This is a genomic window from Enterocloster bolteae, assembly GCF_002234575.2.
Taxonomy (GTDB): Bacteria; Bacillota; Clostridia; order Lachnospirales; family Lachnospiraceae; genus Enterocloster; species Enterocloster bolteae.
Genome location: NZ_CP022464.2, coordinates 3,746,434 through 3,804,104, shown reverse-complemented (window position 1 = coordinate 3,804,104; position 57,671 = coordinate 3,746,434). Strand labels below are relative to the sequence as shown.

The window sequence follows — 57,671 nt, the reverse complement described above, 5'->3', positions numbered from 1 at the left end:
ATTGTGATTGTCGGAGCAAAGAATCAGTTGTAGAATAGAAGGGGACAGGCGCAGAGGAGGTTTTTCCATGAAGAGAGAAGACGGCAGAAAGCTGTTCCGGGCTTTTTTGGGAAACAGCAGGGAAACGGCAGGGGAACAAAGGGCCATGATGGAGCAGATGGCGGTTCCATCTAGGGAGAGGTCCCTGTATTCCATGGTGGAACACCTGCTGTCCCTGGACGAGACAGCCTGGTACCTCTATGCCTGGTCCAGGGACCCGCTGGAAGGCAGGTTTTCCAGGGAACAGAAGCTGGCATATGGCTTTCGGGCGGCAGAGTGCGGGCGAAATGAGGCGCAGCTGATTCTGGGGAAGACAGATGTCTGGGATATTGCTGCCGGCATGGGGCTTAAGGTTTTAACGCCCCAGGTGCCGGGGGGCGGCGGGCATGTGATTTTTGCCCAGTATCAGGAACCGGATTCCATTACCATTTTTATGGACGGCGCAGAGCGGGCGCAGAAGCTGATTCGGGAAGAAAAGCTGGAGGGGCTTCTGGGCAACAGGGCAGTGGAGGACGTGCTGCTGGCCCATGAACTGTTCCATGTGACGGAGTACAGGAAAAAGGATTTCATATTTACCCAGACAGAAAAGGTGGAGCTGTGGAAGAAGCCGTTTTCCAACCGTTCCAGGATACTGTGTCTGGGAGAGATTGCGGGCATGGAGTTTGCCCGCTGCCTGACAGGAATCACCTTCACCCCATATGTCCTGGATGTGCTGATGATGTACGGCTATGACAAAGAGGCGGCCACGGCCCTCTACGAAGAAATCGCGGCGTTTGCCGGAAACGGCGAAGGAAAGGAAGGTTGACATGCTGACCACAAGTATTGATTTAATCCAGAAATACGATTACCTGGAGGACAAATTCAAAAAAGGCTATGAGTTCTTAAGAAACACGGATTTAAAGGCGCTGCCCCTGGGCCGTGTTGATATTGACGGGGATGAGGTATTTGCCTCGGTGCAGGAGTATACCACCATGCCGGCAGATGCATGCAGGTATGAATCCCACGATCTGTATTTTGATATACAGTATGTGGTGGAGGGCCAGGAGCGGTTCGGCTACACAAAGCGGGCAGGGCTGGAAGAGGAAGCGCCTTATAATGAAGCGGATGATATCGTGTTCTTTAAGGAACCGGAGCAGGGCGGCGCCGTTCTTTTAAAGGCCGGGGACTGCGCGGTGGTGGCTCCTGAGGACGCCCACAAGCCCAGATGTATTGCAGGTACTCCCTGCAAGGTGCGTAAGATTGTAGTGAAGGTCAGGGTTTAGGAATAAACTATATTTCACCTACTTCCCTCTGTCATATCCGGATGTGCCAGTGCATATGTACCTATTACCGGTACGGCATTGACACAGGATAGGGCGGAGGGATTTATTATGGGATATGGATTGGCACTGGCAGGCGGCGGAACCAGGGGGGCAGCCCATGTGGGGGTGCTTAAGGCCCTTATGGAGGCGGGACTGCGCCCGGATGCAGTGGCAGGAGCCAGCGCAGGGGGAATTGTGGCAGGACTTTTTGCCTCCGGAATGTCTGTCTCCCGGATGGAGCAGGCAGTGCTTCATCTGGAGAAACACGGAGGCGAGTATCTGGACCCGGATTACAGCGGCCTGCTGGCATTTATGCCCCAGCTGCTGACGGGAAAGGGCGTAAACCTGTCCGGTCTTATTAAGGGAGATAAGCTGCAGGACTATTTTTTTCAGATGACCGGCAGGAAGCATATGGACGAGGCTGTGTTTAAGTTAGTCATACCGGCAGTGGACCTGATTAGCGGAAATACCATCTGCTTTACAAACAGCGACCAGGTAAGGGAGATGGAGCACGTGACATGGGAGTGGAACGGATATCTCTGTGAAGCCATGATGGCCGGAGCCAGCGTGCCTGCCATATTTGCGCCCAGAAAATTGGGGAGGTATTTTCTGGTGGACGGAGGCGTTACGGATATTCTCCCGGTCAACCTTCTGCAGGCAGCCGGTATCCGGGATGTGCTGGCAGTGGACATCGGAGGGGATTACGAAGCGCCTTCGGACCACAGCGTTATGGAGGTGGCTTCCCACTCCTTTTCCATTATGAGCGGCCGGCTGAAGGATTGCGCCTCCACAGGTGAGGTGCTGCTGCTGAAGCCGCCCTTAAGCTCCAAGGCAGGCCTTCTGACCTTTGAACTGATGGGGGAATGTATGGAACGGGGGTATGAGTACACCAGGAAAATGCTTCCGCAGATACGCAAAGTCCTTAATTGAATGAGAAATTGTGTGAAAACAGCTGCTTTAATCCTGCGAAAGTCTGGTAAATTCATGAAAAAATCAGGCCGGGACCGTGAAAAATGCTTCATTCGGGCATTTTCACGGGAACCGGCCCTGAAATTGATATAAAAATCTATAACCCCTCCATTGACACTGACTTTTATATCTGTTATAGTTAATAACCGTACGAAGCGAGAGGATGAAAGGCCCGAGACGTGCCTGTTTACCCCTCGTTTTTTTGTTCGCGTGGAGGACTTCGTTTCACGAAGAAACTAATAAATTGCGGTGCATGGTATGACGTATGCGTAGCCGGTGCGGTATCTGGCCGGGGGCTTTGGAAGGCCTGCTTGGGGGTCCGGGGGAAATGTCCTGGAAACAGGCAGACGGATGCGTGGCAGCGGAGTCAGGGAATATGCACAAGGCGGCCTGCCGGAGGCTCTTTTATATGGGACGGCAGAGGAAGAAAGGATATTAACTTTATATGGAGACAGTTAAGTTTGACGAGTTACAATTAGACGAGCGGATTATCCGCGCCATCACAGAGATGGGATTTGAGGAGGCATCACCGATTCAGGCTCAGGCCATTCCGGTAGCCATGGAAGGCCGTGACATGATTGGCCAGGCACAGACCGGAACAGGCAAGACAGCTGCATTTGGTCTGCCTCTTCTTCAGAAGGTGGACCCGAAGGTGAAGAAGCTTCAGGCTATCGTGCTGCTTCCTACCAGGGAGCTGGCCATCCAGGTGGCGGAGGAAATGCGCCGTTTTGCAAAGTTCATGCACGGTGTGAAGGTGCTGCCTATATACGGCGGCCAGGATATCGTAAAGCAGATCCGTTCCTTAAAGGACGGAACACAGGTTATCGTGGGAACCCCGGGCCGTGTCATGGACCATATGAGAAGAAAGACTGTAAAGGTGGACCATGTCCTCACCGTAGTGCTGGATGAAGCGGATGAGATGCTGAACATGGGTTTCCTGGAGGATATGGAGACTATTTTAAGCCAGCTGCCTGAGGAGCGCCAGACCCTGATGTTCTCAGCTACCATGCCCCAGGCCATTGCGGAGATTGCCAGGAAGTTCCAGAAGGACCCGGTGACGGTCCGGGTGATTAAGAAGGAACTGACCGTGCCTAAGGTGACCCAGTATTATTATGAGGTTAAGCCGAAGAATAAGGTGGAGGTTATGAGCCGTCTGCTGGATATGTATGCGCCGAAGCTTTCCATCGTGTTCTGCAATACAAAGCGTCAGGTGGATGACCTGGTGCAGGAGCTCCAGGGAAGAGGTTATTTTGCGGAAGGCCTTCATGGAGATTTGAAGCAGGTCCAGCGTGACCGTGTCATGGACAGCTTCCGGAACGGCCGCACCGACATTCTGGTGGCCACGGATGTGGCTGCAAGAGGTATAGATGTAGGGGATGTGGAAGCAGTGTTCAACTATGACATTCCCCAGGATGACGAGTACTACGTGCACCGTATCGGCCGTACCGGCAGAGCGGGAAGGGAAGGAAAGGCATTCAGCCTTGTTATGGGCAAGGAGGTCTATAAGCTCAGGGATATCCAGCGTTACTGCAAGACTAAAATCATTCCCCAGGCCATTCCGTCTTTAAATGATATCACGGAAATCAAGGTGGAGAAGATTCTGGACCAGGTTCAGGAGGTGTTAAATGACACGGACCTGACCAAGATGGTGAACATTATTGAGAAGAAGTTAATGGAGGAGGATTACACCTCCATGGATTTGGCAGCTGCCCTTCTCAAGATGAGCATGGGAGATGAGAGCGAAGACATCATCGACAGCTTTGAGACAGCCCGTTCCCTGGATGAACTGGACAGCTTTGGACGTGGAAGCAGCCGCGGCAGAGGCCGTGAGCGCAGCGCCTACGGAAACCGACGCAAGGGAGCAACAGACCGCGCTGCTGTGGATTACGTGCTGGGCGAAGGGGATGAGAAGATGGCAAGACTGTTCATCAACATCGGCAAGGCCCAGAGAATCACCCCAGGAGACATTCTGGGAGCAGTTGCCGGAGAGTCGGGAATTCCGGGACGCATGGTGGGAAGCATTGACATGTACGACGGATATACCTTCGTGGATGTGCCCGGACGCTATGCGGACGATGTGCTGAAGGCCATGGCCCATGCCAAGATCAAGGGAAAGAATATTCACGTGGAAAAAGCCAATACTAACAGAAGATAAGAGCGGGACTTACAGTCCCGTATAACCACAGCCCGGCAGGACTTCTATCTGCCGGGCTGTGCCTGTATTTACATTTTACCGGAGGTGTGATATGGTGAAGGTCAACAGGAAGGAGGCTGAGCCGATGAAGGAAGGATATGTGGACAACCGTTTTGCGTCTCTTTATTATAAGGAAATGGGACAGGGTATGCCTCTCATCATGCTCCACGGCAATGGTGAGAGCCACGAAATATTTGCCAGGCTGTCTGAGCTCATGAGCCGGTATTACAGGGTGATTCTCATGGACAGCAGGGGCCACGGGTCCTCTCTTATGAAAGAGGAGGCGGCCGGAGGAGATCTGACCATCCCGGATATGGCAGCGGATGTGGTTCAGGTCATGGAATTCCTCCATGTGCCCAGGGCGGTGATACTGGGCTTCAGCGACGGGGCAAATGTGGCCCTGGAGACAGCCAGCTGCTATCCGGGGCGTGTGTCCGCCGTGGTGGCGGTCAGCGGAAATGCCCTGCCCAGAGGCATGAGCGCAGCCTCGCTCATGGAGGTGAAATTAAAATACGCCCTTTGGCGCGGTCTGGAAAAGGTGCCGCTGCCCCGGGGCGTGAGGGAAAGGGCTGTGAAAAGCCGCCAGCTGTTAGGCCTTATGGCCAGATGGCCCAGGCTGGACAAGGATAAGCTGTCCTGTATCCAGGCGCCCGTCTTGATTCTTACGGGCCGCAGGGATATGATCCGCCCCCGCCACTCTCTGTGGATGGGAGAACAGATTCCCGATTCAAAGGTGGTGTTTGTCAAAGGGGCGGACCATTTTACCCTCCTAAAGAAAGAAAAGGCATACGGGGCCCATATCATGGCCTGGCTCAGGCAGCGGGGACTTTAAGGAAACGGGCTTATTTCCATTGGGTGCTCAAAAAGTCTACGATATCCGCTGCTTTAGGGGGACAGCCGCCCAGGGTTTTGGCAAAGCAGGAGGTACATTGTCCCACGCCGATGGCGCCATCCTGCCCCTTGTAGCCCTGGCCGATGCATACAGGAGGCAGGCCCTTCCTCAGATACCCCATGTCGTTCAGGCGGTCCAGGGCATATATAAGGGAGCCGTAGCAGGCACTGCACGCGTCTTCCGGGGCCGTGTAGGCAGCCAGGTGCTGTACGCGCCTGGTCATGCGGAATTTACTGTCGGCCTCTGTGGCCTGGTTCAGATAGATCATGTTGGCATGGGCTGTGTCCGTGCTTCCCACACCCAGTTTTTCGGCCATGGTTATGTAAGGCACGTCGTCCACTGAGTAACCCATGCAGTCGCATACAAAGGCATCGCAGAGCACCGGGTCTTTAAAGCCCAGCACACGGTTCATGACCACGGGATTGCCTCCCTCCTCAAAATCCAAATCACCGCAGATATTGTCCACCAGGATGAAGTCACTGCGGGCAATGGTGTTTAAGTGGGCAATGGGCTTGTGAAGCCCCAGGGTGTGGAAGCGGCGTTTTTCTGAATTGGGAATCACACCCTTGTTGTTTTTCAGGGCACAGGTTACGGTGGTTTGGCAGTGTCCCTTCAGCACCGGCATGTTAATCATGTAATCCACGGCAGCTGCTTTATCGCACAGCTTGATTTTCATGCCTGCTGCATCGTATTCCTTCCAGGTATCGCGCTGCAGGTCCACGAAGGGGACGCTGTACCGGCTGCAAACCTGATGGTATCCCGCGGCCTGGAAAGCGTCTTCCGTGTGGTCGCCAACCCAGGATCCCTCCATGATGGTGATGTTTTGAAAGCCGTGTTCCCGGAGGTATTCTATGACACCGGCCAGCAGCTCACTGTGGGTGGTGGCTCCGCTGGAGGGCGCCTTGGCAGTTACCAGATTGGGTTTTAATGCAATCTTTTTATTCACATCACCGATGTCTGCCGCCACGCCGGCCTGTTCCAGGACCCGCTTGGCCATGTTCTTGTAATCTGTTCCGTGTATGATGATGATATCATTCTTTTCCATATATGAGATTTCCTTTCCTGCCGTTTGCGTATTTATTTCCCATTATAACCGTATAATATTACTTTGTGAATACTCCATTCCACTTTCTTTTAAACGTTTAAGGGAGGCTGTTTTGGGTTTGATTGACGGGCAGCGGAAAAAAGAGTATGATATTCCTGAAACATGGTCCGCAGGGAAAAGCGGGCCGGTTAAAAGGAGTGTTTGGTATGGTTAAGACAAATGTAATGCGTCTTCTGGACGCAGCCCGTATAGTGTATGAAACAGGTACCTATGAAGTGGATGAAAACGACCTTTCCGGCAGCCACGCCGCAGACCTTATGGGGGTGGACCACGACAGGATGTATAAGACCCTGGTGCTGAAAGGTGAGAAAAAAGGATATCTGGTGTGCTGCATTCCTGTGGATGAGGAGCTGGACCTTAAGAAGGCTGCCAGGGCAGCGGGGGAGAAGAAGGTGGAGATGATTCACGTAAAGGATATGTTTGATATTACCGGCTACATCCGCGGGGGCTGTTCTCCCATCGGTATGAAGAAACATTTCCCTACTTATATAGAAGAAATGGCTCAGCTATACGACACCATCATGGTCAGCGCAGGCCAGAGAGGCGTGCAGGTCACCCTGTCCCCGGAGGATTTGAGAAGCTATTTGCAGGGGCAGTTTGTTTCCCTTGTTTAAGGGGCTGGCTTATATTATAATGGTAGCAGAACAACAGGCCGGGGCCGGGCTGGAGGCAGTATCCGAAGGTCCGGTCCCTGGCCCGGGCAGAAGGAGGAGGGGGAATTTGGAGAGAGAATTATTGATACAGACAGCCCTGGACGGTCTTGGGCGCTCCTATGCACCGTATTCCCATTTTCATGTATCGGCAGCCCTGCTTTGCAGGGATGGGAAGGTGTACACAGGCAACAACATTGAGAATGCAGCCTACAGTCCCGGCATCTGTGCGGAGCGGTGCGCTTTTGCAAAGGCGGTGAGCGAGGGCGAGAGGGAGTTTGAGGCCATTGTCATATGCGGAGGTCCAGACGGAAAAGCAGGGGATTACTGCCCGCCCTGCGGCGTGTGCCGGCAGGTCATGCGGGAGTTCTGTAATCCGGACTCATTTTGCATTATCCTGGCTAAAAGCGCGGAGGAATACAGGGAATATACCCTGGCCCAGCTGCTTCCGGAGAGCTTTGGACCTGACCACTTGGGAGGTGCGTGATATGAGAATGTATGACCTGATCGAAAAGAAAAAGCGGGGCGGTTCCCTTTTGACGGAGGAGATTGCCTATATGGTGCGCGGATTCGTGGCAGGAGACATTCCTGATTATCAGATGTCGGCCATGCTGATGGCTGTTTATTTTAAGGGCATGGATGACCGGGAGATAACGGACCTGACCCTGGAGATGGCGCATTCCGGGGACATGGTGGATTTGTCGCCTATTGAGGGAATCAAGGCGGATAAACACAGCACCGGCGGCGTGGGGGATAAGACAACCCTGGTGACAGGCCCCATTGTGGCTGCCTGCGGCGTCAAGGTGGCCAAGATGAGCGGACGGGGCCTGGGACATACCGGCGGGACCGTGGATAAGCTGGAGAGTATTCCCGGGTTTAAGACTGCCATACCAAGGGAAGAATTCTTCCGCATTGTCAATGAAAACGGCCTGGCTCTTATCGGTCAGTCGGGCAACATGGTTCCGGCAGATAAAAAGCTTTATGCCCTGAGGGATGTGACGGCCACCGTGGACAGTATTCCCCTTATTGCCTCCTCCATCATGAGCAAAAAACTGGCGGCCGGCAGCGACTGCATTGTCCTGGACGTAAAGACGGGAAGCGGCGCCTTTATGAAAACCCTGGAGGACTCCATCAGCCTGGCCCGGGAGATGGTTTCCATCGGGACTCTGGCCGGCCGGCGCTGCTGTGCCCTCATCACCAATATGGACGTACCTCTGGGCCATGCCATCGGCAATTCCCTGGAGATGGAAGAAGCCATTGAGACCCTGAAGGGCCGCGGACCAGAGGATTTGACCTGCGTATGCCTGGAACTGGCTGCCAATATGCTTCACATGGCAGGCAGGGGGGATATGGAACAGTGCAGGAAGATTGCCCAAGGCGCCATGGAGGATGGGAGCGCCCTTAAATGCCTTAAATCCATGGTTGAGAGCCAGGGCGGGGATGGCCGTTACGTGGAAAATCCTGGACTGTTTCATAAGGCGCCTCTCAGCCGGGAAGTGAAGGCTTCTGAGACCGGCTTTATCACCCATATGGATACAGAGGGAATCGGAGTGGCCTCTGTGATGCTGGGGGCAGGCAGGAATAAAAAGGAGGATACCATTGATTACAGCGCAGGCATCCTTCTGGAGAAAAAATATGGAGACAGTGTGAGAGAGGGAGAGACCATAGCAGTCCTTTACGCCTCTCATGAGGAACTGTTTGGACCGGCAATGGAAAAATTTCTGGCTTCCTGCACCCTGGGGAAACAGATGCCGGAACCGGAGCCCCTTATATTTGCAAGGATTTCTGACGCGGGTGTGGAAAGAAGGACCATTGAGGAAAAAATTCCATAAATGTTCAGAAAAATCAACTTGAAAAACCCAAGTCTTTGGGGTATAATAACACCAGATAAAAGAAGTGGAACTGTAATTTCCTGGGGTGTTCGATACTCTTACCAATTTTGAACCTACATTAGACAAAAGGGATTCCAATATTTTTAAGCGGATGTCAGGCCTCCGTAGAGTGGAAGGCAGATGTTTAAGTGAGGTTGCCCACCTAGCATTGCTAGGCGTCAATAAGTAAGAGACGGCATTCTGGGGTTACACATGATAAAAGCAGCGGTTACCCCGCTGCTTTACTTCGTTTACAGGAGCTGGACCGAATATGAAGAACAGGATGATTGCATGGGTAAGCGGCGTGGTGCTGGTGGTGGTCACGTTGATGGTGATAATAGTAAAGCTGGAGCCGCCCAGGGACGGAATCATAAGGGCACAGGCAATGAAGGCCATGGCTCTGGCCCTTACGGACAAGGAAGAGTGTGAAAAGAGGGCCAAGGAGCGGGGAACCTCCCATTTTTCCGCAAAAGAAAAGGACAACTGGTTTGTCAAATACATGGATTATCTCTACGACGAGGGCTATCTGGACCCGGAGCTTACGCCGGCTTCCCTGGCCTCAGCCCAGGGATATCTTACATACGCGGAGGCTGCATACATGGCCGGCCAGGTGTCCGGCAAGCTGAAGCTTCAGGCCGGTTCCACCAGAAACAACCGGGACCAGGCATTTCCGGAAGAGGACTGGTGGCAGCTGTACGGTTCCATTCTGAAGGAGACTGACCCGGAGGGGAAGGTGGAGGAGATGGAGGCCGTGCTCTACGGCACCCCGTCCAATCTTGACCAGGCTGAGAGTTGGACCGCCTATACCACGGTTGGCAACTTTGGATTCCAGGGACTTGCCCTGGACGCGTTCCTGGACTGTGAGATACGGTTTCTGGCCAGGAGCGGGGAGATGATTACATCCAGCCTTGTGTCCAGAAACGTGGTCTATGAGAATGTCTGGCTGGCTGAAAGCGACGGCAGGCATTTTAAGGCGTATCTGGGTACGGCCTACCGGGAATTCCCGGTGAGCGCCAAGCTTGGCGGGGAGGACGGGATGGCCGGGAATCTGGCTGACCTGCACATGGAGGACGGCAAGCTGGTCAAAATCACTATGAAAAGGGACAGGTTAAGCGGCAAGGTGCTGTCCGTAACAGAGGATGCCATTGAGATAGAAGGTTATGGCGAGATTCCTCTGGCTCCTAATTTTCATGTATATAAGGTATACGGTGATTTTAAGGTGCTGAATGCGTCGGACATACTGGTTGGCTATAACCTTCAGGAATTTGTGGCAGCAGACGGAAAGCTGTGCGCGGCCCTTTTAGAAAGGGAATTTGACGCCAAGACCATCCGCGTCCTTCTGATGGACACCGGCTTTAAGAGTGTGTTCCACGCATCTGCGGATCTGGTGCTGGGAAGCGGCGCTGATTTGGAATATGAGAATGCCAAGGGAAAGATGGTGGGAGAGCGCCTGGAGGCAGGCACGCAGCTTACGGTTGGTCCTGACAGCCCTTATCTGGAATATGGGCGTATGATCATTACGCCGGATGAGCCGGAGGCAATCACCATCCGATCCATTGAGCGGAGCCAGGGCACGCCGGTTTACAGCGGAAGCCTGGAAATCAAGGGAACACCGGAGGGGCTGGTTCTTGTCAATGATTTGTTTTTGGAGGATTACCTGACAAAGGTAGTGCCCAGCGAAATGCCGCCGTCCTATGAGAAGGAAGCCCTGAAGGCCCAGGCCGTGTGCGCCAGGACCTATGCCTACCGCCAGATCCAGGGAAATACCTACAGCCAGTATGGCGCCCATGTGGATGACAGCACAAATTTCCAGGTCTATAATAATACTTCTGCCAATGATAAGTCCACCCAGGCTGTAAAGGAGACTTACGGAAAGATGCTGTTCTATGAGGATAAACCCATTGAGGCCTTTTATTTCTCCACCTCCTGCGGACGCACGGCAGATGCAGGCGTATGGGGCACTGACAGCGGAAAATACCCCTATCTGAGAGCCGTGGAGGTAAAAGAGGGAGGAAAGAGCCTGGGCAAGGAGGACAACGATGGCTTTGAATCCTATATCAAGAGGGAGGATGTGATTGCCTATGACACCTCCTACCCCATGTTCCGCTGGCAGACAGATCTTCCGGCCGATGTGGCTTCCGCCCAGATCAGCGGGGCGGGCCAGATACAGGATATGACCGTCACAGACAGAGGTCCGGGGGGCATAGCGGGCGAGCTTACAGTCACAGGGTCTGACGGCACCGTGACCATCAAAGGACAGTCTGCCATCCGATCTGCACTGGGAAACCCGTCCCTGATCATCACCAAGAAGGACGGGGGCACCATGACCGGAAGCGCCACCCTTCCCAGCGCCTTTATCGCCATTGAGAAGAGGACAGGGGAGGACGGAAGCCTTTCCTTCCATATATATGGAGGCGGTTTTGGCCATGGTGTCGGCATGAGCCAGAACGGCGCCCAGGGAATGGCAAAGACAGGAAAGGGCTACAAGCAGATATTGGACTTTTTCTACCATGGTACGGAACTGCGGGAGTGCAATGAGGGTTAGAGCCTGTTTGAACGTGAAAACGATAAACCGGAAAAAGAACAACCCGGAAAAGCCTTTATGGGCTTTTGCCGGGTTGTTCTTTATGATTGAACCAGATAGACCTCTGCGCTCTGGGTGCCGTGCTGGCGTGTCTCGGCATGGGTGTTGAAGAAGATGTCGATGTGATTGCCTCTGACAGCTCCGCCGCGGTCCTCCGCTGTGTAGACAACACCGTTAATCATCACCTTGGAACCGTAGGGAATTACCCGCGGGTCAACGGCAATGGTGTGGCCGGCCGTGGCCACTGCGCCGGTGCAGGTATGGCGTCCCCAGCCCTCGGAGCAGGCCCTGCACGGGCAATACCCTGTTGTCTTGAACACGCCCAGGGGAACCAGGTTCTGGGCCTGGGCAGCAGGGGTTTCCTGTTTGGCGTCAGGGTTGCCGTTGGTATAGGTTCTGGGGTTGGAAAAATCATTGTCTCCCACATAGCCTTCCACCAGATAAACGCCATCGGGCAGCGCGCTCCAGTCCATATTGAGGGTAAAGGCGTGACAGCCATTTCCCTTTCCGCTGCCGTAAAGCTTGTCGCTGTATTCCCCGGCTGTCATCCTCTGGGAAAAAACTTCCTCACCTGTATTTTTATCTTTGACGGATATCCGTACGTTAAGCGCATCATCAGGCGTACTGCTGTTGTAAGCCCAGCCGCTGATGGTGGTGCTGTTCACTGTTTCGAACCTTCCCTTTGGCGCTGCTGCAAGGGCTGTGATGGCAGTGGCCGCAAGCAGGCTGACGGTAAGAATGGTTCCGGTCAGTAAGTGTCTTAATTTCATGGTGTAATACCTCCTATTGCTCAAGTAATAATTAGAAAAAGATTTTTAACACATTAATAAATAATATGTAATACTTTTGTAATATATGAGCAATAAACAAGTTTTTATCATATTTTCTTCCTGTTGTCAAGGAAAAATATGGAAATAACACCACTTTTATCCATATACAGCTGAATTTTGGTAATAATTTCTGTCCCTGCGCTATCTTTTCCGGAGAAAGGCAAAAAATTACCAGGCTCATATGCCTGGTAGTTTTTTCCTTACATCATGCATCAATCCTGCACTAAAAATACCTCTGCAGTGTATGTACCTTTGGCCAGGGCCTCCTCATGGGAGCCGTAGAAAATATCGAGAATATTACCGTTTACAGAAGAACCTTTGTCCTCCACCGTGTAGACAGTACCGTCAACTTTCAGCCTGGTGCCAAGGGGAAAATAATCTAAATCAGCGGAAATAGTGTGGTTTGGAGTGGGAACCGTACCTGAAAAGGTAAGATTATGACCGCCGGAGCACTGTTCGCAGCCACAGTATCCTGTAATGGTAAAGCGTCCAAGTGATGTCTCCTTGGGGGCCGGAGCTTCCTCCTTCTCCTCCTTTTGGGCGCCTGGTCCCTGGGCTATGTATTCTTCTTCATTCATTACAGCGGCTCTGCGGCCTTTGGATTCCCGGGAAGCGGAAGTTTCCTGGATTTCCTGGGACGAGTCCTCAGACGTATCTGATGCACCGGCCTCCACTACGGTCACATCCATTCCCACAGGCTCGTCCGCAAATGCCGGAAAAGCCACCGTGAGGCTGAATGCAGCCATGGCTGCGGCCAGAAGGGTTTTCTTAAAGTAATGCATACAACGACCTCGCAATCTTATCATATTGTTATGGTTTTATATGGCTTATAAAGTTGTACCTTCATTATATTACAAAAATGTTACTTGTCAAGTTAAAATAATTAAGCAAGTGTTACAAGAGTATAAAAAGTGGAGAGAAAAAGCCTTGAATTTGGAGTGTTTATGTAAAAAGTGGAGGATGAATTCCAATATTTAGTTGATACTGAGAGGGAAATGGCACATGATGTGCCGGCAGGAAACGGGAGGCCTTAAATAATATGAAAAGAATTTGGATTTATCTCTTGACAAATGACTCCAGAAGGAATATATTATGGAATGTAGATGTTAGCACTCCCGAACGTTGAGTGCTAATAATAAAAGAAAGGAAGGTGAGCAGATGCCATTGGATGCACTCCTGGACGACAGGAAGGTGACTATATTAAAGGCCATCATCAAGACATACCTGGAAACCGGAGAGCCGGTGGGCTCCAGGACCATTTCCAAGTATTCAGACCTTAAGCTCAGCTCTGCCACCATCCGAAATGAGATGTCAGACCTGGAAGAGATGGGGTATATCGTTCAGCCCCATACCTCAGCGGGACGTATTCCTTCCGACAAAGGGTACCGGTTCTACGTGGACCAGATTATGCTGGATAAGGAGAGCGAGGTAACCGAGTTCAAGGAGATGATGGTCCAAAAGGTTGATAAGCTGGAACTGGTCCTAAAGAAGATGGCTCAGGTGCTGGCAGCTAATACCAACTATGCGACCATGATCAGCGGCCCCAGTTATCACAAGACAAAGCTTAAGTTCATCCAGCTTTCCAAGATGGAGAAGCATAAGCTTCTGGTGGTTGTGGTGGTGGAAGGCAATATCATTAAGAACACCATGATTGATATTGAGGATAATCTCAGCGACGAGGAGCTCCTTAACCTGAACATCCTGCTTAACAGCAGCCTGAACGGGCTGACCATAGAGGATATCAATCTGGATGTTATCAGCAAGCTAAAGGGCGATGCAGGCATCCACAGCCAGGTGGTGGATCTGGTACTTAACGAGGTGGCGGAGGCCATCAAGGCAGGGGAAGAGGACCTGCAGATTTATACCAGCGGAGCTACCAACATTTTCAAGTACCCTGAGCTTTCGGACGGCGACAAGGCCAGCCGGCTCATTGATACACTGGAACATAAAGAAGTGCTGCAGGAATTTGTGGCGGAAGTCAATTCCGGTACAGAGGAAGAAGCAGGCATTCAGGTTTATATCGGTGATGAGAGCCCGGTGCAGTCCATGAAGGACTGCAGTGTGGTCACTGCCAATTATGATTTGGGAGGAGGCCTTCGGGGAACCATCGGTATTATAGGGCCCAAGCGAATGGATTATGAAAAGGTTCTTGGGACTCTGCGCAATCTGATGAATCAGCTGGATACAGCATTTAAAAAAGATGAAAGGTGATAAGCTGTGAGTGAAGATATGAAAGACGAAGCGTTAAAAAAGGAAGACGAGGCCCTGAATACAGAGCAGGAAGCGGGAACAGAACAGACTTCTGAGGCCGGATCCGGGGAGGCAGGGAATACAGAGGCTGCCGCTGAGACCGGAGAGACGGCAGAAGATGTGCCGGAAGGCGCAGAGGAAGATACAGAGCAGGCGCCTGCCGCTGAAAAGGAAGAAAAAAAGGGATTTTTTAAGAAGAAGAAAGACCCCAGGGATGAAAAGATAGAAGATCTCACCGACCGGGTGAAACGTCAGATGGCGGAATTTGAGAATTTCCGCAAGCGGACAGACAAGGAAAAGTCCGCCATGTATGAGATGGGAGCCAAGGACATCATAGAGAGAATCCTTCCCGTCATTGATAACTTTGAGAGAGGCCTGGCAACCGTGCCTGAGGATGCAAAGGGAACACCCCTTGCAGAGGGTATGGAGAAGATATATAAGCAGTTCCGGAAAACACTGGAGGAAGCCGGCGTGAAAGCCATTGAAGCAGTAGGCCAGGAGTTTGACCCCAACTACCACAACGCAGTGATGCATGTGGATGATGAAAGCCTGGGAGAGAACATAGTGGCGGAGGAATTGCAGAAGGGTTATATGTACAGAGACAGCGTGGTCAGACACAGTATGGTAAAAGTGGCAAATTGACATTGGATATTTACTTAAATTCTCATAAAATAATCAGGAGGAAAAGACTATGAGCAAGATTATAGGTATTGACTTAGGTACGACAAACAGCTGTGTGGCTGTTATGGAAGGCGGAAAACCAACTGTTATTGCCAACGCGGAAGGCGTAAGGACAACACCGTCCGTTGTGGCATTCACAAAGACAGGAGAGAGGCTGATTGGCGAGCCTGCAAAGCGTCAGGCAGTTACCAACGCAGATAAGACCATCTCTTCCATCAAGCGCCACATGGGCACGGACTACAGGGTAGACATCGACGGAAAGAAGTACACTCCACAGGAGATTTCCGCCATGATTCTGCAGAAGCTGAAAGCTGACGCAGAGAGCTATCTGGGTGAGACTGTGACAGAGGCAGTTATCACGGTTCCGGCATATTTTAATGATGCCCAGCGCCAGGCTACCAAGGATGCAGGCAAGATTGCTGGCCTGGATGTAAAGCGTATCATCAACGAGCCTACGGCAGCAGCCCTGGCTTACGGACTTGACAATGAAAAAGAACAGAAGATCATGGTATACGACTTAGGCGGCGGTACCTTTGATGTTTCCATTATCGAAATCGGCGACGGCGTAATTGAGGTTCTGTCTACCAACGGCGATACCCGTCTGGGCGGCGATGACTTTGACAACGCAATTACAAACTGGATGATTTCCGAGTTCAAGAAAGCTGAGGGCGTGGATCTGTCCAATGACAAGATGGCTCTCCAGAGACTGAAGGAAGCAGCTGAGAAGGCAAAGAAGGAGCTGTCCACAGCTACCACAACCAATATCAATCTTCCCTTTATCACTGCAACTGCCGAGGGACCAAAGCATCTGGATATGAACCTGACCAGGGCTAAGTTTGACGAACTGACCCACGACCTGGTAGAGCGCACTGCTATCCCGGTACAGAATGCGCTTAAGGATGCAGGCATCACTGCTTCTGAGTTAGGCAAGGTGCTGTTGGTAGGCGGTTCCACACGTATGATAGCTGCACAGGAAAAGGTTAAACAGCTGACAGGCAAGGAACCCAGCAAGACCCTGAACCCGGATGAGTGCGTGGCCATCGGCGCTGCCATTCAGGGCGGCAAGCTGGCCGGCGATGCAGGTGCAGGAGACATCCTTCTTCTGGATGTAACGCCTCTCTCCCTGTCCATCGAGACCATGGGCGGCGTGGCTACCAGACTGATTGAGAGGAATACCACCATTCCTACCAAGAAGAGCCAGATATTCTCAACCGCTGCCGACAACCAGACAGCCGTGGATATCCATGTGGTACAGGGCGAGCGCCAGTTTGCAAGGGATAACAAGACACTGGGACAGTTCCGCCTGGATGGAATTCCGCCTGCAAGAAGAGGAATTCCGCAGATTGAGGTTACCTTTGACATTGATGCCAACGGTATTGTAAACGTATCCGCAAAGGATCTGGGAACAGGTAAGGAGCAGCACATCACCATTACCTCCGGTTCCAATATGTCAGACGATGATATTGATAAGGCAGTGAAAGAAGCAGCTGAGTACGAGGCACAGGACAAGAAGCGCAAGGAAGCCATTGACGCAAGGAACGATGCGGACTCCATGGTATTCCAGACCGAGAAGGCCCTGGAAGAGGTTGGGGATAAGATTGCTCCCGGCGACAAGGCAGAAGTGGAAGCTGACCTTAATTCACTGAAGGAAGCCATCAACCGCGCTCCGGTTGAGGAGATGACAGACGCACAGGTAGAGGACATCAAGGCCGGCAGAGAGAAGCTGATGAACAGCGCTCAGAAGCTGTTTGCAAAGGTTTATGAGCAGGCTCAGGCCTCCGGTGCAGCAGGCCAGGCAGGTCCTGACATGGGCGGCGCCGGAAACGCAGCAGGCGGCGATGACGTTGTGGACGCAGATTTCAAGGAAGTATAAATTCAGGGAAGTAAAATAAATCCAGGAAATAAATCCGGATAAAACAAACAGGGGGCTTAGGAGCCGGGAAACCGGCCACTACCCCCTTTGTGGCTGATAAAGAGTGCTTTTGAAACTGCCTGTCAGGGCCAGTTTTGCGGCGTTCAGATAGATTAAGAGGTAAACAACATGGCAGAGAGTAAGAGAGATTACTATGAAGTTCTGGGCGTTCCCAAAGATGCAGATGAGGATGCATTGAAAAAAGCATACAGGAAACTTGCCAAGAAATACCACCCCGATGCCAACCCAGGCGATAAAGAGGCAGAGGCCAAGTTTAAAGAAGCTTCCGAGGCATACAGCGTGTTAAGCGACCCTCAGAAACGTCAGCAGTACGACCAGTTCGGCCATGCTGCATTTGAACAGGGAGGCGCAGGGGCAGGCGGCTTTGGTGGCGGCTTCGGCGGCTTTGATTTTGGCGGGGATATGGGCGATATCTTCGGTGATATTTTTGGTGATATTTTTGGCGGCGGCAGGTCCGGGAGGGCCAGAAGCGGACCATCACGGGGCGCCAACATAAAGACTTCTGTTAGGATTACATTTGAGGAAGCTGTATTTGGCTGTGATAAAGAGATCGAGATTAACTTTAAAGAAACCTGTGCCAGCTGTCACGGCACAGGCGCTAAGGCAGGCACTTCCCCTCAGACCTGTTCCAAGTGTAATGGAAAGGGTAAAATCATGTACACCCAGCAGTCCTTTTTCGGTACTGTACAGAATGTGCAGACATGTCCTGACTGTAATGGTACCGGACAGGTTATCAAGGAAAAGTGTCCTGACTGTTATGGTACAGGTTATAAAACAGTGCGCAAGAAATTCAAGGTATCCATTCCGGCAGGCATTGACAACGGCCAGTGCGTGCGTCTGGCAGGGGGCGGCGAGCCCGGCACTGGCGGCGGTGAGCGCGGTGATTTGCTGGTGGAGGCAGTTGTTTCCCAGCATCCCATATTCAAGCGCCAGGATACCAGTATTTATTCCACGGTGCCCATATCCTTTGCCCGGGCAGCCCTGGGAGGCCCTATCCGCATAAAGACAGTGGACGGCGAAGTAGAGTACGATGTAAGGCCGGGCACCCAGACAGATACCAAGGTACGCTTAAAGGGAAAAGGTGTTCCCTCGCTGCGCAGCCGCAGTGTCAGGGGCGACCACTATGTTACTTTGGTGGTTCAGGTGCCGGAGCGTATGAACCAGGCGCAGAAAGATGCCTTAAGGCGGTTTGACGATGCGATGAACGGCGTCGCATCACCGGAGGAAGAGAAGCCTAAGAAGAAGGGCATATTCAAATAGAACGGAAAAGCATAAGCCCGGACAGACGGCACAGAGAGCCTGTCCGGGCTTTTTGCGTCCATTCCCGGTATGGTGCAATGGTATTGTACAATGGGCAAAAAAAGGGTATGATAGAGAAAGGCTATGGCGGGGAAAGAGGCCGTAACAGGGAAAAGCCACAGCAGGGAAAATGGAAGGGGAGATTCAGATGGATAACAGTTATTTTGATTCTCTGGCGGTTGTGCTGCCGGAGGATATAGAAAAGTTAAAGTGGAGAGGGGAGTTTGACAGGGCTGTCCGCAGGATTGACAGCAGGCTGGAAAAGGATATTCCCCAGGCTTTGAGAAAGCGCCTTATGATTGAAAAGGAGATTCTTAAGCGGATGCCGGGACAGTACCCCTATACATGGGCAGAGGCCCTTGGCATACTGCGGGACAATGTAAGGGATTTTAAGGACTGTGAGCTGGAAACCCTGTGGGAGGAGGATGCAGCGGACTGGATTTACGTGGACGGAGAGGTGCGCTTCCGGAGCAGCTTCCTGAAAAATGTCTTGAAGACCAGGAAAGAATATGAGAACCGGGCAATGGACCTGGAACTGGTCCGGTCTAAGGCGGAAAACTTCGCGCTTCTTAACAGAACCATTGCGTCCATGAAAGAACGGGGAGGCGCCGGATGCAGGTTTTGTATCCGCGGCACACTTGGGATTCTGGAGGAAGCGGAGCGGGACGGCGAAGATATCAAGGTCTATCTTCCTCTGCCGATTGAATATGCCCAGGTAAAGAATGTGAAAATCCACAGCGTAAGAATCGGGGAAAGGGAAGCCGAGGCACAGGAATATACCATTGCGCGCCCGGATGCCTTTCAGCGCACCATCTGCTTCCATACAAAACACAGGAAGGGGCAGAAATATTTGGTGGAGTTTTCCTTTGAGAACCGGGAAGCATACAAGGACTTCTCCCGTGGCAGCCTGGAACACGGCGGCCCGGAACGCATCAAAGAGAGAACCGGAGCAAATGGTTTTGCAGAGCCCATGGATGCCTGGCTGGCGCAGCAGCCGCCCCATATCCGGTTTACTCCCCTGATACGGGAACTGGCGTCTGACATTGTGGGGGAGGAAAAGGACCCCTTAAAGAAGGCCAGAAGGATATATGACTATATCACCACCCATGTGATGTATTCATTTGTGCGGAGTTATTTTACCCTGACTGACATTGTGCAGTATGCGGCCTCATCCCTGAAGGGAGACTGCGGCGTACAGGCGCTTTTGTTCATCACCCTGTGCCGTGCGGCAGGCATTCCGGCCAGATGGCAGGCAGGACTCTATACATCACCCCTTGAAATCAGCTGCCATGACTGGGCGCAGTTTTATACCCCATCCCATGGCTGGCGCTATGCGGACTGTTCCTTTGGAGGAGCGGCCTTCCGGGAGGGGGAGACAGAGCGGTGGGATTTTTACTTTGGAAATCTGGATCCCTTCCGTCTTCCGGCAGCCAGAGAGTTCGGATATGAGTTTGAGCCGCCCATGGATCATTTGAGAAACGATCCCTATGACAATCAGACAGGGGAGGCGGAATACAGGGACAGAAGTCTTGCACAAGAGGAATACAGCACGGAATATGAGATGATTTCCCTGGAAGATATAATATATTAAAGAAGAGCTTGTTAAAATATTAAGAAATCCGTAAAGAATTGTAAGAATTAGTGGGCTATAATGTTATCATATCTGTAGAAAGGCATAAAAACAGAATGAACAGACGCTTATTGATAACAGGGGCCGGGGGATTTCTCGGTTCCCGGATTTGTGAATATTATAGTAACAGGGACGGATATGAGGCAGTGGGGGTGACGCACAGGGAACTGGATATTGAGGATTTTGTGGCGGTTTCCGCCTTTATAAAGGCTATCCGGCCGGATTATGTCCTGCACTGTGCGGCAATTTCAAACACAGGTACATGTGAAAGAAATCCGGTCCTCTCAGAGAAGGTCAATGTAAGGGGAACCATCAACCTGGCCAAGGCATGCAGGAACGCCGGCAGCCGTATGATATTTACCAGTTCCGACCAGATTTACAACACATCCCATTCCATGGAGCCCAACCGTGAGGGCAGCGAGGGAAAGCCGGGAAATGTGTATGGAAGAGACAAGAAACGGGCGGAGGAAGCCATGCTCACATACCTGCCGGATGCAGTGGCCCTCAGGCTTACTTGGATGTATGACGCTCCGTCCAGGGGAAGAGCGGCGGGCCAGGGGCTGTTGCAGAAGCTGGCGGACGCGTTAAAGGATAGGCGGGAGGTGGAGTTTCCTGTCCATGATTACAGGGGAATCACCTATGTGTGGGAAGTGGTGCGCCATCTGGAGGAGGCCATGGGGCTTCCCGGAGGTGTTTATAACTTTGGAAGTGAGAACCGGTACAACACCTTTGACACGGCCAGGCTGTTCCTCAGGGAATTAGCAGGAAGCGATTCCGGCGGTATATTAAAACGCAATGATGAGAGGTTTGCCTCCTGTCCCAGAAATCTGACCATGGATACGGACAAGATAAAATCCTATGGAATACGGTTCTTTAATACTTCCGAGGGAATACGCAAGTGCTGTATGGAACACAGGGAAATGTCCCGGGCCAGCTGTTAAAAGGCTATGAAAGGATTGCATAATATGAACAGACGCAACATATCGCCCCAGGCCGTCAGAATCTGCGGTCTGACACTGCTTTGTCTGGCCATCATGTTCGGGGTGGCTGCAGCCAACAAGGCAAAGGGCGGAGAAAAGCTGGTAAGTGAATATACGGTGCAGGACGATTTGCTTCCCAGGCATGTTAAATTTGAATCCATGCCCGCGGACATGCCTCAGATGACAGCTGCCTGGTTTTATAAGTATAAGGGTCTGGGCCAGTTCGACATGTGCAGCAGGCTGTTTCCGCAAGATCAGCTGGAAGCCCTGAATTTTGAACAGGAGGACCGGGATTTTAAAGACGGATATTATATACAGGAGTACATTGTCCATGGGTTTAAAACCCTGTCCCAGGAGGAATATGAGGACCAGAAAGCCCGTTACGACCAGCTGGCGGCCTCCTACGGATATGAGGAGTATAAGGTGGTACGGGTCTCTTTTTCGCAGAAATGGTCTCCCAAGGCCCTGCAGAAGGCCCCTCAGTGGGGGGACGGAGCGTTCACCAGGGATTTTGCGGTGGGCAGGGAAGCAGGGCTGCGGGAGCGATGGAAGATATTTGAGCTGGGCATGATGTGATTTGTCCGGCAGGCAGATTTTGATGAGACAGAAGGAGTGGAGTGAATGAGACAGGGAAGCAGCACAGGAAGCCGTACAATGGTGCAGCGGCACGGAATTGCAAGGGACCTGACGGTATGCGGGCTGTTTACGGCGTTGACAGCAGTGGGGGCCTTTATTAAGATTGTCATACCGGTGGGAGCGGACACCATGAATTTTACCCTTCAGTGGTTCTTTGTGCTTCTGGCAGGCCTTTTGCTTGGCTCCAGAAGAGCCTTCCTCAGTGTGTCCACCTATCTGCTGATTGGACTGGTGGGAATTCCTGTATTTGCGCGGGGCGGAGGACCTTCTTATCTGATTCGCCCCACTTTTGGGTTTCTGCTGGGATTTGCTCTGGCAGCCTATGTGATGGGTAAGATAGTGGAGTGGATGCACGCCTCAAAGCCCGGGGCCTGCCTGTTTAGCGCCACGGTGGGGTATGTGATTTATTACGGAATGGGAATCCTTTACTTTTACTTCATCACCCACTTTGTGGTGGTGACTCCCGACACAGTGGGATGGGGCGCCATCTTTGCGGTATACTGCCTGCCCACCATGATTCCGGATTATATACTCTGCATTCTTGCAGTGACGGTGGCCGGACGCCTGCGCCCGTCTATGGGGCGGCTTATGGAGTGACACAGCTCATTCCCTTCCCTGCCTGACGCTGCGCTCGTAATAAAAAATATATTGCTGCATGATGCCGGCACAGCCGCTGTATCGCCCGAACACATCTTCTACGATTGTTTCGCAGAGACGGTTTTTGGGGATGCGGCGGTATTTTTTTCTGTCAAAATACTGCTCCATCAGGATTTTTTCGATCCATGTATCTACCGGAAACGCGTCTATGTGGTGGAGGCCGAAAAGACACACACAGTTGGCTACCTTTTTTCCGATTCCGTAAAATCCGGTGAGATATTCCATGGCTTCCTCATAGTTAAGGGCAGCCAGATGGGAAAGGTCCAGCCTGCCTGAAACCGCGTCCTGGCAGAGCCTGTGGATGTACTTGGCCCGGTAGCCCAGCTTAAGCCCCATTAAATCTTCCAGGGAAGCAAGACAGAGCTGGCTGGGGGCAGGAAAGGAGAAGGCCGGCGGGAGACTTTCTTCCAGGGCAGCACCTTCCCTCCGGGCACCTTCTTTCTCCCGGACCTCATCTTTCTCCCGGACCTCACCGCTCCCACGGTTCTGTCTATCTTCCAGAAGGGTGCCGTACCGGCTGCTGAGGGCTTCCACCAGCTGACGTATGTTGGGAATGGTCTTTTGCTGGGAGATCACGAAGGTAATGATCATCTCCCATGGGTCCTGGCGCAGGATGCGTATGCCTGTCCCGCTCATGGCAGCTGCCCTCAGGTAGGTATTTTCCCGGTCAATGGAGGCGATGACAGCCTGGTAATCCCGGTCCATGTCCAGATAGGACAGCCAGAAGGAAAGGTCCTCATGGGGACAGTCCAGGCAGACGAAAGGGCCGTCCTGCCACGCGCGCAGGACGCGGAGGCCGCTGATGAGCCGGTAGCCGTTCTTTGTCCCTGAAGGGTATGTATGTTCCGGCAGGGGAACCATGCGGAAACATTGGCCGGACTGATGAATCTGCTGCAGGTCCATACAGGGAGTTTCATAACGATGAATCATATGGGTATGCCTTTCTTTTGTAATGTATTTTGGAAGGACCGCCACAAAATGGCCCCTGAATATAACTTTACCCCTTCTTTTTTTCAAAGTCAAATGTGTTTTTCTGGCTTTCCGCTTGACATTTTCAGAAAATGTGACTAGAATGTAGGTTAGATTTGATAATCAAAAGCGATGAAGGTGCATAGTAGACGTTTATTTTCCATCAGAGAGGGGAGGCCACCGGCTGAAAGCCTGCCCGGGTTCAGATAGACGGTTGAAATTCCCACCGGAGCTGTACGGGCAAAAGGATGCTTTCGCCAATCCGTGAAAGGATTCCGGTAGTCTGTGACGCAGGCACACGTTACGTGCATCAAGTGTCTGTATACTCCAGTTATAGGTTCTGGGGTGATACAGGAAGCAGGGTGGTACCGCGAGTTTACAGTCTCGTCCCTTCAGTGATGAAGAGACGGGGCTTTTTTGTTTCCTGGAACGCGGATCCCATGAAGCAAAAATGTTCCCCGGGGATTGCAGCTTCAGGAATGCCTGACGCGGACGGACAATCCCGGGAGCAGGATTCTATCTGGTTACAAAGAAAAGGAGAAGCCATGAAAGAGCAGTTAGAGAAAATCAAAGAAGAGGCGTTAAGGCAGATTGAATCTTCCGAAGCGCTGGAGAGACTGAATGACATCCGTGTATCTTATCTGGGTAAGAAGGGAGAACTGACGAACCTGTTAAAGAGCATGAAGGATGTTGCCCCGGAGGACCGGCCAAAGGTGGGCCAGATGGTCAATGATGTAAGGGGGCTTATCGAGGGAAGACTGGAGGAAGCTAAGACTGCCCTGGCCAGGAAAGCCAGAGAGGAGCAGTTAAAAAGGGAGGTCATCGACGTCACCCTTCCGGCCAGGAAGAACAATGTGGGCCACAGCCATCCGAATACCATTGCCCTGGAAGAGGTGGAGCGTATTTTCGTGGGAATGGGATATGAGGTAGTGGAAGGTCCTGAGGTGGAATATGACAGGTATAACTTTGAGAAGCTGAACATTCCCAAGGGCCACCCGGCCAGGGACGAGCAGGATACCTTCTACATCAATGAAAACATTCTGCTGCGCAGCCAGACATCACCGGTACAGGTGCGTACCATGGAGAAGGGCAGGCTTCCCATCCGCATGATTGCGCCGGGCCGCGTGTTCCGTTCCGATGAGGTGGATGCCACCCATTCCCCCTCCTTCCATCAGATTGAGGGCCTTGTGATTGACAGGAATATTACCTTTGCGGACCTGAAGGGAACGCTGGCTGAATTCGCCAGAGAGCTGTTCGGGCCTGAGACAAAGGTGAAGTTCCGCCCCCACCACTTCCCATTTACCGAGCCCAGCGCCGAGGTGGATGTGACCTGTTTCAAATGCGGCGGTTCGGGCTGCCGGTTCTGCAAGGGTTCGGGCTGGATAGAGATTCTGGGATGCGGTATGGTACACCCCCATGTACTGGAGATGTGCGGTATTGACCCGGATGAGTATTCTGGATTCGCATTTGGAGTGGGACTGGAGCGTATTGCTTTGCTTAAATATGAAATTGACGACATGCGTCTGCTGTATGAAAACGATATCCGTTTCCTGAAACAGTTCTAAGATCATGCGCCCTGATAAACATTCACAGCATAGAAGGAGAGAGAACACATGAACACAGCATTATCATGGATAAAAGCATATGTCCCTGATTTGGATGTCACGGCCCAGGATTACACGGATGCCATGACGCTCACAGGAACAAAGGTAGAAGGTTATACATGTCTGGATAAGAACCTGGAAAAAATCGTTGTCGGAGAGATTCTTGAGGTCAAGGGCCATCCGGATGCAGATAAACTGGTGGTATGCCAGGTCAACGTGGGAGCGGAAGAGCCGGTGCAGATTGTCACAGGCGCCCCCAATATCACGGAGAAATCCATAGGTGAGAAGGTGCCTGTGGTGCTGGACGGAGGCCGCGTGGCGGGAGGCCACGACGGAGGCGCCCTTCCTGAGGAAGGAATCAGGATTAAGCAGGGCAAGCTAAGAGGCGTGGAGTCCTGCGGCATGATGTGTTCCGTGGAGGAACTGGGAGCCAGCAGGGATATGTACCCGGATGCCCCGGAGAGCGGTATCTACATCCTTCCGGGGGACAGCGTGCCCGGATCCGACGCAGTGGAAATCATGGGACTGCGGGACGTGGTGTTCGAATATGAAATTACATCCAACCGTGTGGACTGCTACAGTGTGATTGGCATAGCCAGAGAGGCCGCGGCCACCTTTGGCAAGGCATTCCATGCCCCGGTGGTCACACCAACAGGCAACGGCGAGGACATCCACGACTATCTGAATGTGCGGGTGGAGAACAGCGAGCTGTGTCCCCGTTACTGCGCCAGGATGGTTAAAAATATAAAGCTTGCGCCTTCTCCCCAGTGGATGCAGCGCCGTTTGGCGGGAAACGGCATCCGTCCCATCAACAATATTGTGGACATCACCAACTATGTCATGGAAGAGTACGGACAGCCCATGCACGCCTTTGACTACGACCAGCTGGCAGGCCGCGAAATCGTGGTGAAATGCGCTAAGGACGGGGATGTATTCCAGACCCTGGACGGACAGGAGAGAAAGCTGGATTCCACCATCCTCATGATCAATGACGGGGAAAAGGAAGTGGGAATCGCAGGCATCATGGGCGGAGAGAATTCCAAAATCACGGATAATGTACAGACCATGGTATTTGAGTCAGCCTGCTTCAACGGCACCAATATCCGTCTGTCTGCCAAGAAGGTGGGACTGCGCACGGATGCTTCCGGAAAATACGAGAAGGGGCTGGACCCCAACACAGCGGAGGAAGCGGTAAACAGGGCCTGCCAGCTCATTGAGGAGCTGGGGGCTGGAGAGGTTGTGGGCGGCATCATCGACCTCTATCCTGAGAAGAGGACCAGTAAGCGGATCCCCTTTGACGCTGTTAAGATAAACAGGCTTTTAGGCACGGACATTCCTGAGGAGACCATGCTTTCCTACTTTAAGACCATTGAACTGGACTATGACCCTGAGACAAAAGAGGTGATTGCTCCTACCTGGCGCCAGGACCTGGAGCGCATGGCTGATTTGGCTGAGGAAGTGGCCAGGTTCTACGGCTATGACAAGATCCCCACCACACTGCCTTCCGGCGAAGCTACCACAGGAAAGCTTTCCTACAAGCTTCAGATAGAGGAGGTGGCCAGGGAGATAGCAGAGTTCTGCGGATTTTCCCAGGGCATGACCTATTCCTTTGAAAGCCCCAAGGTATTTGACAGAATGCTGATTCCTGAGGACAGCGCTCTGAGGAAAACAGTGGAGATTTCCAATCCCCTGGGAGAGGATTTCAGCGTCATGCGCACCACTTCCTTAAACGGCATGCTGACCTCCCTGTCAACCAACTATAACCGCCGCAACAAGGACGTGCGCCTGTACGAGCTGGCCAATGTGTACCGTCCCAAGTCACTGCCTCTCACAGAGCTTCCTGACGAGCGTATGCAGTTCACCCTGGGAATGTACGGGGACGGCGATTTCTTTACCATGAAGGGCGTGGTGGAAGAATTCTTTGAAAAGGCCGGAATGCATAAAAAGCCCCATTATGATCCGAGTGCAGAGCATCCTTACCTTCATCCCGGAAGAAAGGCCGACATCCTGTATGACGGCGCAGTAGTAGGCTTCCTGGGCGAGGTACATCCGGATGTGGCTGATAACTATAAGATTGGCGACAGGGCTTACATTGCCGTCATTGATATGCCGTCCATCATGGATTTCACCACCTTTGACCGCAAGTATACCGGTATAGCCAGGTTCCCGGCTGTGACCAGGGACATCAGTATGGTGGTGCCAAAGGATATCCTGGTGGGACAGATTGAGGATGTGATTGAGCAGAGGGGAGGAAAGGTCCTGGAAAGCTACAAGCTCTTTGATGTGTACGAGGGAGCCCAGGTACTGGCAGGCCACAAGTCGGTGGCATATTCCATTACCTTCCGGGCCAAGGACCACACCCTGGAGGAAAAGGAAGTCACATCTGTGATGAACAAGATACTCAACGGACTTGGCGGGCTGGGAATCGAGCTCAGGGCTTAAGACAGCTGATATAATTGAATCGTGTATGTGCGAATGACTGCCGGCAGGATGAATTGGACCTGCCGGCAGTTGTTTTTTGCTGAGTTTTATGGTTGTAAGTTTTATGGTGTTTCTTTATATTGTAAGTCCCCGGAAAGTGAAGTATAATCAAGGCATATACCTTTAACGCGCACAAGCAGGGGCGCGGAGTGTATGAAGACAGAGAGACAAAGGATGGACATCATATATATGAATGAACAGATTATCTTGCTGAATGATTCCATGCCGGCAGGTTTTTTCCGTTGCTGCGCGGGCGAAGACAGAAGGCTGGACATAGTTAACCATGAACTTCTGAGTCTTTTTGGCTGCACGGACACAAAAGAACTGGAAGAATTGACCGGAGGGACTCTGAAGGGAATGCTGGATGTCAGGGATCATGCCAGGGTTCTGGATGAGGTGCTGGAGCAGCTGCATCAGGGTAAGGAAATTATAAAGGCCCAGTTCAGAATCCGATCCAGGAACGGAGGCATCTGTTGGGTGGACTTCCGCGGCCGCGTTGTGGAGGACGAAAGGGGAAATAACTGGGTCCATGCCGTGATGATAGATGACACAGAGGCTCAGAACCAGAAGCAGGAGTACTGGGAAAAGTCCATGCGGGATTCGCTGACAGGACTGTTTAACAGGGATGCTGCCGTACAGTCTGTCAACCGGTATATGCAGGATGGGGACAAAGCGCCGGACGGAACACTGATGGTCATTGATCTGGATAATTTTAAGGAGATTAACGACACCAAAGGCCATCTCTTTGGAGACAGCGTACTGACAGAGGCAGCCAGGTGCATTGCCGGCGTTTTTGACAGCCAGGATATGGTGGGAAGGATTGGCGGTGACGAGTTCCTGGTATTTTCAAAACAGCTTTCAGGCAGGGAAGAAATTATGAAACGCGGGAGGCAGCTCATAGAAGACATTGCCAGCCTTCCTTCTGTGAAAAAGAGCGGAAGCAAGCTGAGCTGCAGCATCGGGGCAGCTGTGTATCCGGCGGACGGCAGCACATACGAGCAGCTGTTCCTGAAAGCGGATATGGCTCTCTATGCAGGAAAAAACTGGGGTAAGGGCCGCTGCGTTGTTTACGATCCATCCCTAAGGCCTGCGGACAGCGGAAAACATGCTCTGGGAAGATTTACGGACGGCACTATGATAGATTCTGAAAATGGCCGTTATTTTGTAGCAAACAAGGTAATCCACTATGTGTTCAAAGCATTATATGAATCAACGGACCTGCGGGAGGCCATCAACACCATCCTTAAAATTATCGGACTCCAGTTTAATGTGAGCAGGGCTTATATTTTTGAGGACTGCCTGGACGGGCTGGCTATGGATAATACCTTTGAATGGTGTAATGAAGGCATAGAACCCCAGAAGGATAAGCTGCAGCATATGTCATATGAGTGGAGCGCGTATGGATACAGGGAGAATTTTGGGGAGGACGGCGTATTCTTTTGCATGGATATCGACCACCTTCCCAGGAACCAGAGGGAGGTATTAGAGCCTCAGGGGGTCCGTTCCCTGCTGCAGTGCGGCATCTATGACTCCGGTCAGATGGTGGGCTTTGTGGGCTTTGACGAGTGCCGGGAAAACCGGCAGTGGAGCAGGGAACAGATTGAGGTGCTGACCTATGTGGCCAGGGTTATAGGAATTTTCCTGACAAAGGACAGGGCCCATAGAATACTGGAGCAAAGGCTTGCAACACTGGAGAACGTGCTGGAGGAGACGTCTGGAAAGGTAAGAGGCAGCAGCAAGGGAGCCTTCGATGCCCTGACCAATCTGCTGACGGCAGGGGCATTCCAGGAGCAGACGGAGCAATACCTTGAAACGGGACCAGCGCCCTACACCACGGCCCTGTTTATCCTGGACATGGATGATTTTAAAAGAATCAATGAGGAGAAGGGAAAGCTTTTTGGCAATGTGGTTCTCATGAATGTTGCCAACAGCCTGAAGCAGGCCTGCCGGGAAGGTGATTTGATTGCCCGCTTCGGCGGGGATGAGTTTCTTGTGCTTTTAAAGAATACCAACAGGGAAGACGCGTCTGCGGCGGGCAGAACCATTCAGAAGGAGATAGGCGGAATACTGTCGGATACGGGCAGCAAAAAAGAGCGGATCAGCTGCAGTATGGGCGTTCGCCTGGCTGGTGAGGGAGAGAGGAACTTTTCCGATATCATTGTAAAGGCAAATCAGGCCCTTTTGCAGGTTAAGAAATCCGGAAAGGGAGGAATCCTTTTCTACGAAGCGGTGGAGGACAAGGAGAATGGCAGCATTTCCTATGATTATCTGAAACAGGCCAGGGAGGCAAAACGCCGGGAGCAGAGCAGCCTGGATGACAAGACCACTACGGCCGTGGCCCTGGAGGTGTTTGAGAAATCCGCCACCGTTGACGAGGCAATCCATATCCTGATGGGATTTGTGGGCAACCGGTTCCGCCTGAACCGGATTGTTCTCTACATGAACGGAGAGGGAGGCCATGGGAAACAATCCGCTTATCAGTGGGTGGATGACAGGACCGCTTTATTGTATGATCCTACGGACAGCTTCCGGAGGGAGGAGTTTTACATCTTCTACCATCTCTATGACGGGAACGGGATTGCGGTCCTGAGGCGCAGGGAGTACGAGTCATACAATGCGGGGCTGAAGCGGATTCTGGACAGGGCAGGGGCCCATACCATGCTGTCTGCAGGTATATTTATAGAGGGCAGGTACAGCGGCATGATACTTCTGGTGAACACGGAAACGGAACGTGAGTGGAGCCGTGCTGAGTGTGAGGCTGTTTCTGAGATGGCCCGTATCGTCGCCTCCGGCATCAAGAATACATCCATGCTGATTGAAGCAAAACAGGAGGCGGAGTATTACCGGAATCACGATGCGCTTACGGGGCTTATGAGGTATGACCGGTTTAAGGAATCATGCCAGATGCTGATGGATGAAGGCAAAGAAGAGTATGTGCTGGTGGCCAGTGATATCAAGGGATTTAAATTCATTAACGAGGCCATTGGTTATACCCAGGGAGATAATATCCTGCGCATGTTCGGGGACATGCTGACCCAGAACGGTCTGGAGACCAACTGCTATACCCGTGTCAGTGCGGACCAGTTCTTAAGCTTCGGGGTGTGCGGGATGGACCGCAATGATTTTGTGAATATGGTCCAGGGCCTGAACAATGAATTCTGCCGGATGGAGAATGAAATTTACTCCAATATAAATCTGATGATCCGTTCCGGCATCTATTTTATTGAAAAGGACTGCCGGGAGATAGAGACCGCGGTGGACAGGGCCACTATTGCCAGGAAATCAGTGGACTATATTATCCGATCCACCTCCGTGGTATTCAATGACGGCCCCTTTGACAGCAGTTACCGGGAAAATGAAATCATAAACCGCATGGAGTACGCGCTGAAACACGGTGAGTTCAAGGTCTATCTACAGCCCAAGGTGGGACTGGATGGTTTGGGGATCGTCGGTGCAGAGGCCCTGGTGCGCTGGCAGCATGAGGACGGAAGAATCGTTCCGCCGGGGGATTTCATCCCGCTGTTTGAAAAAAATGGTTTTATCACCCAGGTGGATACCTATGTGTTCGGGACGGTCTGTAGCCAGCTGAGCCAGTGGATGGAACAGGGAGGGGAGCCCCTTCCCATATCTGTCAATCTTTCAAGCGTGGACATTGCGTCAGAGCAGCTCATACCTCAAATCCTGGAGATTACCCGGGCCTGCGGCCTGGACCACAAATACCTGGAATTTGAATTGACAGAGACTGCCTTTCTCAGTGATTCCGCCCGAACCTTCCATGTGATGAAGACCCTCCAGGAGGAAGGGTTCATCACGTCCATAGATGATTTTGGGTCAGGGTATTCCATTATGAACATGATGGCCGACATTCCCACGGATGTGATTAAGCTGGACTGCGGCTTTGTCCAGTCCTGTACCAAGACAGGAAGAGGACGGGAGTTTCTGGGCCAGCTCATCCAGATGACCAACAAAATGGGCTTCATTTCTCTGTGCGAGGGAATCGAGACCGCCCAGGAGCTTAAGATGCTCCGGGAGATGGGATGTGAGCTGGGCCAGGGTTACTATTTTTCCCGGCCGCTTCCAATGAATGTATTTTTTGAAAAATTTTGCCGAAAAGTGATTGACAAATCATAAATCATCCTTTATAATAACCTACGTTGCTTGCGAGAGCAGCGTAACGCAGAAGTGGCGGAATTGGCAGACGCGCACGGTTCAGGTCCGTGTGGTAGTAATACCTTGTGGGTTCGACTCCCATCTTCTGCACTGGTTCATGGAACAGGAAGCTGAATGGCTTCCTGTTTTTGCGTTCCCGGTATTTTTTTGGAATCCGGTGGTTTCTGATGTATTTGCAACAGACAAATTCCACCATAAGAGGTAAAGTTTTGATAGTAATTTAGTAGGAAATGGTATATACTGTAAGTTGTGGCTTAAAATAAGCAGTACAGTGTGTGAAAGAAAAGAAGAGAGGAAGGAACATCATGCTTACTTTAGAGAATCTCTCCTTTGATGTGAATGATGAAAAAGGAGAAATAGGTATCATCAAAGATATAAGCTTTACAGTGGACGACGGTAAGTTTGTGGTCATAACAGGCCCCAACGGCGGCGGAAAGTCCACCACGGCTAAACTAATCATGGGAATTGAGCGGCCCACAGGAGGACGCATCCTCTTTGACGGGCAGGATATAACAGATATGAGTATTACAGACAGGGCCAACCTGGGAATCAGCTTTGCGTTCCAGCAGCCTGTCCGCTTTAAGGGCGTGCAGGTCATTGATTTGCTCCGCCTGGCCGCCAGGAAGAAGTTGACGGTATCAGAAGCCTGTCAATACCTGGCAGAGGTGGGGCTTTGCGCCAAGGACTACATCAACCGCGAGGTCAACGCCAGCCTGTCCGGCGGTGAGCTCAAGAGAATCGAGATTGCCACTGTTATTGCCAGGGCTTCCAAGCTTTCCGTGTTTGACGAGCCTGAGGCAGGCATTGATCTGTGGAGCTTCCAGAACCTGATTCAGGTGTTTGAGCGCATGAGGCAGAACACCAACGGTTCCATCCTGATCATATCCCATCAGGAGCGGATCCTCAACATTGCGGATGAGATTGTGGTGATTGCGGACGGAAAGGTAGTGAACCAGGGCACCAGGGATGAAATCATGCCCCAGATCATGGGCACTGCGTCCGCAGTGGACGCCTGCAGTAAATTTTATGAGACAGCGCAGTGAGGGGAGGAGTGAGCGATATGGCAGACAGCATCCAGGAGAGAATATTAGAGGAAGTGGCCGACCTTCACGGTGTTCCGGCAGGGGCCTATAATATAAGGGCCAACGGCCAGACAGCCGGCCGCAATACCACGGCCAATATAGATATTGCCACAAAGACAGACAAACCGGGAATTGACATCCGCATCAAGCCCGGCACCAGGAACGAAAGCGTACACATTCCCGTGGTGGTCAGTGCCAGCGGATTAAAGGAGATGGTCTATAACGATTTCTTTATCGGTGAGGACTCGGATGTGGTCATCGTGGCAGGCTGCGGTATTCATAACTGCGGAGACCAGGATTCGGAGCATGACGGAATCCACCGTTTCTTTGTGGGAAAGAATGCCAAAGTAAAATATGTGGAGAAGCATTACGGGGAGGGCGACGGCAACGGAAAGCGTATCCTGAATCCGGGCACGGAAGTCTACATGGAGGAAAACAGCTACATGGAGATGGAGATGGTCCAGATTGAGGGAGTGGATTCCACCAACAGGACCAACTGTGCAGAGCTGGCCGCGGGAGCCAAGCTGATAGTGAGGGAACGTCTGCTGACCCACGGCAGCCAGAATGCGGAGAGTACTTACATTGTGAATCTGAACGGAGAGGATTCCAGCGCGGATGTGGTGTCACGCTCCGTTGCCAAGGATACATCGAAGCAGACCTTCAATTCCAAGATCGTGGGCAATGCAAAGTGCAGCGGCCACACGGAATGTGACGCTATCATCATGGACGATGCCAAGATTTTTGCCATTCCGGGACTGATAGCCAACAACATTGACGCGGCCCTGATTCATGAGGCTGCCATAGGCAAGATTGCAGGAGAGCAGATCGTGAAGCTCATGACCCTGGGTCTTACAGAGGAAGAGGCGGAAGCCCAGATTGTCAACGGCTTCTTAAAATAGTATATGGAACAATTGAACAAGGATAAAGCTGCTGCGGCCCAACAGGCCGCAGCTTGCGTATGTACCGGGGGATATGATACGGGAGATACGCCAGCATTTGATACAGGGGGACAAAAACATGGGGGAAAATCGTGAGGGAAGGGCAGCGGCCCTTCTTCCTATTCTGATATTTCTGCTGATTTTTTTGGGATCCGGGTTCATTACCGGGGATTTTTACAGTATGCCGGCCATTGTGGCCTTTTTGATTGCGCTTCTGGCTGCCTTTGTGCAGAACAGGGAGCTGGGCTTTGCGGAAAAGATTAAGCTGGCCGCACAAGGCGTGGGGGATGAAAACATCATCACCATGTGTCTTATATTTCTGGCAGCAGGCGCCTTTACAGGCGCTGTGAAGGCTGCCGGAGGCGTGGATTCCACGGTCAATCTGGGGCTGTCCATCCTGCCCTCCAACGTGGCTGTGGCAGGACTGTTTCTCATTGGGTGTTTCATATCCATATCCATGGGAACCTCGGTGGGTACCATCACGGCCCTGGCACCCATTGCGGTGGGAATCAGCCAGAAAACCGGGTTTTCCATGGCGGTCTGCGCAGGCGCCGTGGTGGGAGGCGCCATGTTCGGGGACAACCTGTCCATGATATCCGACACAACCATAGCTGCGGTAAAGACACAGGGCTGCGAGATGAAGGATAAGTTCAGAGAGAACTTTCTCATCGTATTGCCGGCAGCTATTGTCACAATCCTTTTGTTTCTGGTTCTGGGAAAGGACGCTTCATTCCACATACAGGGCAGCCTGGACTACAGCCTGCTGCGGGTGGTGCCTTATATGGTGGTGCTTGCAGGTGCCCTGGCAGGTGTGAACGTATTTCTGGTTCTCATGACCGGTACTGTGCTGAGCCTGATAGCCGGAGTGGCCACAGGTGCCTTTGGGGTGGGGGAAATGTTCACCCATGTGGGAGCGGGAATCACGGGGATGTATGATATCACAGTGATATCCGTGATTGTGGCCTGCATCGTTGCCCTGGTAAAGGAGTACGGAGGGATTGCCTTCATTCTTTCCTTCATCAAAAAGAGAATTAACGGGGAACGGGGAGGAGAGCTTGGAATCGCTGCCCTGGCTCTGCTGGTAGACATGTGTACGGCCAATAACACGGTGGCCATCGTCATGGCTGGTCCCATCGCAAAGGAGATCAGCGATGACTTCGGCGTGACACCCAGGCGCTCCGCGTCCCTTTTGGACATGTTCAGCTCCATGGGACAGGGATTGATTCCCTACGGGGCCCAGCTTCTGGCGGCAGCCAGCCTGACAGGCCTGACTCCCTTTGAAATCATTCCCTACTGCTTTTATCCCATCCTCATGGGAGTCAGCGGACTGTTATTCATATTCATTAAAAAGAGACACGGAAAGGTACTGGTATGAAGACTAAGAATCAATGGGCGAGTAAACTTGGATTTATCATGGCAACCGCAGGGGCTGCCATAGGACTGGGAAACCTGTGGAAGTTTCCTTACCTCATGGGACGAAACGGCGGGGCGTCCTTCCTGGTGGTATATTTATTCTTTATCTGCATTCTGGGTGTACCAGTTATGATGCTGGAGATGTCGCTGGGCAGAAAGACACGCCACGATCCCGTGCAGGCATACGGGGATATCCACCCCAATGCCAGGATTGCTGGAGTATTCGGAGTGGCTGCGGCATTTCTGATTCTGTCCTACTACAGTGTCATTGGAGGCTGGATCATCAAGTATATTGTAAGCTATGGAACCACCTTCCACGCACCGGAGGATTTTGAGGCATTTATCAGCGCGCCGGCGGAGCCGGTGTTCTGGCATTTCCTGTTCCTCTTTATGACAACGGCTGTCTGTTATCACGGTATCAGCGGTATCGAGAATGTCAGCAGGATCATGATGCCCCTGCTTTTTGTGCTGCTGATTGTAATTATCGTGAGAAGCGTGACCCTGCCGGATGCGGTTCTGGGTCTTAAATTCATCTTTATTCCCAGCAGCGCAGCCTTTAATATGAAGGCGGTCAGCGCAGCACTGGGACAGGTATTTTATTCGCTGAGCCTCTGTATGGGAATTACCATCACCTACGGAAGTTATCTGGGAGATAAGGAAAATATACCCAGAAGCTGTGCCAGCGTGGCGGGACTGGATACCATCATTGCAGTGATGGCAGGTATCGCCATCTTTCCGGCAGTGTTTTCCTTTGGGCTGGAGCCGGGACAGGGACCGGGGCTTATATTCGGCACCCTGCCAAAGGTGTTTGCCTCCATTAAAGGAGGGTCGGTCTTTGCAATCCTGTTTTTTGCTCTGGTGCTGTTTGCTGCTGTGACCAGCGCCATTGCCCTGTTAGAGGTGGTGGTATCCTTTGCAGTGGACAGCCTTAAGTGGACCAGGAAAAAGGCTACGGTCATCCTGGGACTCCTGATTTTCCTGACAGGAGTTCCCAGCGCCCTGTCCTTCGGCACCCTGGGGAATGTGACTATCCTCAATTACAGCGTCTTTGACTTTGTGGGAATGGTGACAGACAACATCCTCCTTCCATTTGGCGGCCTGGCCATGTGCTATTTTATCGGCTGGAAATGGAATCCCCGGTATCTGGTGGACGAGGTGGAGAAAAACGGCGTCACCTTCAGGCTTAAAAAGCTGTGGATATTCTGTATCCGTTTTCTCACCCCGATTCTGGTGGCGGCAGTTACATTGACGGGATTTGCCAGTATTTATTCTATTGTGCGGGGATAGGAATACACATATGGGTAGAGGAGGTGCGCCCATATGGATAATCAGAAACGGGAAAATCTGCTGAACCTGGCCCTGGATGCCACGGAGGAGGAACGGCTGAAATCAGTAAACCTGAATGTGGGGTATGACCCCGGGGAAAAGACCTGGGAGCTTATAGTCAGGTACAACGGCTCACTCGAATCCCTTCGTGATGAAGGCATCCGGGTGGATGAGCTGGCAGCCGGATATGCGGTTCTGGTGGTGCCGGAGAGCCGGATAGAACAGGTCAGCGCCATGGAGCAAATTGTATACATCGAGAAACCAAAGAGGCTGTTCTTTGCCAGCAACATGGCAAGGGCAGCCTCCTGTCTAAGCACGATTCAGACCAGCAGCGGGGCAGGGGCCGGAGGCGCGGGTACAGGGGGAGCGGGGGCCGGCGTCATAAGCAGCCTGGAATCCGGTCTCACGGGAAAGGGCGTGCTGGTGGCTGTCATTGACTCAGGCATTGACTACTTTCATCCGGATTTCAGAAATCCCGACGGAACCACCCGCATCGGGCTGCTGGCAGACCAGGACAGGGACCGGATTTATACCAGGGAGGAGATCAACGCCGCCCTGGAAACCGGAAGCCGGACATCGGCCCTGGCCCTGGTGCCTTCCACAGACCCCAGCGGACACGGGACAGCGGTGGCTGCCATTGCAGCCGGCAACGGCAGGGAGGGAAACGGTGTTTACCGCGGTGTTGCCTATGAGAGCGAACTTATGGTGGTAAAGCTGGGGACACCCCTGACGGACAGCTTTCCGCGTACCACCCAGCTGATGAAGGCCCTGGACCTGGTGGTCCGGCGGGCACAGGATATGAACCGGCCCCTGGCTGTGAACATAAGCTTTGGAAATACCTACGGCTCCCATGACGGGACCAGTCTGCTGGAAACCTTCATCAATGACATGTCAGGCATTGGGAGGAATGTCATCGTGGCCGGCACGGGCAACGAGGGAACCGGGGCCGGACACAGGGCAGGAAGCCTGGTTATGGGACAGGAGGAAAATGCGCAGCTGTCCATTGCGCCTTATGAGACAGGGATGGGAGTACAGCTGTGGAAGTCCTATGTGGACCAGTTTTCCATCCGCCTGGTTACGCCGTCAGGGGAGATTATCGGGCCCATCGACAGCCGGCTGGGTCCCCAGACCCTGCGATACGGGGGAACGCAGATCCTGATTTATTACGGCAAGCCCAGTCCCTTCAGCAGGGCCCAGGAGGTATATTTTGACTTTCTGCCTGTGAGGGATTATCTGGACAGCGGTATCTGGACCTTCCGTCTGACGCCGGAGCGGATTGTGACCGGTCGGTACGATATGTGGCTGCCGTCCAGGGGGATTTTAAACCCGTCCACCCGCTTTTTAAGGCCGGTTCCGGAGACCACCCTGACCATTCCCTCCACGGCTGCCAATGTGATATCCGTGGGAGCTTACGATGACTCTTACCGCGCTTACGCGGATTTTTCCGGCCGCGGTTTCACACGCCAGACAGGCCAGGTAAAACCGGATCTGGCAGCTCCCGGGGTGGATATTGTCACAGCCAGGCGGGGAGGCGGATACGAGGCAGTGACGGGAACCTCCTTTGCAGCCCCCTTTGTCACAGGCAGCGCAGCCCTGCTGATGCAGTGGGGAATATTGCAGGGAAACGATCCCTTTCTTTACGGCGAGAAGGTAAAGGCGTATTTTACCAGAGGGGCCAGGCACCTGCCGGGGTATGATGTGTGGCCCAATGAGAGGCTGGGGTATGGAACCCTTTGTGTGAGGGACAGTCTGCCTCTAGGAAATAGTTAGAATTTATGATATAATGTGAGCATTAGGCAGCTGTTTACCGGCCTGATGCTCTTTTGCTTACGCAATATTTGAAATTTTTGTAGTAAAAACAGGAATCCGACAATATAATAATAGAGATAGGGAGTGGATGGATGAATATCAGGGAGTCACTGGAAGCATTGGAAGAATCGTACATGAGCCCCTATGCGTCCCTTAGCAGCAGGACCAGGGGACGGGACAAGCCGGAGCAGCTGTGCGATATGCGGCCTGAGTACCAGCGGGACAGGGACCGCATCCTTCACTCCAAGGCATTTAGACGGCTGAAGCACAAGACACAGGTGTTTCTGGCGCCTGAGGGGGACCATTACAGGACCAGGCTCACCCATACCCTGGAGGTATCCCAGATAGCCCGCACCATAGCCAAGACCCTGCGGCTCAATGAGAGCCTGACAGAGGCCATTGCGCTGGGCCATGATCTGGGGCACACGCCCTTCGGCCATTCCGGCGAATACATACTGAATAAGATATGCGAGGACGGATTCACCCACTATGAGCAGAGCGTGCGCATTGTGGAAGTGCTGGAAAAGGACGGGAGAGGATTGAACCTGACCTGGGAGGTGCGGGACGGCATACGCAACCACAGGACCTCCGGTCATCCTTCCACCCTGGAGGGCGCCATTGTCCGTCTGTCAGATAAGATAGCCTATATCAACCACGATATAGACGACGCCATCCGGGCCAGGATGTTCACGGAGCATGAGCTGCCCAGGGGTTATACCGATGTGCTGGGCCACAGTGTCCGGGAACGCCTCAACAACATGATTCACGACATCATACTAAACAGCATGGACAAACCTGCCATTACCATGTCGGAGGGGATGGAGGAGGCCATGCAGGGCCTGCGCAAATGGATGTTTGATAATGTATACAAGAACGATATACCCAAGGCGGAGGAGGGAAAGGCCCAGAACATGATTACCCAGCTCTATGAGTATTATATGGGGCATGTGGATAAGCTGCCGGTGGAGTATGTGCTTCTTATGGTCAACAAGGGGGAGAAGAAGTCCCGGGTGGTGTGCGACTACATTGCCGGCATGAGCGATATCTATGCCATTGACCAGTTTGAGGAATTATTCGTTCCAAAGCGGTGGAACGTGTACTGACAATCCGGCTGTATATAGACAGCCGGCATTAAAAGATACAGAAGGGAGATTATTGCATGTACTATCCCGATGAAGTCATAGAAGAAGTGAGAATGAAGAATGACATCGTGGACGTGATTTCAGGATATGTGAAACTGCAGAAAAAGGGGGCCAACTATTTCGGCCTGTGCCCCTTCCACAATGAGAAATCCCCGTCCTTTTCCGTATCGCCGGGGAAGCAGATGTATTATTGCTTTGGCTGCGGGGCAGGGGGTAACGTCATCACCTTTCTGATGGAATATGAAAATTATACCTTCCAGGAGGCCCTTTCATCCCTGGCTGACAGGGCCGGCGTGAACCTGCCGAAAATGGAGTACAGCCGCGAGGCCAGGGAGCAGGCGGATCTGAGGGCCAGGCTTCTGGAAGTGAACAAGCTGGCGGCCAACTATTTCTATTATCAGATGAAGCAGCCCCAGGGCAAGGCAGCCTATGATTATTTCCATCTTAAGAGGGGGCTGGCGGATGAGACCATCGTCCATTTCGGACTGGGGTATTCCAATAAGACCAGTGATGATTTGTACCGCTACCTGAAGGGAAAGGGGTATGAGGACAGCTTTCTTAAGGATACAGGCCTGGTGACGCTGGAGGAACGGGGCGGAAGGGACAAGTTCTGGAACCGCGTCATGTTCCCCATCATGGATGTGAACAACCGTGTCATTGGTTTCGGCGGCCGTGTTATGGGGGACGGGGAGCCGAAATACCTGAATTCCCCGGAAACAAAACTTTTTGACAAGAGCCGCAATCTCTACGGCCTGAATTATGCCAGGCTTTCCAGGGAAGGATATCTACTGATTTGTGAAGGGTACCTGGACGTCATATCCCTGCACCAGGCAGGTTTTACCAACGCAGTGGCGTCCTTAGGCACTGCCTTTACCAGCCAGCACGCCAATGTGCTGAAACGGTACACGGATCAGGTAATCCTTACCTATGACAGCGACGGGGCCGGGGTGAAGGCGGCGCTGAGGGCCATTCCCATTTTAAAGGAAGTGGGTATGTCCATCAAGGTACTGAACATGAAGCCCTATAAGGACCCGGACGAGTTCATCAAGAACATGGGGGCAGAGGCTTTCCGGCAGCGGATCAGGGAAGCCAAAAACAGCTTTCTCTTTGAAGTGGATGTACTGCGGCGGGGATATGAGATGGATGATCCGGAGCAGAAGACCAGGTTCTACCAGGAGACGGCCAGGAAGCTTCTCCAGTTTGGAGAGGCCCTGGAGCGTGAGAATTACCTCCAGGCAGTGGCCAGGGAGCAGATGATTCCGGCCGAGGAGCTGAGAGGCCTGGTAAACCGCATGGGCATGTCCATGGGGCTTAAGGCAGGTGAAAGCCTGAACCATTCCGGCCGTGTGGTGCCCCAGGAGACACAGGAGGAGGAATCTGGCGGCAGCGGACTTTCCGGCAGCCGTAAACCCAGGCGGCCGGATAAGGAGGATGGAATCCGCCGTTCCCAGAGACTGCTTCTCACCTGGCTCATAGAGACCCCGGCCCTGTTTGAGAAGATAGAGGGCATCATAACAGCAGATGATTTTGTGGAGAATTTGTATCATCAGGTGGCGCAGATGGTATTTGACGGACACAGGGAGGGTAATTTAAACCCAGCAGCCATACTCAGCCGGTTTATCAATGATGAGGACCAGTACAAGGAGGTGGCGGCCCTGTTTAACGCCAGTTTAAAGGAATCCCTGAACAATGAAGAACAAAAGAAGGCATTTTCGGAGACTGTGATGAAGGTCAGAAAGAACAGCCTGGATGTGGCCAGCCGCAATGCAAAGGATATAACCCAGTTACAGGAGATTATCAGGCAGCAGGCAGCCTTAAAGCAGCTGCACATCTCCCTGGATTGACAGCATTTCATAGGAAGGATGGACCAAGTTATGGAAGGGACGGACGTGTTTGAGGAGAAACTGGCAGGACTTCTGGAGGAAGCCAAGAAAAAGAAAAATGTATTGGAATACCAGGAGGTCATGAACTATTTCGGTCAGGAGCCCCCTGTCTCCAACCAGTTGGACAGGCTGTTTGAGTTCCTGGACCAGAATAAGGTGGATGTCATCCGCATGGGAACAGAGGATGAGCTGGACCCGGACCTTTTCATCGAGGAGGAAATGGAACTGGATGAAGAGGAAGAAATTGATGTGGAACACCTGGACCTGTCGGTTCCCGAAGGCGTCAGCCTGGAGGACCCTGTGCGCATGTATCTGAAGGAGATTGGAAAGATTCCTCTCCTGGGCATGGAGGACGAGGTGGAGCTGGCCAAGAAGATGGAGCTGGGCGACCCGGAAGCCAGGAAACGGCTGGCAGAGTCCAACCTGCGCCTGGTGGTCAGCATTGCCAAGCGGTATGTGGGCAGGGGGATGCAGTTTTTAGACCTGATCCAGGAAGGAAACCTGGGGCTTATCAAGGCAGTGGAGAAATTTGATTATACCAAGGGGTATAAGTTCAGCACTTATGCCACATGGTGGATCCGCCAGGCCATTACCAGGGCTATTGCGGACCAGGCCAGGACCATACGGATTCCGGTCCATATGGTGGAAACCATCAACCGCCTGGTGCGCACCTCCCGCCAGCTTTTGCAGGAGTTGGGCAGGGAGCCAACCACAGAGGAGATTGCGGCCAGGCTGGACCTGCCGGTGGAGCGGGTATCTGAAATCATGAAGATGTCCCAGGAGCCGGTGTCCCTGGAGACCCCCATCGGGGAGGAGGAGGACAGCCACCTGGGAGACTTCATACAGGACGACAATGTGCTGGTGCCCCAGGACGCGGCAGCCTTTACCCTTCTTCATGAACAGCTGATGGAAGTGCTGCTGACCCTGACAGAGCGGGAACAAAAGGTGCTGCGCCTGCGGTTCGGCCTGGATGACGGACGTCCCAGGACCCTGGAGGAAGTGGGAAAGCAGTTTAATGTGACAAGGGAGAGGATACGCCAGATTGAGGCAAAGGCCCTGCGCAAGCTGCGCCATCCCAGCAGAAGTAAAAAGTTAAAGGATTATCTGGATGAATAGTGACAAGTTAGAGACAAGAGATAAAAGAAAACAGGCGGGGACCATAAAACTGTCAGCCCGCCTTTTGACCGTAGCCGGTTTTGTAAGGCAGGGAAGCCGTATTGCCGATGTGGGTACGGACCACGGTTATATACCCGTATACCTGGCCCAGACAGGGCGTATTGCCTCTGCCCTGGCCATGGACGTAAGATCCGGCCCCCTGGAGAGGGCTCAGGCCCATGTAAGGGAATATGAGGAGCGGGAGAGGGCGCGCAGGCAGGATGTTTGGGCGGTTCCCATTCATTTAAGGCTCAGTGACGGTTTAAAGGAGCTTAAACCGGGTGAGGCAGACACGGTTATCATTGCAGGCATGGGCGGTGAGCTGATTATAAAAATCCTGGATGAGGGCCGCCATGTGTGGGACAGCGTAAAACAGTACGTCCTGTCGCCGCAGTCGGACTTGGATAAGGTAAGGCGTTATCTGGCCGCCCATGGTTTTGCCATTGAGGATGAAGCCATGGTAAAGGACGAGGGAAAATATTATACGGTGATGAGCGTGAAAAGGGGCTTCATGGAGTATGAGAGCCAGGCCCAATATCTTTACGGAAAGATACTGATTGATAAAAAGGATGTGATCCTGAGGGAATATCTGGGCAGGGAGATGCTCAGAATTGAGAAAATCCTGGTTAGCCTTCAGGAGAAAGATGGGATTACCGACACAGAGACCAGGGCAGAGGCCAGAATAAGCAGGCAGAAGGAACTGTCCTGGATTAAGGAGGCACAAGATGAAATGCAGTGAGATTATGGACGTATGCAGGAAACTGGCGCCGGAGGACTGCGCCTGTGACTGGGATAATCCCGGCCTTCTGGCGGGCAGAAGCGACAAGGAAGTAAAAAAGATATACATTGCCCTGGATGCCACGGACAAGGTAGTGGAGGCTGCACAGGCTTTGGGGGCGGATATGCTTTTGACCCACCATCCCCTGATATTCAAGGCCATTAAGAAGGTAAATGACCAGAACTTCATTACCAGAAGGCTGGTGAAACTGATACAGGCAGACATTTCCTATTATGCCATGCACACCAACTTTGATGCCGCCCCGGGCTGTATGGCTGATTTGGCCGCAGAACGGCTGGGCCTGGCTGGCTGCGTTCCTCTGGAGGCACTGGGGGAGATGAGCGGCCCGGAGGGTGCTGTTTCCTACGGCATCGGCAAAAGCGGATTCTTAAAGGAGGAAATGACTGTAAGGGAGCTGGCGGTCCGTGTAAAGGATGTATTCGGCCTTCCCTTTGCCCTTGTATACGGGGACGAACTTATGGATCAGAAGGTTTCCCGTATATCCGTATGCCCAGGAGCAGGGGGAAGCGAAATAGAGGGAGCCCTGGCCTGGGGGGCCCAGGTCCTTGTGACAGGGGATATCAGCCACCATCAGGGGATAGACGCGGCAGCCAGGGGCATGGCCATCATCGACGGAGGCCACTATGGCCTGGAGCATATCTTCATCCCCTATATGGCTGAGTTTCTCAGGAAGAATCTGGGAGGCCAGGTTGAGCTGGAGCAGGCGCCGCCCCAGTGGCCAGCCATGATTGTGTGACAGGAAAACCGGTTTCAGTAAAATGAGGGAGGTAAGTGGAATGGCACTGGTTAAGATACACGGTATCACAAAGGAATACCCGGAGGGCACCACATGGATGGAGGTGGCCCGTGAGCACCAGAAGGAGTATGAATATGACATTCTGCTGGTACGGGTAAACGGAAAGCTCCAGGAGCTGCATAAACAGGTAAAGGACTGCGAGCTGTCCTTTGTCACGGCAAAGGATAAGCCGGGAATGTCCGCCTATCAGAGGAGTGCGTCCCTTATGATGCTGAAGGCATTCTACAGCGTGGCGGGAGCCGGCAATGTGGAAAAGCTGATGATTGATTTTTCCATCGGACGGGGATTCTTTGTGGAGGCCCGTGGTAATTTTGTCCTGAACCAGGAATTCCTGGACGCGGTAAAGGCTAAGATGAGGGAGTATGTGGAGCGGAAGATTCCCATTATGAAGCGCAGCGTATCCACGGACGATGCCATCGAGCTCTTTGAGAAGCTAGGGATGTATGACAAGGCCAGGCTGTTCCGTTACCGCATGGTATCCCGGGTCAATATTTACAGCATTGACGGCTTTGAGGACTACTATTACGGGTATATGGTGCAGAATACAGGCTACATCAAGCATTTTGACCTGATTCCCTACCACTACGGGTTTGTGATGGTGATGCCTGACAGGAAAACGCCGGACGTCCTTCACCGGTTTACGCCCAGCGATAAGCTGTTCGCCACTTTGTCTGAATCCACGGAGTGGGGCAGGCGGATGGATCTGGAGACAGTGGGCGCCCTGAATGACAGGATTGCAAAGGGGGATATGTCCCACCTGATTTTGATACAGGAAGCCCTTCAGGAAAAGAAGATTGCTGAGATAGCGGCTCAGATAGCAGCCAGGAAGAACGCCCGCTTTGTCATGATCGCGGGTCCGTCCTCATCGGGCAAGACCACATTTTCCCATCGTCTGTCGGTCCAGCTGGAGGCCATCGGTTTAAAGCCCCATCCCATTGCAGTGGACAATTATTTTGTAAACCGTGTGGACAGCCCCAGGGATGAACACGGCAATTACAATTATGAGATTCTGGAATGCCTGGATGTAGAGCTGTTTAACCGTGACATGACAGGCCTTTTGGAGGGAAAGCAGGTGGAGCTTCCCTATTATAACTTTAAAAAGGGAGTCAGGGAGTACAAGGGGAATTTTCTCCAGCTGGGAGAGGGGGATATCCTGGTCATAGAGGGGATCCACTGTCTGAACGACAGGCTTTCCTACACCCTTCCGGCAGACAGCAAATTTAAAATTTACATCAGCGCCCTGACCCAGCTCAACATCGACGAGCACAACCGCATTCCCACCACGGACGGACGTCTTCTGAGAAGAATGGTGCGGGATGCCAGGACAAGAGGCTCCTCGGCCCGGGAGACCATCCGCATGTGGCCTTCTGTGCGCAGGGGTGAGGAGGAGAATATCTTCCCCTTCCAGGAGGAGGCGGACGCCATGTTCAATTCTGCCCTGGTTTATGAGCTGGCAGTGCTGAAGCAGTACGCCCAGCCCCTGCTCTTTGCCATTCCAAAGGACAGTGAGGAGTGGCTGGAGGCCAAACGGCTCCTTAAATTCCTGGACTACTTTATCGGCGTCAGCAGCGAGGATATTCCAAAAAATTCCATTCTTAGGGAGTTTATCGGCGGGAGCTGCCTGAACGTGTGATGTCCGCGGACAGGCACTGAGATAAGACAGACCGTTTCCTTACAATCACGGTACAGGAGACGGTCTTTTTTTGCGCCTGTTTTGCGCTTATTTTAGTTTTAATTCTGTGAGGGAAAGATTTTAAAAGAAAAAGGAATGAGAGTGAATGTACAAAACACCTGTCCCAACGATATAATAAGGGCATTAAAGACGAGGAAACATAAATCCGGCGGCCCGGCCGCGGGGAATAAGAATTCAGGAGGGGAAGTAATGAAGAAGGTACTGGCATTACTGGTAAGCTGCACATTGGCCTTATCCCTGGCAGGATGCAGCAGCCAGACGGACAGCGGTCAGACAGCAGAGGGCAGCGGTAAGAAAGTCCGCATCATGATTGGCTATGAGAACAATCCGGGGGAACCCATTGACCTGGCCTGCCATGAATGGAAGAGACTGGTGGAGGAGAAAAGCGGAGGCACCATGAGAGTGGACCTGTATCCTTCCAGCCAGCTGGGAAGCAAGGACAATATCATCGACCAGGCTGTGAACGGGGACTGCGTGGTCACCCTGGCCAACGGCCCTTTTTTCCAGGACAGGGGAATCCAGGACTTTGGCGTTCTCTTTGCCCCGTATCTGTTTGAGGGATGGGAGGACCTGGAAAAGGTGGTGGACAGCGATTGGTTTGAGGGCAAGGCAGAGGAGCTGGAACAGAATGTGGGACTGAAGATACTGACCACATGGAGATACGGAATCCGCCACACCATCACTAAAAAGCCGGTGAATGGGGTCAGCGACTTAAAGGGCAAAAAAATCCGTGTTCCCAACCAGACCATACTGATTAAAGTGTTTGAGTCCCTGGGAGCAACGCCCACACCGATGGCTATGAGCGATATCTACACGGCCCTGCAGCAGGGAACCATAGACGGGGCAGAGAACCCTCTTCCGGTTATCTTAAACGGCGCATACCAGGAGGTGGCCAAAAACCTGGTGCTGGATGCCCATACATATGATATGACCTGCTGGATTATGGGGGCGGATTACTTCCATACACTGACAGAGGAGCAGCAGAATATTCTGATGGAGTGCGGAGATCAGGCCGGCGTATTCAACAGCCAGCAGCTGGAAAAGGCGGATGAGGAAGCGCTGGAAGCTTTAAAGGATGCGGGTGTGACGGTAAGCGAACTGACGCCGGAAGATTTCAAGGCGGCAGGCCAGGCATTTTACGAGGACCCGCAGATTAAGGCCATGTGGTCCGAGGGACTTATTGAAGAGATGAAGACCATCATCGGCAGACAGGATTAAGGTACCGGGAAAGGGGTAAATATTTATGAAATCAGATAACAAGATTGGGAATCTGCTCCGCAACGCGGATGTGCTGGCAGCCTGCGGGGCCCTGGTACTTCTGGTGGGAGTCACATTCTTCGGGGTCATCATGCGCTATTGCCTGGGAGATCCCTTTGTATGGCAGGAGGAAGTGCAGCTGGCCCTTATCATATGGGTGGTATTTCTGGGGGGCAGGTATGCATTTGTGTGCGGGAACCATGCGGCCATCGACGTGATTGTTGAGATGTTCCCGGAAAAGCTTCAGAAAATACTGAGCGTGCTGATTGCAGCTGCGGCAGTCATCATCCTCTGCTATGTGGGATATCAGGGAGTCCGGTATATCATGCAGATGGTGCGCTACGACCGTGTGACAAACATTCTTAAGATTCCCTACAGCCTTATCTACGCGCCGCTGCCCATAGGATGTCTTACCATGGCGGTACAGGTATGTCTGAATACATACAGGGATTTAACAGGAAAAGGGGAGGAAGTGTAAATAATGGAGACAAGTATTATTTTGATATCGACGGTGGTTCTTCTGGTGCTGCTGTTCCTGAAGGTTCCGGTGTTCATCTCCATTCTTTCCGGTTCCATGGCATATTTTTACCTGACAGGAGGTCCCTTTACAAAGATATTGGGCCAGAGAGTCCTGGCAGGCGTAGAGAGCATACCTCTGCTGGCGATTCCGTTTTTTATCTGTGCAGGTGTGTTTATGAATTATTCAGGCGTAACCAAGCGGGTTATGGGATTCTGTAATGTGATGACCGGGCGCATGACCGGCGGCCTGGCCCAGGTAAATGTGCTGTTGTCCACTCTGATGGGCGGTCTGTCGGGAAGCAATCTGGCTGACGCTGCCATGGAGGCAAAAATGCTGGTGCCTGAGATGGAGCGCCACGGCTATTCCAAGCAGTTCTCCACTGTGGTCACAGCCATGTCATCCATGATTACACCCCTGATACCTCCGGGGATTGCCATGATTCTTTACGGCTCCATTGCCAATATTTCCATCGGAAAGCTGTTTATAGCAGGCATCGGACCGGGCGTGCTTCTGTGCGTTGCCATGATGATACTGGTGCACTTTATCTCCAAAAAAAGAGGATATAAGCCCATGCGCACAGAGCGTCTGACCATGAAACAGGCTGCTCCTGAGATTGCCAGCGCCTTCCTTCCTCTGTGCCTTCCTGTCATCATCATCGGCGGTATCCGTTTGGGAATCTTTACCCCCACGGAGGCAGGGGCGGTGGCCATTGTCTATTCCCTGGTGCTGGGCGTGGTATATAAGGAACTGAAGCTTAAGGACATCGGCACGGGTCTTAAGGAGACCGTGGCTACCACGGCATCCATCATGCTGATTGTTGGCGGCGCCTCTGCCTTTGCCTGGATTCTGACCAGGGAGCAGATTCCACAGCAGTTTACGGCGCTGGTGCTGGGAACCATCCACAATAAATACCTGTTCCTCTTTGTCATTATCCTGTTCCTCATTGTGGTGGGCATGTTCATTGAGGGAAATGCAGCCCTTATTGTTCTGGTTCCCCTTCTGGCTCCGGTGGCTGAGGCTTACGGCATCGACCCCATCCACTTTGCCATGGTATATATATTCACAATGGCCTGCGGCGGCGTGACGCCTCCCATGGGTGCCCTGATATTTGTCACCTGCGGCATCACCAGGTGTAAGATAAAGGCGTTTATCAAGGAATCCATTCCGTTCTATGTCATGCTGTTTATCTGTATGCTGCTGATGGCTTATGTTCCGTTGTTCTCCACCGGACTGGTGAACCTGTTCTATTAAAAGCAAGAGAATATGCAAAAGGAAGGCTGCCGGAGGGGTTATTCTCCGGCAGCCCTCCTTTTATCTTGTCTGTCTATTTGCGTGCTTTTCTGGTATAATAGGATTCAAAATAGGATTCAATTGAGACAGGGGCATTGACATATGAGAAAGAAAATCATTGCGGTATGCCTTGCAGTGATGCTTGCATGCCTTTTATGGCTGGTAAAGGACAGATGGTCCCTTCCGGCCGCACAGGAGACAGAGCATGAGGGACTGAGAGTGGGGTTATCCCAGGCGGAACCTCTGACGCCCTGGAAAACAGCTCAGATTAAGAGCTTTAAGGAGGCGGCCAGAAGAAGAGGGGCGCAGCTGATTTACCATGCGCCAGAGGAGGAGAGCCTGGAGTGGCAGATTGAGGATATATATGGTCTTCTGGATGCGGATATTGATTATCTTATCCTGATTCCCAGCGCCAGAAACGGCTATGACCAGGTACTTCTGGAGGCCAGGCAGAGGGGAGTGCCGGTGATACTGGCAGAACAGGATGTGGAGATGGAGCCGGAGTATGACCGGGAGGATTACATACTGGGCTATGTTGCCTCGGACTATTATGCGGAGGGAGAGCTGTGTGCGGACATCCTTGCCCGTCATTTCGGCATTGAGCCCTGCCATACCATGGTGATACAGGGGGAAAAGTCCTCGGCCATGGATTGGGAGCGGTACATGGGATTCATGCACGGCGTAAGGGAGCACTCCAACCTATATGTTTCCAAGCGTGTGGAGAGCAGCGGAAACCGGCTCACGGCCCAGAAGGTGACAGAGTCCGTGATTGCGGACCAGGATATTGATTTTAACGCGGTATTTGCCCAAAGCGACGAGGATGGGCTGGGGGTCCTCCAGGCCCTTAAGCTGGCGGGTATGGAACCGGGTGAGGATGTGGTTATTGTGTCCATAGGCGGCATACAGGATGTGTTTAAGGCCATCATTGCCCGGGAGTATCTGGCCACGGTAAAGAGCAGTCCGGAATACGGGGATGCGGTATTTGATATCATAAACAGGCACCAGAGGGGGGAAAACCCGGACCGGCAGACCATGGTGAAACACCGGGAATATACCATGGATAACGCGGAGGAGTTGTTTGAAGATGCATATTAAGAAAACCATGAAGGCGTATCTGAATAAGCGGACATGCTTTAAGGCATGCCGGAACCTGGGTGCGCGCCTTATGCTAAAGGAAAAGATGATTCTTTCCTTTGCTGCCGCATCAACCGGCATTGTGGTGCTGACCGGCGCCCTCCACTATTATATGACCGCATCCAGAATCCTTGAGGAAGCGGAGGCCACCACCGTCCAGATGGTGGGCAATGCATGCCAGGATATCAATGAACTGTTTCTCCAGACCTTTCAGGTATGTTCCGCCATGAATGACAATATCAGCATGCAGAAGCTCATAAGACGTCAGTTTAGCTCCATAAAGGAGATGTATTCCCATGATTTGGAGGGAAGCATGGAGATGATGGTGCTTCCCTCCTATAACCGGGACATCTTTGGCGTATATGTGCTGGGGGATAATGGGGGGCGCTATAAGAGCAATTCCTCATCCTTTCTGGTGTCGGATCCCAGGGACACGGACTGGTACCGAATCATCCACGCCACGGGACAGGCCCAATGGTTTCCGCCCCATGAGAATTCCTATGTGGTCAGCACCCCCTATACCTCTTATGTATCCATGGGAATTCCTTTTATTGATAAGGCCACGGGCCGGACCAAGGGGGTGGTCCTGGCGGATATTGATTCCGATAAGCTGTCTGACATTGCGGCCAGGGCGGTCAGCGGCGCAGGGGACGTGTTCCTGATGGATGAACGGAACCGGATCATGAATCTGACAGCGGGAGAAGGACCGTGGAAGGACAGGGATGGGGTTGAGAAGGCGCGCCGCATGGTGGAGGAAAATTTAAGTGAAATACCGGAATACGGCGTATCCCATGTGCTGAAGGACAAAGGACAGCTGGTGGTCTACCAGACCCTGAATCAGACGGACTGGAAAATCGTGGGCGTTATACCCAAGGCATCCATTACCCGGTCCGTGGAGTATATCAAGGTGCTCATGATTATGCTCCTGGCGCTGGCCGTGGTCATATCCATGATACTGTCCGAAATAGTGGCTGACTCCGTTACCAGGCCCTTATTTACTCTGGTAAAGGCAATGGAGCAGGTCTGCGCCGGCAATCTGGAAACATCGGTTGAAACAGAGCGCGGGGACGAAATAGGGGTGCTGTATGATTCCTTCAACCATATGACAGGAGAGATGAGAAACCTGATTGACACCATATACCGGGAACAGGAGAAGTTGCGGAGGGAGGAATTAAAAGCCCTGCAGGCCCAGATTAATCCCCATTTCCTGTACAATACCCTGGACTCCATCATCTGGTCGCTGAGAATGCGTCAGGTGGAGGAGAGCATAGAGATGCTGACAGCCCTGACAGACTTTTTCAAGATAAGTCTCAGCAAGGGACGGGATATCATCACCATAGAGGAAGAGGTAAAGCACATCAAAAGCTATCTGAGCATCCAGCACCGGCGTTACCAGGAGAAATTTGACTATGACATCCATGTGGATCCGTCCATTTTATCATGCAGGACGCCCAAACTCATATTACAGCCGGTGGTGGAGAATGCCATCTATCACGGAATTAAGCCCATGGAGGAGAAGGGATATATTTATATCCATATCTTTCCCCAGGAAGGCGATGTCATTCTGCAGGTGCAGGATACAGGCATGGGGATGGATGAGGACACATGCAGGCGCTTAAACAGGGAGCTGGATACCATATCCTCGGACCAGCAGGGCACCGGTTACGGGGTGCGCAATGTAAACGACAAGATAAAAATTGTATATGGCAGCAAGTATGGGGTGACCATAGAGTCCGCCATGGGTGAGGGGACCGTGGTGACCCTGCGGATAGGAAAAAAGGGGGAGGCATCCGATGAGAGCGATTATCTGTGATGACGATGAGATAATTTTAAAGGGGCTGTGCAGCGTCATTGACTGGGTATCCCTGGGCATAGAGCTGGTGGGAACAGCCGGAAACGGAAAGGAAGGCCTGACGCTCTTAAAGGAACAGCGGCCGGAGCTTCTCATGACAGACATCCGTATGCCCCATGTGGATGGACTGCAGCTCATAGAGGAGGGAAAGAAGCTGAATCCGGGGCTTATGGCCATTGTGTTCAGCGGTTATGATGATTTTGAATATGCCAGAAGGGCCCTTAAGCTGGGGGTTCAGGATTATCTCACCAAACCCATTAACATGGATGAGCTGACCTATCTGGCTTCAGACTGCGTCAGGCGGTTCGACGAGGCCAGAAAGGACTCCTTTGAGGACAGGGAGGATTTGCTGCGCAAGCTTCTCATGTATGAGGTAAACGACAGCGGCCTGATAACGGAGATGGAGCATGACTACTGTATGGTCCTTATCTTTGAATCCGCGGACAGCGGCTGGCTCATGGCGGATGCCGCCGGCCATATGAGGGAACAGGGGGCCTATGTGCTGGTGCAGAGGGAGAACCTCTGTGAGATTGCAGTCATTGCGCCCACCAGGATGACAGTGGAAATGCGCGCAAGCCTTTTTTTAAGCCATACCAGGCAGTTGTTCTCAGAACAGGGGATGAGCCTGACCTGCGCGCAGAGCAATGTGCAGTGGGGCATCCGGCTGCTGGACCAGTGTTATCAGGAGGCACATGAGGCCCTTAAATTAAAATACATCAGAGGCGACAACCAGAATCTGCGTTTCCAGGATATCAAGGGGGATGAAAAGGAGAGCGATCCGTCTCCCATTCTGGATATCGACCTTATCACCCCGGTGAAAAGCGGCAATGTCCAGCTTCTCAAAAAGCGTATGGGAGAGCTGGAGAAGCTGCTTAAGCAGGCAGGGATGGATTCTTATATCTATATGCAGTTCATGGTCGGCAGCCTTTACAGCACGGTCCTTAAGGAGCTGGGAGATGCGGGAATATGTGCGGATCTGGTGTTTGAGAATCCGGTGGAAGAATATAAGAAGCTGATTGGATGCGAGACCATTGGAAAGGCCATCGGCGTGCTGGGGGAAAACCTGAAGCGTATCTGCGAGTATGTGGGCAGCCAGAAATCCGGCGTTTATTCCAGGCCGGTGGTGAAGGCACTTGCCTATATGGAGGAAAATTACAGCAGCCCTGACCTGTCCATGGAGGACACGGCTGTTGCCGCGGGACTCAGCAGTGCCAGGTTCAGCACATCCTTTAAGAGTGAGACCGGGGTGACCTTTACCGATTATCTTCTGAAGCTGCGCATGGAAAAGGCGAAGGATCTGATGCGCGATCCCAACCGTAAGATTTACGAGATTGCCATGATGACCGGTTACAGCAACATTCCTTATTTCAGCACTGCCTTTAAGAAATACACAGGCTGTCCGCCGTCGGAATACAGGGAAAAGCAACATGGTTTGCAGGGAAAGGTGTAGGGAAAAGCAACATGGTTTCTCTGGACAAACCCATGATTCTGTGATAGACTAATACACGTTGTGAGTAGGACAGGTGGCCGCTGCCGCGATACCGCAAGGCCGCGGGAGAGGAAAGTCCGGGCTTCACAGGGCAGGGTGCCAGATAACGTCTGGCGGAGGCGACTCCAGGGACAGTGCAACAGAAATGTACCGCCTTTTTGGCTGCGGCCTTAAAGGTAAGGGTGGAAGGGCAGTGTAAGAGACTACCGCCCGTCTGGTAACAGGCGGGGCACATGTAAACCCCACTCGAAGCAAGACCGAACAGGAAGCATATGGCTGCCCGTCAGCTTCCGGGTAGGTTGCTTGAGGCTGCCGGCGACGGCAGTCCTAGATAGATGGCCATTCAACGACATAACCCGGCTTATCGTCCTGCTCACATACATTTTTTGATATGATATAAGGAAAGAGAAGATTATGGGATGAATCCTGTAATCTTTTTTGCGTTTCGGGTGCCCATGGGCCGGACTGTACCGGAAAGCGGCGGAGGCAGTTTCCGGGAGAAATAGTATTCGGAAAAACACTTAAATTGATAGTTAATTGACAAACAATATTGATAATTTTCTGATTATATTGACATTCCTCTCAGCAGGCTTTATGATTAAGGTGAAACATATTAAGAATGATTTTTGAAAAGGGGGTATTTACATGGCACAGATGGATCCTTTGCTGTTACTGGATAATGGTACGCTGGCCTATATCATCGGTAATGGGGATTACCGTTTTACGAACATCAAATTTGAGGAAGCCAGGGCAATCATCGACATGAAAGGAGAAGCAGATGTGGTGCGGGTGTACGCCAATCCTGATTTGGAGCACAGCATGTATGAATATCTGGGAATCCAACAGGGCAATTTTCAGTACGCGCCGGTAAGGTCCATGAAGATTGGGCAGGATGCCATCGCCTTTAAGCTCTACATAACCCCTACGGGAACACAGCCCATCGTGCTGGGAGACGACGGACAGCAGGCCAAAAAAATCAAGAATATGTACATATACTGCCAGCATGTGGTGCGCCTCAAATAGAGGATGGGCAGTCTGGACCACAGCGGCAGGACCGCTGCGCAAAAGGAGACGAATCCTGATTGCGCGGCGGCTTTTTTTGATCTCTGATCATCAGAACGTGATAAAAAATACAAAAACATTCAGAAAATAATCATAAGTTTTTAAGAAATGGACGGTATAATAGACACAGCTTAAACAGAAAAAAGGCAGGGAAAGGGGGCGAAAGGGATGAAACAGAAAAAGATGAACTGGAAGGAGATGTCCATTAGGCTCTGCCTGGTGGCTTTGCTGGCCTGGTTCACATTCCATATGCTTTTGGGCAGCCATTCCGTCCAGAACCTGGGCAGTACCTTTATGAGGGCGGATATCAGGTTTGTAGCCACAGGGTTTGCCTGCATGTTTCTGTTCGTTAACTGCGAGGCGGCCAATATCAGGCTTTTGATGGGGACCTTTGGCAAAAAGGTACCGTACTGGCGCTCTCTTTCCTATGCGTTCACGGATTTTTATTTCAGCGCCATCACTCCTTCCGCCACGGGAGGGCAGCCCATGCAGCTTTATTATATGGTCAGGGACGGCTTTGGGGCAGCCCACAGTTCATTTTCCCTTCTGGCCACAGCCGCGGTGTATCAGATGACGGTGCTGGTTTACGGGTGCGTTATGGTGGGCGCCAATCTGTCCTTTGTCATGGGGCAGGGCAGAATCATACGGCTGCTCCTGGTTTTCGGAGTACTGGTAAATGGATTCTGTTCCGGCCTTATCCTGCTAATCATCTTCCATGGCCTTTTGGCGGAGAAAATAATGCTGTGCATTGCAGGCGGACTGAGCAGGGCCGGAATCATAAAAAACAGGAAACGCGCCATCCGGAAGGTGGAGGGACTGATTGATGAGTACAGCAGGGGAGGAGCCTATCTGAGGCAGTATCCCCTGGCGGCGGTGAGAATCTTCATCCATAGTGCTGTTCAGCTGACTGCTCTCTATCTGGTTCCTTACTGGGCCTGCCGTGCCCTGGGCATATCCGCATCGGCAAAAGATTTCCTGGCCCTTCAGGCCATTTTGAGTCTGGCAGTCACCGCAGTACCCCTTCCCGGTTCCGTGGGAGCCTCAGAGGGAAGCTTTCTCGTGCTGTACCGCACCCTTTTAGGGGCAGGCCAGAGCTTTTCCGTGATGCTTTTAAGCAGGGGAATCAGCTTTTACGCAATGCTGTGCATAAGCGGGCTGGCAACCGCCTTCCTGCAGTTTGCGAGAAGGGGAAAACCCGCCTCCCCGGTGTGAACGTGAGGACAATAGAGGTATAGAGCAAAAAAGGGGATTGCCCAATCAGGCAGTCCCCTTGTGCTGTTTCAGTTTACTTTACTTCATCCAGCTTAAATCCAAAGTATTTCACAGAGTTATTGTAGCAGATACCCTTTACGATTTCCTCCAGTGCCTTCATATCGGCCGGATACTCGCCGTTCTCTACCCAGCCGCCAATCAGATTGCAGAGGATGCGGCGGAAGTACTCATGTCTGGTGTAGGACAGAAAGCTTCTGGAGTCTGTCAGCATGCCGATGAAGTTGCCCAGGCATCCTAAGTTGGCCAGGGATGTCATCTGCTCGGTCATGCCGGTCTTGTGGTCGTTGAACCACCATGCGGAGCCCTGCTGGATCTTACCGGGGAACTTCTCCTGGAAACAGCCGATGATGGTTCCGATGGAAGCATTATCATTTGGATTCAGGGAGTACAGGATGGTCTTTGGAATCTCGTTATTGGTGCTCAGGGCATTTAAAAAGTCAGCCATCTGCGCGCTTGGAGCATAGTTATTGATGCAGTCAAATCCGGTATCAGCCCCCAGCTTCTCGAACATATAGCCGTTGTTGTCCCTCTTGCAGCCGTAGTGAATCTGCATAATCCATCCCATGGCATTATACTCCCGGGCCACAAACAGCATGAAGGCTGTCTTGAACTTCAGCTCCTCTTCCTTGGATACCGCCTCGCCTTTTAAGCCCTTGGCAAGGATGGCATCTACCTCGGAGTCAGCAGCAGGCGCATACATTACATACTCCAGAGCATGGTCGGATACACAGCATCCCATGGATGCGAAGAATGCCATACGCTTTTTGAGCGCTTCCTTTAAGGATGCAAAATCCGTAATCTGTACACCGCTGACCTGGGAAAGCTGAGCCATATAAGCGCCGAAGGTTGGCTTTTCAACGTTCATGGCCTTGTCCGGTCTCCATGCCGGAAGTACCTGTACATCAAAGGTGTCGTCCTCTGCAATCTTCTTATGCCATTCCAGGGAGTCTACCGGGTCGTCGGTGGTGCAGATCAGTGTCACGCCTGACTGTTTAATCAGGTTGCGGACCGTCATGGAGTCCTCCTGGAGCCTCATATTACACAGGTTCCATACCTCCTCGGCGGTATCGCCGTTTAAATAGCCCTGGTATCCGAAGTACTTTCTCAGCTCCAGGTGGCTCCAGTGGTACAGCGGGTTGCCGATGAGCTTTGGCATGGTCTCTGCCCAGGCCTGGAACTTCTCCCTGTCCGTGCTGTCGCCGGTCACATACTTCTCGTCCACGCCGTTGGAACGCATCTGGCGCCACTTGTAATGGTCGCCGCCCAGCCATACCTGTGTGATGGTGTCAAACTTGCGGTCCTCATAGATTTCCTGAGGATTGATGTGGCAGTGATAGTCAAGTATCGGCATATTCTCTGCAAAATCATGATACAGCGTCTTGGCCATATCAGTTGATAATAAGAAATCCTTGTCCATAAATTGTTTCATGTGTGATATTCCTCCTTAAGAATTAAAAATTTGTGGTTTTCCTTTTTATTAAATCAGAAGCGATTGTGGTCCTGCTGGGCACATTCACGCCGCTGAAAACCCCCATTAGAGTGTTGATCGTGGTGGTGCAGAGCGCTTCCACCTTACTGTCAATGGATGTAATCTCCGGGTCCGTACACCGGGCCAGCAGGGAATTGTTATAGCCGATGATGCTCAGATCGCGGGGAATGGAGATATCCGCTATATGGGCATACTTCACAGCTCCCACGGCCAGTGAGTCGTCGGAGGTGATGACAGCGTCAAATTCCAATCCTTCCCTGTGAAGGGACAGCAGCAGCTCCCTGGCAGCCTCTATGTCCTTGGGACACTGGCGGATGAGTTCGTCGGATGGCGTGATGCCCTTTGCCTTGAGGGCGTCTTTGTATCCTTCCAGCTTATTGACCCCGCTGTAGGAATAGCTGGTGTATACATACAGGATGCGCCTGCGTCCGGAGGAGAGCAGCTGGCTGGCGGCGCCGTACACCGCCGCGTGATCGTCGCAGACAGTGCTGTATATATTCTCGCCTTCCAGGAAGCCGTTGACCAGCATGATGGGAAGGTCGGAA

At 52.3% G+C, this 57,671-nt stretch carries 46 protein-coding genes, 1 tRNA gene, 2 other RNA genes and 1 other annotated feature (2 of these 50 only partly in view); of the genes, 43 read left to right on the top strand and 6 right to left on the bottom strand.

Going from position 1 to position 57,671, the window contains the following annotated elements; all coding sequences use genetic code 11:
- The 6 genes from CGC65_RS17820 to CGC65_RS17795 all read left to right on the top strand — a co-directional run.
- A protein-coding gene (locus CGC65_RS17820; RefSeq protein WP_002564735.1) for a hydantoinase/oxoprolinase family protein crosses the window boundary here: on the top strand, window positions 1–33 show its 3' portion. 2,097 nt of this gene lie to the left of the window's left edge; only the last 33 of its 2,130 coding nucleotides appear in the window; its start codon lies beyond the left edge, outside the window; its stop codon occupies window positions 31–33.
- Between the two features lie 34 nt (window positions 34–67).
- Complete coding sequence (locus tag CGC65_RS17815) at window positions 68–844, top strand: hypothetical protein (RefSeq protein WP_002564734.1); 777 nt, start codon at window positions 68–70, stop codon at window positions 842–844.
- Window position 845: 1 nt separating this feature from the next.
- The gene (locus tag CGC65_RS17810) at window positions 846–1,301 is read left to right on the top strand and encodes a NanQ anomerase/TabA/YiaL family protein (protein WP_002564733.1); all 456 of its coding nucleotides are present in this window, start codon (window positions 846–848) and stop codon (window positions 1,299–1,301) included.
- A 108-nt stretch (window positions 1,302–1,409) separates the two neighbouring features.
- On the top strand, window positions 1,410–2,270 hold the full coding sequence (locus CGC65_RS17805; RefSeq protein ID WP_002564732.1) for a patatin-like phospholipase family protein: 861 nt from the start codon (window positions 1,410–1,412) through the stop codon (window positions 2,268–2,270).
- Between the two features lie 484 nt (window positions 2,271–2,754).
- Entirely contained in the window at window positions 2,755–4,464 is a 1,710-nt protein-coding gene (locus CGC65_RS17800) for a DEAD/DEAH box helicase (RefSeq protein ID WP_002564731.1), read from the top strand.
- Between the two features lie 91 nt (window positions 4,465–4,555).
- On the top strand, window positions 4,556–5,335 hold the full coding sequence (locus CGC65_RS17795) for an alpha/beta fold hydrolase (protein ID WP_002564730.1): 780 nt from the start codon (window positions 4,556–4,558) through the stop codon (window positions 5,333–5,335).
- A 10-nt stretch (window positions 5,336–5,345) separates the two neighbouring features.
- Here the strand turns inward: CGC65_RS17795 and CGC65_RS17790 are convergent, their stop codons facing one another.
- Window positions 5,346–6,440, bottom strand: a complete 1,095-nt coding sequence (locus tag CGC65_RS17790; protein ID WP_002564729.1) for a DUF362 domain-containing protein — start codon at window positions 6,438–6,440, stop codon at window positions 5,346–5,348.
- A gap of 206 nt (window positions 6,441–6,646) precedes the next feature.
- On the opposite strand from CGC65_RS17790, the gene ybaK reads away from it, so the two are divergent.
- From ybaK to CGC65_RS17765, 5 genes are all read left to right on the top strand, one after another.
- On the top strand, window positions 6,647–7,114 hold the full coding sequence (gene ybaK / locus CGC65_RS17785) for a Cys-tRNA(Pro) deacylase (protein ID WP_002564728.1): 468 nt from the start codon (window positions 6,647–6,649) through the stop codon (window positions 7,112–7,114).
- A gap of 106 nt (window positions 7,115–7,220) precedes the next feature.
- Window positions 7,221–7,637 (top strand): cytidine deaminase, encoded by a 417-nt coding sequence (gene cdd, locus CGC65_RS17780; RefSeq protein ID WP_002564727.1) that lies wholly within the window; start codon window positions 7,221–7,223, stop codon window positions 7,635–7,637.
- A gap of 1 nt (window position 7,638) precedes the next feature.
- The gene (locus tag CGC65_RS17775) at window positions 7,639–8,982 is read left to right on the top strand and encodes a pyrimidine-nucleoside phosphorylase (RefSeq protein WP_002564726.1); all 1,344 of its coding nucleotides are present in this window, start codon (window positions 7,639–7,641) and stop codon (window positions 8,980–8,982) included.
- 74 nt (window positions 8,983–9,056) lie between these two features.
- A non-coding RNA gene (gene ssrS, locus CGC65_RS17770) (6S RNA) lies at window positions 9,057–9,233 on the top strand.
- Between the two features lie 59 nt (window positions 9,234–9,292).
- Window positions 9,293–11,566, top strand: coding sequence for a SpoIID/LytB domain-containing protein (locus CGC65_RS17765; RefSeq protein ID WP_002564725.1), 2,274 nt, complete (start codon window positions 9,293–9,295; stop codon window positions 11,564–11,566).
- Window positions 11,567–11,646: 80 nt separating this feature from the next.
- On the opposite strand, the gene CGC65_RS17760 is transcribed toward CGC65_RS17765, so the two are convergent.
- Both CGC65_RS17760 and CGC65_RS17750 read right to left on the bottom strand, forming a co-directional pair.
- Entirely contained in the window at window positions 11,647–12,375 is a 729-nt protein-coding gene (locus CGC65_RS17760) for a 3D domain-containing protein (RefSeq protein ID WP_002564724.1), read from the bottom strand.
- A 272-nt stretch (window positions 12,376–12,647) separates the two neighbouring features.
- Window positions 12,648–13,217, bottom strand: coding sequence for a 3D domain-containing protein (locus CGC65_RS17750; RefSeq protein WP_002564723.1), 570 nt, complete (start codon window positions 13,215–13,217; stop codon window positions 12,648–12,650).
- Between the two features lie 376 nt (window positions 13,218–13,593).
- On the opposite strand from CGC65_RS17750, the gene hrcA reads away from it, so the two are divergent.
- From hrcA to CGC65_RS17710, 8 genes are all read left to right on the top strand, one after another.
- Window positions 13,594–14,646 (top strand): heat-inducible transcriptional repressor HrcA, encoded by a 1,053-nt coding sequence (gene hrcA / locus CGC65_RS17745; protein WP_002564722.1) that lies wholly within the window; start codon window positions 13,594–13,596, stop codon window positions 14,644–14,646.
- Window positions 14,647–14,664: 18 nt separating this feature from the next.
- Window positions 14,665–15,327: a nucleotide exchange factor GrpE gene (gene grpE / locus CGC65_RS17740; RefSeq protein ID WP_002564721.1), complete on the top strand. Its 663-nt coding sequence runs from the start codon at window positions 14,665–14,667 to the stop codon at window positions 15,325–15,327.
- Window positions 15,328–15,376: 49 nt separating this feature from the next.
- A complete protein-coding gene (dnaK, locus tag CGC65_RS17735) occupies window positions 15,377–17,239 on the top strand; it encodes a molecular chaperone DnaK (RefSeq protein WP_002564720.1) in 1,863 nt (620 codons plus the stop codon).
- Between the two features lie 168 nt (window positions 17,240–17,407).
- Window positions 17,408–18,559 carry a molecular chaperone DnaJ gene (gene dnaJ, locus CGC65_RS17730; protein WP_002564719.1) on the top strand — a complete coding sequence of 384 codons (1,152 nt, stop codon included), beginning with the start codon at window positions 17,408–17,410 and terminating at the stop codon, window positions 18,557–18,559.
- Window positions 18,560–18,728: 169 nt separating this feature from the next.
- A complete protein-coding gene (locus CGC65_RS17725; protein WP_002564718.1) occupies window positions 18,729–20,189 on the top strand; it encodes a transglutaminase-like domain-containing protein in 1,461 nt (486 codons plus the stop codon).
- Between the two features lie 95 nt (window positions 20,190–20,284).
- Complete coding sequence (locus tag CGC65_RS17720; RefSeq protein WP_002564717.1) at window positions 20,285–21,169, top strand: SDR family oxidoreductase; 885 nt, start codon at window positions 20,285–20,287, stop codon at window positions 21,167–21,169.
- A 24-nt stretch (window positions 21,170–21,193) separates the two neighbouring features.
- Window positions 21,194–21,784: a hypothetical protein gene (locus tag CGC65_RS31565; protein WP_002564716.1), complete on the top strand. Its 591-nt coding sequence runs from the start codon at window positions 21,194–21,196 to the stop codon at window positions 21,782–21,784.
- Between the two features lie 45 nt (window positions 21,785–21,829).
- Window positions 21,830–22,441, top strand: coding sequence for a biotin transporter BioY (locus CGC65_RS17710; protein WP_002564715.1), 612 nt, complete (start codon window positions 21,830–21,832; stop codon window positions 22,439–22,441).
- A 6-nt stretch (window positions 22,442–22,447) separates the two neighbouring features.
- Here the strand turns inward: CGC65_RS17710 and CGC65_RS17705 are convergent, their stop codons facing one another.
- Window positions 22,448–23,431 (bottom strand): DNA-3-methyladenine glycosylase family protein, encoded by a 984-nt coding sequence (locus tag CGC65_RS17705; protein WP_002564714.1) that lies wholly within the window; start codon window positions 23,429–23,431, stop codon window positions 22,448–22,450.
- A 162-nt stretch (window positions 23,432–23,593) separates the two neighbouring features.
- Window positions 23,594–23,865: a binding site (T-box leader), on the top strand.
- A 150-nt stretch (window positions 23,866–24,015) separates the two neighbouring features.
- Here CGC65_RS17705 and pheS point away from each other — a divergent pair.
- From pheS to CGC65_RS17585, 24 genes are all read left to right on the top strand, one after another.
- Window positions 24,016–25,035, top strand: a complete 1,020-nt coding sequence (pheS, locus tag CGC65_RS17700) for a phenylalanine--tRNA ligase subunit alpha (protein WP_002564713.1) — start codon at window positions 24,016–24,018, stop codon at window positions 25,033–25,035.
- 48 nt (window positions 25,036–25,083) lie between these two features.
- A complete protein-coding gene (gene pheT, locus CGC65_RS17695; RefSeq protein WP_002564712.1) occupies window positions 25,084–27,516 on the top strand; it encodes a phenylalanine--tRNA ligase subunit beta in 2,433 nt (810 codons plus the stop codon).
- A gap of 192 nt (window positions 27,517–27,708) precedes the next feature.
- Window positions 27,709–31,686, top strand: coding sequence for a diguanylate cyclase domain-containing protein (locus CGC65_RS17690; protein ID WP_002564711.1), 3,978 nt, complete (start codon window positions 27,709–27,711; stop codon window positions 31,684–31,686).
- Between the two features lie 45 nt (window positions 31,687–31,731).
- Window positions 31,732–31,815 (top strand) — tRNA-Leu (locus CGC65_RS17685).
- 215 nt (window positions 31,816–32,030) lie between these two features.
- Window positions 32,031–32,768 (top strand): ABC transporter ATP-binding protein, encoded by a 738-nt coding sequence (locus CGC65_RS17680; RefSeq protein WP_002564710.1) that lies wholly within the window; start codon window positions 32,031–32,033, stop codon window positions 32,766–32,768.
- Window positions 32,769–32,785: 17 nt separating this feature from the next.
- On the top strand, window positions 32,786–33,706 hold the full coding sequence (locus CGC65_RS17675) for a SufB/SufD family protein (protein WP_002564709.1): 921 nt from the start codon (window positions 32,786–32,788) through the stop codon (window positions 33,704–33,706).
- A 118-nt stretch (window positions 33,707–33,824) separates the two neighbouring features.
- Entirely contained in the window at window positions 33,825–35,120 is a 1,296-nt protein-coding gene (locus CGC65_RS17670; protein WP_002564708.1) for a Na+/H+ antiporter NhaC family protein, read from the top strand.
- Window positions 35,117–36,445, top strand: a complete 1,329-nt coding sequence (locus CGC65_RS17665) for a sodium-dependent transporter (RefSeq protein ID WP_002564707.1) — start codon at window positions 35,117–35,119, stop codon at window positions 36,443–36,445. Before CGC65_RS17670 ends, CGC65_RS17665 begins: the two co-directional genes overlap by 4 nt.
- A 33-nt stretch (window positions 36,446–36,478) precedes the next feature.
- The gene (locus tag CGC65_RS17660; RefSeq protein WP_002564706.1) at window positions 36,479–38,254 is read left to right on the top strand and encodes a S8 family peptidase; all 1,776 of its coding nucleotides are present in this window, start codon (window positions 36,479–36,481) and stop codon (window positions 38,252–38,254) included.
- 131 nt (window positions 38,255–38,385) lie between these two features.
- Window positions 38,386–39,396: a deoxyguanosinetriphosphate triphosphohydrolase gene (locus CGC65_RS17655; RefSeq protein WP_002564705.1), complete on the top strand. Its 1,011-nt coding sequence runs from the start codon at window positions 38,386–38,388 to the stop codon at window positions 39,394–39,396.
- Window positions 39,397–39,452: 56 nt separating this feature from the next.
- Window positions 39,453–41,279: a DNA primase gene (gene dnaG / locus CGC65_RS17650; protein ID WP_002564704.1), complete on the top strand. Its 1,827-nt coding sequence runs from the start codon at window positions 39,453–39,455 to the stop codon at window positions 41,277–41,279.
- Between the two features lie 30 nt (window positions 41,280–41,309).
- Window positions 41,310–42,434, top strand: coding sequence for an RNA polymerase sigma factor RpoD (gene rpoD, locus CGC65_RS17645; RefSeq protein WP_002564703.1), 1,125 nt, complete (start codon window positions 41,310–41,312; stop codon window positions 42,432–42,434).
- A complete protein-coding gene (locus CGC65_RS17640) occupies window positions 42,427–43,212 on the top strand; it encodes a tRNA (adenine(22)-N(1))-methyltransferase (protein WP_002564702.1) in 786 nt (261 codons plus the stop codon). Before rpoD ends, CGC65_RS17640 begins: the two co-directional genes overlap by 8 nt.
- The gene (locus CGC65_RS17635; RefSeq protein ID WP_002564701.1) at window positions 43,199–44,008 is read left to right on the top strand and encodes a Nif3-like dinuclear metal center hexameric protein; all 810 of its coding nucleotides are present in this window, start codon (window positions 43,199–43,201) and stop codon (window positions 44,006–44,008) included. The genes CGC65_RS17640 and CGC65_RS17635 overlap by 14 nt, the downstream gene beginning before the upstream one ends.
- 40 nt (window positions 44,009–44,048) lie before the next feature.
- Window positions 44,049–45,701 carry a nucleoside kinase gene (locus CGC65_RS17630; RefSeq protein WP_002564700.1) on the top strand — a complete coding sequence of 551 codons (1,653 nt, stop codon included), beginning with the start codon at window positions 44,049–44,051 and terminating at the stop codon, window positions 45,699–45,701.
- Between the two features lie 249 nt (window positions 45,702–45,950).
- Window positions 45,951–46,979 carry a TRAP transporter substrate-binding protein DctP gene (dctP, locus tag CGC65_RS17625; RefSeq protein ID WP_002564699.1) on the top strand — a complete coding sequence of 343 codons (1,029 nt, stop codon included), beginning with the start codon at window positions 45,951–45,953 and terminating at the stop codon, window positions 46,977–46,979.
- A 25-nt stretch (window positions 46,980–47,004) separates the two neighbouring features.
- A complete protein-coding gene (locus CGC65_RS17620; RefSeq protein ID WP_002564698.1) occupies window positions 47,005–47,496 on the top strand; it encodes a TRAP transporter small permease in 492 nt (163 codons plus the stop codon).
- Between the two features lie 3 nt (window positions 47,497–47,499).
- On the top strand, window positions 47,500–48,789 hold the full coding sequence (locus CGC65_RS17615; protein WP_002564697.1) for a TRAP transporter large permease: 1,290 nt from the start codon (window positions 47,500–47,502) through the stop codon (window positions 48,787–48,789).
- A 141-nt stretch (window positions 48,790–48,930) separates the two neighbouring features.
- Complete coding sequence (locus CGC65_RS17610; RefSeq protein ID WP_002572512.1) at window positions 48,931–49,923, top strand: ABC transporter substrate-binding protein; 993 nt, start codon at window positions 48,931–48,933, stop codon at window positions 49,921–49,923.
- Window positions 49,913–51,775: a cache domain-containing sensor histidine kinase gene (locus tag CGC65_RS17605; RefSeq protein ID WP_007036428.1), complete on the top strand. Its 1,863-nt coding sequence runs from the start codon at window positions 49,913–49,915 to the stop codon at window positions 51,773–51,775. Before CGC65_RS17610 ends, CGC65_RS17605 begins: the two co-directional genes overlap by 11 nt.
- On the top strand, window positions 51,756–53,264 hold the full coding sequence (locus CGC65_RS17600) for a response regulator transcription factor (protein ID WP_002564694.1): 1,509 nt from the start codon (window positions 51,756–51,758) through the stop codon (window positions 53,262–53,264). The genes CGC65_RS17605 and CGC65_RS17600 overlap by 20 nt, the downstream gene beginning before the upstream one ends.
- Before the next feature lie 61 nt (window positions 53,265–53,325).
- An RNA gene (gene rnpB / locus CGC65_RS17595) (RNase P RNA component class A) lies at window positions 53,326–53,683 on the top strand.
- A 265-nt stretch (window positions 53,684–53,948) separates the two neighbouring features.
- On the top strand, window positions 53,949–54,326 hold the full coding sequence (locus CGC65_RS17590) for a hypothetical protein (protein WP_002564693.1): 378 nt from the start codon (window positions 53,949–53,951) through the stop codon (window positions 54,324–54,326).
- Window positions 54,327–54,533: 207 nt separating this feature from the next.
- Complete coding sequence (locus tag CGC65_RS17585; RefSeq protein WP_002564692.1) at window positions 54,534–55,577, top strand: lysylphosphatidylglycerol synthase transmembrane domain-containing protein; 1,044 nt, start codon at window positions 54,534–54,536, stop codon at window positions 55,575–55,577.
- A 73-nt stretch (window positions 55,578–55,650) separates the two neighbouring features.
- Here the strand turns inward: CGC65_RS17585 and uxaC are convergent, their stop codons facing one another.
- Window positions 55,651–57,066 (bottom strand): glucuronate isomerase, encoded by a 1,416-nt coding sequence (gene uxaC, locus CGC65_RS17580; protein WP_002564691.1) that lies wholly within the window; start codon window positions 57,064–57,066, stop codon window positions 55,651–55,653.
- Window positions 57,067–57,088: 22 nt separating this feature from the next.
- A protein-coding gene (locus CGC65_RS17575; protein ID WP_002564690.1) for a LacI family DNA-binding transcriptional regulator crosses the window boundary here: on the bottom strand, window positions 57,089–57,671 show its 3' portion. Its footprint extends 419 nt past the window's final position; only the last 583 of its 1,002 coding nucleotides appear in the window; the start codon falls outside the window, past its right edge — the gene reads right to left on this strand; its stop codon occupies window positions 57,089–57,091.

Bases quoted from the DNA above. Each gene is read 5' to 3' on its own strand.
- CGC65_RS17690 (WP_002564711.1), top strand. From the start codon at position 27,709: ATGAAGACAGAGAGACAAAGGATGGACATCATATATATGAATGAACAG.
- CGC65_RS17760 (WP_002564724.1), bottom strand. From the start codon at position 12,375: ATGAAATTAAGACACTTACTGACCGGAACCATTCTTACCGTCAGCCTG.
- grpE (WP_002564721.1), top strand. From the start codon at position 14,665: ATGAAAGACGAAGCGTTAAAAAAGGAAGACGAGGCCCTGAATACAGAG.
- CGC65_RS17660 (WP_002564706.1), top strand. From the start codon at position 36,479: ATGGATAATCAGAAACGGGAAAATCTGCTGAACCTGGCCCTGGATGCC.
- CGC65_RS17665 (WP_002564707.1), top strand. From the start codon at position 35,117: ATGAAGACTAAGAATCAATGGGCGAGTAAACTTGGATTTATCATGGCA.
- CGC65_RS17610 (WP_002572512.1), top strand. From the start codon at position 48,931: ATGAGAAAGAAAATCATTGCGGTATGCCTTGCAGTGATGCTTGCATGC.
- dnaG (WP_002564704.1), top strand. From the start codon at position 39,453: ATGTACTATCCCGATGAAGTCATAGAAGAAGTGAGAATGAAGAATGAC.
- CGC65_RS17725 (WP_002564718.1), top strand. From the start codon at position 18,729: ATGGAAGGGGAGATTCAGATGGATAACAGTTATTTTGATTCTCTGGCG.
- pheT (WP_002564712.1), top strand. From the start codon at position 25,084: ATGAACACAGCATTATCATGGATAAAAGCATATGTCCCTGATTTGGAT.
- CGC65_RS17600 (WP_002564694.1), top strand. From the start codon at position 51,756: ATGAGAGCGATTATCTGTGATGACGATGAGATAATTTTAAAGGGGCTG.
- dctP (WP_002564699.1), top strand. From the start codon at position 45,951: ATGAAGAAGGTACTGGCATTACTGGTAAGCTGCACATTGGCCTTATCC.
- CGC65_RS17670 (WP_002564708.1), top strand. From the start codon at position 33,825: ATGGGGGAAAATCGTGAGGGAAGGGCAGCGGCCCTTCTTCCTATTCTG.
- CGC65_RS17795 (WP_002564730.1), top strand. From the start codon at position 4,556: ATGGTGAAGGTCAACAGGAAGGAGGCTGAGCCGATGAAGGAAGGATAT.
- CGC65_RS17655 (WP_002564705.1), top strand. From the start codon at position 38,386: ATGAATATCAGGGAGTCACTGGAAGCATTGGAAGAATCGTACATGAGC.
- CGC65_RS17705 (WP_002564714.1), bottom strand. From the start codon at position 23,431: ATGATTCATCGTTATGAAACTCCCTGTATGGACCTGCAGCAGATTCAT.
- CGC65_RS17585 (WP_002564692.1), top strand. From the start codon at position 54,534: ATGAAACAGAAAAAGATGAACTGGAAGGAGATGTCCATTAGGCTCTGC.
- CGC65_RS31565 (WP_002564716.1), top strand. From the start codon at position 21,194: ATGAACAGACGCAACATATCGCCCCAGGCCGTCAGAATCTGCGGTCTG.
- CGC65_RS17675 (WP_002564709.1), top strand. From the start codon at position 32,786: ATGGCAGACAGCATCCAGGAGAGAATATTAGAGGAAGTGGCCGACCTT.
- CGC65_RS17630 (WP_002564700.1), top strand. From the start codon at position 44,049: ATGGCACTGGTTAAGATACACGGTATCACAAAGGAATACCCGGAGGGC.
- rpoD (WP_002564703.1), top strand. From the start codon at position 41,310: ATGGAAGGGACGGACGTGTTTGAGGAGAAACTGGCAGGACTTCTGGAG.
- CGC65_RS17615 (WP_002564697.1), top strand. From the start codon at position 47,500: ATGGAGACAAGTATTATTTTGATATCGACGGTGGTTCTTCTGGTGCTG.
- CGC65_RS17805 (WP_002564732.1), top strand. From the start codon at position 1,410: ATGGGATATGGATTGGCACTGGCAGGCGGCGGAACCAGGGGGGCAGCC.
- CGC65_RS17720 (WP_002564717.1), top strand. From the start codon at position 20,285: ATGAACAGACGCTTATTGATAACAGGGGCCGGGGGATTTCTCGGTTCC.
- CGC65_RS17635 (WP_002564701.1), top strand. From the start codon at position 43,199: ATGAAATGCAGTGAGATTATGGACGTATGCAGGAAACTGGCGCCGGAG.
- CGC65_RS17590 (WP_002564693.1), top strand. From the start codon at position 53,949: ATGGCACAGATGGATCCTTTGCTGTTACTGGATAATGGTACGCTGGCC.
- CGC65_RS17620 (WP_002564698.1), top strand. From the start codon at position 47,005: ATGAAATCAGATAACAAGATTGGGAATCTGCTCCGCAACGCGGATGTG.
- CGC65_RS17810 (WP_002564733.1), top strand. From the start codon at position 846: ATGCTGACCACAAGTATTGATTTAATCCAGAAATACGATTACCTGGAG.
- pheS (WP_002564713.1), top strand. From the start codon at position 24,016: ATGAAAGAGCAGTTAGAGAAAATCAAAGAAGAGGCGTTAAGGCAGATT.
- ybaK (WP_002564728.1), top strand. From the start codon at position 6,647: ATGGTTAAGACAAATGTAATGCGTCTTCTGGACGCAGCCCGTATAGTG.
- CGC65_RS17680 (WP_002564710.1), top strand. From the start codon at position 32,031: ATGCTTACTTTAGAGAATCTCTCCTTTGATGTGAATGATGAAAAAGGA.
- CGC65_RS17605 (WP_007036428.1), top strand. From the start codon at position 49,913: ATGCATATTAAGAAAACCATGAAGGCGTATCTGAATAAGCGGACATGC.
- CGC65_RS17710 (WP_002564715.1), top strand. From the start codon at position 21,830: ATGAGACAGGGAAGCAGCACAGGAAGCCGTACAATGGTGCAGCGGCAC.
- hrcA (WP_002564722.1), top strand. From the start codon at position 13,594: ATGCCATTGGATGCACTCCTGGACGACAGGAAGGTGACTATATTAAAG.
- CGC65_RS17750 (WP_002564723.1), bottom strand. From the start codon at position 13,217: ATGCATTACTTTAAGAAAACCCTTCTGGCCGCAGCCATGGCTGCATTC.
- CGC65_RS17640 (WP_002564702.1), top strand. From the start codon at position 42,427: ATGAATAGTGACAAGTTAGAGACAAGAGATAAAAGAAAACAGGCGGGG.
- CGC65_RS17775 (WP_002564726.1), top strand. From the start codon at position 7,639: ATGAGAATGTATGACCTGATCGAAAAGAAAAAGCGGGGCGGTTCCCTT.
- CGC65_RS17815 (WP_002564734.1), top strand. From the start codon at position 68: ATGAAGAGAGAAGACGGCAGAAAGCTGTTCCGGGCTTTTTTGGGAAAC.
- CGC65_RS17800 (WP_002564731.1), top strand. From the start codon at position 2,755: ATGGAGACAGTTAAGTTTGACGAGTTACAATTAGACGAGCGGATTATC.
- uxaC (WP_002564691.1), bottom strand. From the start codon at position 57,066: ATGAAACAATTTATGGACAAGGATTTCTTATTATCAACTGATATGGCC.
- CGC65_RS17765 (WP_002564725.1), top strand. From the start codon at position 9,293: ATGAAGAACAGGATGATTGCATGGGTAAGCGGCGTGGTGCTGGTGGTG.
- dnaJ (WP_002564719.1), top strand. From the start codon at position 17,408: ATGGCAGAGAGTAAGAGAGATTACTATGAAGTTCTGGGCGTTCCCAAA.
- dnaK (WP_002564720.1), top strand. From the start codon at position 15,377: ATGAGCAAGATTATAGGTATTGACTTAGGTACGACAAACAGCTGTGTG.
- CGC65_RS17790 (WP_002564729.1), bottom strand. From the start codon at position 6,440: ATGGAAAAGAATGATATCATCATCATACACGGAACAGATTACAAGAAC.